Raw genomic sequence first — 57,671 nt, 5'->3', positions numbered from 1 at the left:
CGTCCCGGCGGCTCGATTTCGCGGCCATCGCGACGCTCACCTTCGAGGAACCTGATCTGGTGCGATTTCCCGCGCTCCGCTTGGCCATCGAGGCGATGACGGCGGGGGGCAGGGCGCCGACCGTACTCAACGCGGCCAACGAAGTGGCGGTCGAAGCCTTCCTCGCGCGCCGGATCGGCTTCGCGGACATCGCTCGGATCGTCGAGCGCGTGCTGGAGGAGGAGGGGGTCGGCCCCGCTCCGGCCACATTGGACGATTTATGGTTGATTGACCATGCCGCACGACAGCGAGCGGCGGCCACTATGCTTAACGCATCGGCTGCGGCATCTTGATTATGGGAGGGTATGAGTCTCGGATTTCCTGGGCTTGTATCCATGGGACAATGCAATGAACGTCGTTTCCGCTCTGGGCGGATGGGGCCAGACCCTGCTCTGGACCATCATTCCGTTTCTGTTCGTGCTGACTGTCGTGGTGTTCTTCCACGAGCTCGGGCACTTCTGGGTCGCGCGCCGCAACGGCGTGCGCGTCGAGGTGTTCTCCGTCGGTTTCGGCCGTGAACTCGTCGGATTCAACGACCGCCATGGCACGCGCTGGAAATTCTGCGCCATCCCGCTCGGCGGTTATGTCAAGTTCTACGGCGATGCCGACGCAGCCTCAAAACCTGATTTCGAGACGGCCTCGGGGATGACCGAAGCGCAACGCTCGGAGAGCTTCTTCCACAAGACCACGGCCCAGCGGGCCGCCATCGTCGCGGCCGGCCCGATCGCCAATTTCATCCTCGCGATCGTCATCTTCGCGGTGGTGTTCACCGTCTTCGGCAAGCCTATCACGCAGCCGCGCGTCGAGACCATCGTGGCCGACAGCGCTGCGGCGAAGGCCGGTTTCCAGCCAGGCGATGTGGTCGTCTCCATCGGCGGCCGGGCGATCGAGAGCTTCTCCGACATGCAGCGGATCGTCGGCGCCAGTGCCGGCGAAACCCTTTCGATCAAGGTCGAACGCGACGGCCGTGAGGTCGACCTGACCGCCGTTCCGACGGTCTACGAGTTCAAGGACCGCTTCGGCGGCACCCACCGCATCGGCCGCCTCGGCATTTCGCGCTCGAACCAGGCGGGGGATACCCAGATCCGCCGCTACGACCCCTTCACCGCCACCTGGATGGGCATGAAGGAAACCTGGTTCGTGGTCGACCGCACCTTCGCCTATCTCGGCGGGGTCATCATGGGCACGCAGAGCGCCGACCAGCTCGGCGGTCCCATCAGAATCGCCCAGGTGTCGGGAGAGGCCGCGCAGATCGGATTCGTTGCGCTCCTGAGCCTCGCCGCGCTTATCTCGGTGTCCATAGGCCTGCTCAATCTCTTCCCCATTCCGATGCTCGACGGCGGCCATCTGGTGTTCTACGCGATCGAGGCCGTGCGCGGCCGTCCGATGAGCGAAGGCGCCCAGGAAATGGCGTTTCGCTTCGGTTTGGCGCTGGTTTTGATGCTGATGATCTTCGCCACCTGGAACGATATCCGGGGGCTCGTCGGCTGATGGCAGGCGTGGCGATCCAGCAACGGATTTCGAAAAACGGGCCGAGGGCGGGTGGTGCGGTTTGCACTCCCGGACAAACCGGTTACAAGCGTGTCGCCCGGGCTGAATCCACGGGTGGTTCGCGTTCGCGTGAAACCGACATACCTAACAGACAGGCGCGTGCTTCATGACTTCTTTCGCTCGGACGGTCCGAACGGTCGTGATCGCAGGGACGATGACCGCAGTTGGCGTGGTGATGGCCACGACGGCGGGCATGGTGCTCTCGACAGAGGTATATGCCCAGTCCGCAGGGGCCATCGTCGTCCAGGGCAACCGGCGCATCGAGGCCGATACGGTGCGCTCCTATTTCCGCACCGGTCCGGGTGAGTCGCTCTCCGCCGCCCGCGTCGACGAGGCCATCAAGGCCATGTACGCGACCGGTCTGTTTCGCGACGTGCGCGTGAGCCGACAGGGTGGACGACTCGTCGTCCAGGTCGCCGAGAACGAAGTCATCAACCGCGTCGCCTTCGAGGGCAACCGCCGCCTGAAGACCGAGCAGCTGCAGGGTGAGATCGAGTCGCGGGCCCGCGGCACCTTCTCCCGCGCCACGGTCCAGTCGGACACCCAGCGGCTTTATGACGTCTATCGCCGCACCGGCCGTCAAGAGGTCGAGATCGTTCCGAAGACCATCGAGCAGCCGAACGGCCGCATCGACCTCATCTTCGAGATCACCGAAGGCCGTAAGGCCGGTGTCCGCGCCATCAATTTCGTCGGCAACAACGCCTTCGGCCGCCAGCGCCTGCTCGACGTGATGTCCACGTCGGAGAGCGGCATCCTGTCTTGGCTGAAGTCGAACGACGTCTACGACGCCGACCGGCTCAATGCCGACCAGGAGGCCATCCGCCGCCTCTATTTGCGGTCCGGTTACGTCGACATGCGTGTGCTCTCGGCCCGTGCCGACTTCGATCAGGCGTCCAATACCTTCACGGTCTACATCGAGATCGAGGAAGGCCCGCAGTACCGCATCGGAACGGTCGACGTGCAGTCGAACATCCGTGACGTCGACGGCGCGACGCTGCGCGGCGCGGTGAAAACGGCGCCCGGCGCTGTCTACAACGTCGAGCTCGTCGACAAGTCGCTGGAAGACGTGACCCTTGAGGTCGCGCGTCGCGGCTATGCCTTCGCCGCCGTGCGCCCGCGCGGCGAGCGCGATCCTTCGACGCTGACCGTCAACCTTGTCTACGTCGTCGAGGAGGGCCCGCGGGTCTATGTCGAGCGCATCAACGTGCGCGGCAACACCCGCACCCAGGACCGTGTCATCCGTCGCGAATTCGACATGGCGGAGGGCGATGCCTACAACCGCGTTCTGGTCGACCGCGCCGAGCGCCGCCTGAGGAACCTCGGGTTCTTCAAGGAAGTGAAGATCACCACCGAGCCGGGCTCGGCCGCCGACCGCGTCATCGTCAATGTCGAGGTCCAGGATCAGCCGACGGGTGCCTTCTCCATCGCGGGTGGCTTTTCTACGGCGGACGGCTTCATCGCCGAGGCCTCCGTCGAGGAGCGCAACTTCCTCGGCCGCGGTCAGTTCGTCCGCCTCGGCGGCATGTATGGCCAGCGTTCGCGTGGCATCAACTTCTCCTTCACCGAGCCCTTCCTGATGGACTACCGTCTGTCCGGTGGCTTCGACCTGTTCTACCGGCACACCAGCCGCGCCACCTTCCAGCCGTTCGAGTCTACCTCCTACGGCGGAACGCTGCGCCTCGGCATTCCGATCACCGAACAGTTCGCTATGCAGCTGCGCTACAGCGCCGTGTCGCAGCGGATTTCGATGCGCGATGACCAGCTGAACTGCTTCACCGGCTATGGCGGCCAGCTCAGCCGCTATGCCGACGGCCAGTTCTTCGAGGCGACGGATCCCCGCACGGCGGGACGTGGTGCCGGAACGCCTCAGTTCACCGACGCGAATGGTCTGCCGACCGCTGTGAATACGGGCACTCCTTACAGCTGTCTTCGGGATGGCGAAGTCTCGGCGGCTCTGCGCGCGATCAACAACCGGACGCGCTTCATCTCCATGGTCGGCTATTCGCTGATCTACTCGAACCTCGATCGGGCCACAAATCCGACTCAGGGCCTCTTCGCCGAGCTGCGGCAGGACGTGGCGGGCGTCGGCGGCAATGCGCGGTTCGTCCGCACGATCGGCGACGCGCGCTATTATCACGACCTGACCAATGACTGGGTCGGTATGCTCCGCGTCCAGGGCGGTCATATCGCTGGTTTGGGCGGTCGTCTCGACTCGGTGGACCAGTTCTTCATGGGCCCCGAGCTCGTCCGCGGCTTCCAGACGGCGGGCATCGGTCCGCGTGACTTCGCCATCCGGCAGGCAGCTGCGGCCCAGGGTATCAACCGGGATGCTGACGCGATCGGTGGCACCATGTATTGGGGTGCTTCCGCCGAGGTGACCTTCCCGATCACCTTCCTGCCGCGAGACTTCGGCATGCGCGGCGCGCTCTATGCCGATGCCGGTTCGGTCTGGGGCTACAACTCGGTCCGATCGTTCAATACGGGTGTCGGCGGCGTGAATCTCCCCGTCACCCTTGACGGCTCCGACGCCCACAAGATCCGCTCGTCGGTCGGTGTCGGCCTGTTGTGGAACTCGCCCTTCGGCCCGATCCGCTTCGACTATTCCTTCGTCCTCTCCAAGGCGAGGGGCGACCAGACGCAGGCCTTCCGCTTCTCGGGCGGCACGCGCTTCTGACCGTCAGCGTCCCGTTGCAGGGGCGCTGCGGTCCTTGGCGGGATGATCATGACGGATCCCCAGTTCCTTGTTCCGGCCGAGGCGATGACCGTCGCCTCGGTCGCGGCTTTTCTGAAGGCCGAGTGGGCCGGCGGCGATGGCGAGCGCGCCATTCGCCGGGTTGCGGCCCTCTCCAATGCCTCACCGGACAGCCTGTCATTCCTCGACAATCCGAAATATGCCGACCAGCTCGCGGCGACGCGCGCGGCTGCTTGCCTCGTTTCGGCGCGCCAGAGCCATCTTGTGCCTGATGGGGTCGTGGCCATCGTCGTGCCGCATCCGCACGCGGCCTTCGTCTCGGTGTCGCGCAGGCTCTTCCCGCAGGCGCTGCGTCCGCAGTCGCTGTTCGGCGCGACGGGCGTTTCACCGGGTGCGATGATCCATCCCTCCGCCCGGCTCGAACCCGGTGTCGTCGTCGACCCGGGCGTCGTCGTCGGGCAGCAGGCCGAGGTCGGCTCGGGAACCATTCTCGCCGCTGGCTGTGTCGTCGGGCCAGGCGTCCGCGTCGGACGCGATTGCGCCATCGGCCCGCATGTCTCGCTGGTTCACGCGCTGGTCGGCAACCGGGTGATCCTCCATGCCGGCGTTCGGATCGGCCAGGACGGTTTTGGCTTCGAACTCGGCCGCATGAAGCACGCCAAGGTGCCGCAGATCGGCCGGGTCATCATCCAGGATGACGTCGAGATCGGCGCCAACACGACGGTCGATCGCGGCCATGTGCTCGATACGGTGATCGGCGAAGGCACAAAGATCGACAACCTCGTGCAGATCGCCCACAACGTCGAGATCGGGCGTCACTGTGTCATCGTCAGCCAGGTCGGCATTTCCGGTTCGGCGCGGCTCGGTGATTTCGTCATGCTGGGCGGCCAGGTCGGCGTCAACAATCACGTCACGGTCGGTCACGGCGCGCAGATTGCCGCGACATCGATCGTCAAGGATGATGTGCCCGACGGCGCGCGTTGGGGCGGCCGGCCGGCAAAGCCAGTGCGCGACTGGTTCCGGGAGATCGCCGCGGTGGAGCGGTTGGCGCGGGCAAAGCCGGCGGACAAGGACGAGGGGGCTTCCTGACGATGAACGGGACGACGACCAGCATCGACACGGCCGGCATCCAGAAGATCCTGAGCGTGTTGCCGCACCGCTATCCGTTTCTGCTCATCGACAAGATCGTCGACATCCGCGCCGACGAATTCGGCATCGGCATCAAGAACGTGACGGCCAACGAGCCGCAGTTCATGGGCCATTTTCCAGGCAATCCGATCATGCCGGGCGTGCTGATGATCGAGGGCATGGCCCAGACCGGCGGCGTCATGGCGCTGACCTCGGTCGGCGGCACGGGCAAGCTCGTCTTCTTCATGACCATCGACAAGGCCAAGTTCCGCAAGCCGGTGATCCCCGGAGACCGGATCGAGTATCACATGACGAAGATCGCCAGGAAGCGTAACATCTGGTTCTACCGCGGCGAGGCCCATGTTGACGGCAAACTGGTCGCGGAGGCCGAACTGTCGGCCATGCTGGCGGACGCCTGACCGATGAGAGCGCGCGCGACCGAGATTCACCCCCTTGCCTATGTGGCGCCTGCCGCCCAGTTGGGGCAGGGGGTCGGGATCGGGCCCTTCTGCACCGTCGGCCCGGACGTCGTGCTCGGTGACGGCGTCACCCTGCATTCCCATGTCAATCTCGACGGCCATACGACGATCGGGGCACGCAGCGAGATTTTCCCCTTCTCGTCCATCGGCACGGCGCCGCAGGACCTGTCATACAAGGGCGATGCGACCTCGGCGATCCTCGGCGAGGACTGCGTCGTCCGGGAAAGCGTGACGATCAACCGCGGCACGGCGAAGAGCGGCGCCACGATCATCGGCGATCGCTGCTTCCTGATGGCCTATGCCCATGTCGCCCATGACTGCCGGGTCGGCAACAATGTCATCTTCGCCAATGCAGCCATGCTCGGCGGCCATGTGAAGGTCGGCGACTACGTCTTCCTCGGCGGCCTTTGCGCCATTCATCAGTTCACCCGGATCGGCGATTACGCCATGGTCGGCGGCGTCACCGGCGTCAAGGACGACGTCATTCCCTTTGGCATGGCCTTCGGCGCCAACGGAACGTCGGGCGAGCTGATCGGCCTCAACGTCGTTGGCATGAAACGCCGCGGCTTCAGCCGCGACGACCTCAGGGTGGTGCGCGCCTGCTACGATACGCTGTTCTACGGCGTCGGCACCTTCGCCGAGCGTCTTGTGGACGCGACCGCGGCCTATCGCGACCACCCTGCCGCCGGCCGGCTGATCGCATTCATCGAGGCCGGCGAGAAGCGCCCGGTGATGATGGCGGCACCGAAGAAGACGCGGGTCGCCGGGACGGGCACGACCGCCGCCGATGAGTGAGACCAGCCCGCTCGGCATCATTGCGGGAGCCGGCAGTTTCCCATTGGCGCTGGCGCGGGCGGCGACGGCGCAGGGCCGTCCCGTCTTCGCGTTGCTGCTGAAGGGCATCGCCGGAACCGAGCTCGAGGCCTATCCGCATGTCTGGATCGGCATCGGCCAGTTCGGCGCCATGGTCGGGCAGGCGCGGAAGGCCGGTTGCCGTGATCTCGTCCTGATCGGCTCGCTGGTGCGCCCCAATCTCTGGACCACCATGCCGGACCTCGGGGGCCTGCGCGTGCTCCCGGATCTGTTGCGCCTCTATCGCGGCGGCGACGATCACCTCCTGCGCGGCATCGCCGGCATTTTCGAGCGCGAAGGGTTCCGGCTTGTCGGTGCGCAGGACGTGGCGCCGGAACTGCTCATTCCGGAAGGGCCCCTGGGATCACTGCACCCGTCCGAGGGCGACAGTGAGGATATCGCGCTTGCCCGAGACGCGATCGCGGCGCTTGGGCCCTATGATGTCGGCCAGGGGATGGTCATCGGCGGCCGCCGCATCGTCGCGGTCGAGGGGGCCGAGGGCACCGACGGGATGCTGGACCGCTGCGCCACCATGCAGGCAGCCGGGCGGCTGAAATGGCCGCGAGGCAGCGGCGTCCTCGTCAAGGCGCCCAAGCCGCACCAGGACCGCCGCGTCGACATGCCGGCCATCGGGCCGGCGACGGTCGAGAAGGCCGCTGCGGCTGGCCTCAAAGGGATCGCCGTGGTCGCCGGCTCGACCCTCGTCGTCGACCTGCAGGAGGTCATCCGCCTCGCGGATCGCCATGGTCTCTTCGTCGTCGGCGTCACGGCGGACGGGACGCGATGAACGCCGCGACCGGCCGAGCAGCGCTCGATGTGTTCATCGTCGCCGGCGAGGAATCCGGCGACCAGTTGGGCGCCCACCTGATGGATGCGCTCGTCAGCGAACGTGCCGCGCCCGTCGCCTTCCGCGGCGTCGCCGGGCCGCGCATGACAGCCCGCGGGCTGGCCTCGCAGTTCCCCATGGTGGAGATCGCCCTGTTAGGGATCACCTCCATCATCGTCCACATTCCCCGTGTGCTCAGGCGGATCCGCGAGACGGTCGCCGCCATCCTCGCCGATCCTCCGGACGTGCTGGTCCTGATCGACGCGCCGGGCTTCAACCGGCGGGTGGCGCGGCAGGTGCGCAAGCTCCGCCCGGAAATTCCCATCGTCTTCTATGTCTCGCCGACGGTCTGGGCCTGGCGCCCTGGACGGGCGGCCGAGATGCGCCCCTATATCGACCATCTCCTGGCGCTGCTGCCCTTCGAGCCCGAGGTCCATCGCCGACTCGGCGGCCCGCCGACCACCTATGTCGGCCACCCGATCAGCGAGCGGCTCGCCGAGATCAGGCCTGGGCCCGAAGAGGCGCGTCGACGGACCGAGGCCCCGCCGCAGGTCCTGGTTCTGCCGGGCAGCCGACGCAACGAGATTACCCGCCTGTCGCCGCTCTATGCCGGGGTGCTGGCGCGGGTCGAGGCCGAGCACGGTCCGATCGACTGGCTGCTGCCGGCGGTTGCCCAGCATCGCGACCTGATCGTCCGCGAGATCGCGTCATGGCCGGTCAAGCCGCGCATCGTCGACGGTGAGGCCGCGAAATTCGCCGCGTTCCGGTCTGCCCATGCGGCCCTCGCCTGTTCCGGCACGGTCACACTGGAACTCGCCGTCGCCGGTGTGCCGCAGGTCGTGGCCTACCGGGGCGGATGGCTGGAGGCACAGATCGTCCGCCGCCTGATCACCGTCGACACGGCCGTGCTCGCCAACCTGGTTGTCGGCGAGAAGGTGGTGCCGGAATTCCTGCAGGAATATGGAACGGTCGATGCCGTGGCCACGGCGCTCTCGGCGATCCTGGTTGAGGGGCCGGCGCGGGAGCGTCAGATCGCCGCCTTCGCCCGGATCGACGGGATCATGGACTTTGCCGGCATAGCACCGAGCATCAAGGCTGCCCGCATCGTCCTCGACTGCCTGCGAGAATCCGTGCCGCCCGAAAAGGAACGGGGCGCCGAAGCGCCCCGCTGAACCATCCTGTCGGGCGGAAAGCCGCCGCGATCAGATGCGCCTGAAGATCACTTGCACCTGAAGATCACTTGCGCCTGGAGATCGGCGTGTAATCGCGCCGCGGCTCGCCCGTGTAGAGCTGGCGCGGACGGCCGATCTTCTGCTGCGGGTCCTCGATCATTTCCTTCCACTGGGCGATCCAGCCGACGGTGCGGGCGAGGGCGAAGAGCACGGTGAACATGTCGGTCGGGAATCCCATCGCCTTGAGGGTGATGCCCGAATAGAAGTCGATGTTCGGATAGAGCTTCTTCTCGATGAAGTAATCGTCCGAAAGTGCGATGCGCTCCAGTTCGACGGCGACGTCGAGCAGCGGGTCGTCCTTGATGCCGAGTTCGCCGAGGACCTCGTGGCAGGTCTTCTGCATGATCTTGGCGCGCGGATCATAGTTCTTGTAGACGCGGTGGCCGAAGCCCATCAGGCGGAACGGATCGTTCTTGTCCTTCGCCTTGGCGACGAATTTCGGGATGTTCTCGACCGAGCCGATCTCGCCGAGCATCTTCAGCGCGGCCTCGTTGGCGCCGCCATGGGCCGGGCCCCAGAGGCAGGCGATTCCGGCGGCGATGCAGGCGAAGGGATTGGCGCCCGACGAGCCCGCGAGGCGCACCGTCGACGTCGAGGCGTTCTGCTCGTGATCGGCGTGCAGGATGAAGATGCGGTCCATGGCGCGGGCCAGGACCGGATTGGCCTTGTACTCCTCGGCCGGCACGGAGAAGCACATGCGCAGGAAGTTCGACGCGTAGTCGAGCGAGTTCTGCGGGTAAACGAAGGGCTGACCGATGGAGTATTTGAAGGCCATGGCGGCGAGCGTCGGCAGCTTGGCCACGAGGCGGATCGAGGAGATCATCCGCTGATGCGGATCGGCGATGTCGATCGAGTCGTGGTAGAAAGCCGACAGGGCGCCGACGGCCGCGACCATGACCGCCATCGGGTGGGCGTCGCGGCGGAAGCCGGTGAAGAAGCGGCTCATCTGGTCGTGCACCATGGTGTGGTGCGTGACGCGATAGTCGAAGTCGGCCTTCTGGGCGGCGGTCGGCAGGTCCCCGTAGAGCAGCAGGTAGCAGGTCTCCAGGAAGTCGCCGTGCTCGGCGAGCTGCTCGATCGGGTAGCCGCGATAGAGGAGAACGCCCTCGTCGCCGTCGATATAGGTGATCTTGCTTTCGCAGCTGGCGGTCGAGGTGAAACCCGGGTCGTAGGTGAACATCCCGGTCTGTGCGTAGAGCTTGCCGATATCGACGGTCGACGGTCCCACGGTTCCGTTGGAAATCGGCAGCGGAATGGTCTTGTCGCCAAGAGTGAGTGTCGCGGTCTTTGCGCTTGCAGACATCAGCAACCCCTTGAATTCCCTATCCGAAAATGCGTGCCCGGCTATGGTGTAGTCCACCCGTCGCGCCCCAGAAACCGGATAGACGCTTTTTGTCCAAGCAGCAAGCGCGTGCGGCTGCGTAGGGCCCGCCCCGCGACAGTGCTGTGACGTGGGATCTGCGGGTCCTGGCAGTCGGCGTCAGGCCTGCATCTGATCGGCGATACGGGCGAGGCTTTCTTCGCGGCCGAGAACCTCGAGGACGTCGAAGATGCCCGGCGAGGTGGTGCGACCGGTCAGTGCTGCACGCAGCGGCTGGGCGATGGCTCCGAGCTTGATGCCCTGCGCTTCGGCCTCAGCACGGACAGCGGCATCTGCCGCCGCGGCGGTCCATGCCTCGAGCGCCGCGAGGCGGGCATGCAGCGACGACAGGTGGCGGCGCGCTTGCGGCGACAGCAGGTCGGCCGCCTTGGTGTCGACGGCGAGAGGGCGGTTCGCAAGGATGAAGCCGGCGCCGTCGATCAGTTCCAGCACGGTTCTGGCGCGCTCCTTGATGCCCGGCATGGCTTTGAGCACCTGGGCGCGACGCGAATCGGTCAGGGTAGCGGCGATCTCCGCGCCGCCCTCGATATGGGGCAGGATGTCGTCGATGGCGGCGAGTAGCCGGGTGTCGTCGGCGTGGCGGATGTAATGGCCGTTGACCGCTTCGAGCTTGGTGAGGTCGAAACGGGCCGGCGAGCGGCCGATGCCAGAGAGGTCGAAGGCCTCGATCATCTCCTCGGTCGAGAAGAATTCCTTGTCGCCCTGGCTCCAGCCGAGCCGCACGAGATAGTTGCGCAGCGCCTCGGGCAGGTAGCCGAGGGCGCGGTACTGCTCGACGCCGAGGGCGCCGTGGCGCTTGGAGAGCTTGGCGCCGTCGGGGCCGTGGATCAGTGGGATATGAGCCATGGCCGGCACCGGCCAGCCGAGTGCCTCGTAGATCTGTGTCTGGCGGGCGGCATTGGTCAGGTGGTCGACGCCGCGGATGATATGGGTGATCCCCATGTCGTGGTCGTCGACGACGACGGCGTGCATATAGGTCGGCGTACCGTCCGAGCGCAGCAGGACGAGGTCGTCGAGATCCTTGTTGGGGATGACGACGCGGCCCTGGACGAGGTCGTCGACCACCGTCTCGCCGTCCTGCCGGCCCTTGAGACGCACGACGGGCTGAATGCCAGCCGGTGCCTCGGAGGGGTCGCGGTCACGCCAGCGGCCGTCATAGCGCGGCGGACGACCGTCCTTCATGGCCTGTGCCCGCATCTCGTCCAGTTCCTCGGGGGATGCGTAGCAGTGATAGGCGCGGCCGGCCGCCAGCAACTGATGTGCGACCTCGGCGTGACGCTCGGCGCGGGCGAACTGGAAGATGGTCGCGTCGTCCCATGCGAGACCGAGCCAGGAGAGGCCGTCGAGGATCGCGTCGATCGCTTCGGTCGTGGAACGTTGGCGGTCTGTGTCCTCGATCCGCAGCAGCATCTTGCCGCCGGTCTTCCTCGCATAGAGCCAGTTGAACAGCGCGGTGCGGGCACCGCCGATATGCAGGAAGCCCGTCGGGGAGGGGGCAAAGCGGGTGACGACGGTCATGATTCTTCCCAAGACGACAGGGCAAGCCGGGCCGCGCTAGACTCGGCGCCGGAAAGCGCGTGGCTGTAGCATGTTGTAGACGGCTTGGGGAGCGGCCCCATGGGGGCGACAAGGTGAGAGCGCGGGCGAAGACCATGGCTGCCGCCGTGGCCGGTCGCGCCTGGCCGTTGGCAGGTGTCTGGCCCGGTCTCACCCTCGATGTCTGGAAAGGCCGCCTGCGGGCCTGGGGCGCGCTGGAGCTCGAACGTGGACGCGCCTTCCTGATGCTGCCGGTGGCGATGGGCGCCGGCATTCTCCTCTATTTCGCCGCGCCCGACGAGCCGGCTCTCGCCGCGCCGCTCACACTCCTCGCGGCGCTCTGCCTCGTCGCCTTCCGCCTTCGACAACGCTACGCGGCGTTCCTGGTCGTGTCGGCTCTGGCCGCCATGGCGGCGGGTTTTTCCTCCGCGACGCTGAAGACCCATTGGATGAAACACCCGGTCCTCGCCGCTGAAACCGGTGTCGTCCGTATCGAGGCCTGGGTCGAGGCGCTGGAGAAGCGGGAGGCAGGCGACCGTCTGACGCTGCATGTCACCGCGGTGAGCCCGGCACCCGACCGGATGCCCCAGCGGATCCGGGTCACCAGCCGGATGCGGACCGCCGTCGCCGTCGGACAGCCGGTCACGCTGATGGCGCGGCTGCGCCCGCCCGCCGATCCCGCGGCACCCGGACATTACGACTTCGGCCGCGATGCCTATTTCATGGGGCTCGGCGCCAGCGGCTTCGTCATCGGTGCGGTCACGGTCGGCGCCGCATCCGCTACCGGGAATCCGCCGTGGCCAGTGCGGCTGAGGGCCGGCCTCGACACCGTCAGGAGCGCCATCAGCACGCGGATCCGCGCCGCCATCCCAGGTCCGGCGGGTGCCATCGCCGACGCGCTGGTCACCGGCAAGCGCGACGGCATTCCCGAAGGCATCAACGAGGCGATGCGGGCCGCCGGCACATATCACATCCTGTCGATCTCCGGCTTCCACATGGCGCTGGTCGCGGCGCTGATCTTCGCCGTGGTGCGCGGCGGGCTCGCCCTGGTGCCGGCTCTGGCGCTGACCCGCCACGTGAAGGCCTGGGCGGCACTCGTCGCGCTTCTCGTCTCCACCGCCTATCTCGTCATATCCGGGGCGGAGGTGGCGACCCAGCGGTCGTGGATCATGATCGCCGTGGTTCTGCTCGGTGTCGCTCTCGACCGCGGCGCGCTGACGCTCAGGACTCTCGCGCTGGCGGCCGTCGCCGTCCTGGTGATCGCGCCGGAAAGTCTCCTCGGCCCAAGCTTCCAGATGTCCTTCGCGGCGACGCTGGCGCTCATTGCCGGCTATGTCACGCTGCGCCCCTGGGCCGAGCGGCAATCGGGTGATCCCGCCGGGTGGGGGCGATCCGTTCTCATCGTCACCAACGGTGTCATCGGGCTCGCCTCCAGTTCCTTCGTCGCCTCCCTGGCAACGACGCCCTATGCGGCCTTCCATTTCAACACGGTGCATCTCTACGGCGTCGCCGGAAACCTCCTCGGTGCGCCGATCATCGAGTTCTTCGTGATGCCGCTGCAGATCCTCGCACTGCTGCTCTGGCCCTTCGGCTGGGACAAGCCGATCTGGGCGCTGGCCGGCCTTGGCATCGATCTTTTCGTGCGCTCGGGCGAATGGGTGGCGTCCTGGCCGGGTGGCCGCATCATCGTGGCCTCGCTCCATCCGACCGGGTTGCTGACACTATCCGCCGGCTTCATCATCCTGGGGCTGTTCTCGACGCCGCTGCGCTGGCTCGGAGTGCCGGTCGTCGTGCTGGGCCTCCTCATCGCGCCGAACGGCCAGCGCCCGCTGCTCCTCATCGACGGGGAGGGGGCGACGGTCGCCGCCCGCGGGCCGGACGGCCGTCTGCGGGTCGTCTCGGCGCGGGGCAACCGTTTCGCCGTCCAACGCTGGCTGATCGGGGAAGCCGACCGGCGCAGTGCCAGCGACGAGACGCTGCAGGAAGGCGTCCGCTGCGATCCGCTCGGTTGTGCCATGCCGCTGGCGGGCGGCGGCCGGATCGCGGTGCCGCGTCACCCCGATGCCCTCTCGGACGATTGCCGCGAAGCGCGGATCGTCGTGACGCGGAACGATCCTCCGGCAGGCTGCGCCGCCATCGTCGTCGACCTGCGCGCCGTCGCCTGGACAGGGGCGCTGCGGATCCATGACGAACCCGCGGGCTGGCGGGTCGAAACCGCCCGGCCGGCGGGTGCCGACCGACCCTGGTTCAGGCCGCGACCGACCGGGGAGGTGCCGCCGGTCCTCAAAATTCCCGGGCGCGCCGAGCCGGCCGTTCCGGCAGGAAACGACCCGGAGGCGGAGACGATCCCAGACCTGGACGAGTCCGTTCCGGAGCCGGCTCAGTAAAAAGCCTCAGTAACGCCTGATCAGGCCGACCAGCTTGCCCTGGATCTGCACCCGGTCGGGACCCAGAACCCGCGTCTCATAGGCGGGGTTTGCCGCCTCGAGGGCGATCGAGGTTCCGCGCTTGCGCAGGCGCTTGAGGGTCGCCTCCTCGTCGTCGATCAGGGCGACGACGATATCGCCGGTCTCGGCGCTGTCACCCTTGCGAATCAGCGCGAGATCACCCTCCAGGATGCCCGCCTCGATCATGGAATCGCCCCTGACTTCGAGCGCATAATGTTCGCCGCGGGTCAGCATTTCCGGCGGAACCGATACGGTGGACATGCGCTGTTCGATCGCCTCGCGCGGCACGCCCGCGGCGATGCGGCCCATCAGCGGCACGGAAACCGGCATGACCACGTCGTCGTCCGGCGCCGAGGGGCGGGCGCGACCGAGCGAGCCTTCGATGACGCTCGGCGAGAATTTGCCACGGGCGGGACCGGCAGACTGTTCCGGCTGGCGAATCACTTCCAGCGCACGGGCCCTGTTGGGTAGCCGGCGAATGAAGCCCCGTTCCTCCAGCGCCGTGATCAGCCGGTGGATGCCTGACTTCGACTTCAGGTCGAGTGCTTCCTTCATCTCGTCGAAAGAGGGGGGCACGCCGCTTTCCTTCAGTCGCTCCTGGATGAAGCGGAGAAGTTCATGTTGCTTGCGCGTCAGCATCGGTTTCCGTCCCTGGATTTCATCGGCCCGACTCAGCCGAACAGACCATGAACAATCACTATTCGTTCTTTATGTGTTCCGCAACCGTTGATATCCGGTAAAGAGCGGGACTAGGGATCGAGCCGCAGGATCCGGCAGGGACTGCCCGCTGCCGCGGCCGGCGCGTGCGGCGGCCGGAGGATGAGGGCGTCGGCTTCGGCGAGCACCCGGATCATCGACGAGTCCTGGACCGGAAAGGGCGTCGCGACGAGGCGGCCGTCGCGGGTCGCAAGGGTTGCGCGCAGGTGATCGGCCCTGAGGTCGTTGGGGCCGACATCCGTGCCGAGAACCGCGTCCTCGGTCTCGTCGGTCCGGTCGGCGCGGCCAGCCAGGCGGAGCAGCAGCGGCCGCAGGAACAGGGTGGCACAGACGAAGGAGGCGACGGGATTGCCGGGCAGTCCGAGAAGGCGCATCGGGCCGAGATCGGCCATCATCAGGGGCTTGCCCGGACGCATCGCGATCTTCCAGAAGCCGGGTGCGGCGCCCTCAGCGGCGATCACTTCGCGCATCAGGTCATATTCGCCGACCGAGGCGCCGCCGGACGTCACGAGGACGTCGTGCCCCGTTTCTCGGGCGGCGCGCACGCGGGCAAGGGTCTCGTCCAGGCGGTCCGGCGCGATGCCGAGCATGGTGGGTTCACCACCGGCCCGCCGGACGATGGCGGCCAGCGCCAGCGCGTTCGAGGAGACGATCTGGTCCGGTCCCGGCGCCGTTCCCGGCTCCACCAGTTCGTCGCCGGTCGACAGGATGGCGACCCGCGGCCTGCGGTGCACGGGAACGTTGGCATGGTTCATGGCGGCGGCGAGGGCCAGGCGCCGCGGGTTCATCAGGGTGCCGGCCGCAAGGCCGGTGAGCCCTTCGGTGAAGTCGAGCCCGCGGCGTCGGATGAACTGGCCGTCGCGGGCAGCTCTGGCCATGACGACCTGGTCGCCCTCGCGCGCGGTGTCCTCCTGCATGACGATCGCATCGGCGCCGGCCGGCACCGGCGCGCCGGTGAAGATGCGCACGGCGGTTCCGGCGGTCACGGAACCGCCGAAGCCGCGGCCCGCCGCCGATTCCCCGATGACGGTGAGCTGCCCGGGCAGGTCGGCGCTGCGCACCGCATAGCCGTCCATCGACGACATGTCGTCCGGCGGCTGGCTGCGACCGGAGACGAGGTCACGGGTGAGGACACGGCCGTCGCAGGCGCCGACGGGGATCCACTCTTCCGGCAGGGGAGCGGCACCTGCCAGGACGCGGGCGAGCGCTTCTTCGACGGGAAGCAGCCCCGCCATGGCTCACTCCGCCCTGTAGGTGCCGGAGGCGCCGCCAGTCTTCTCGACGAGATGGACGGCCTCGATCCGCATGCCGCGGTCGACGGCCTTGACCATGTCGTAGACGGTCAGACAGGCGACGGAGACGGCAGTCAGGGCCTCCATCTCGACACCCGTCTGGCCCGAGACCTTGACGGTGGCGCTCACCCTGACGCCCGGCAGCGCGTCGTCCGGCGTGACGTCGACGGCGACCTTGGTCAGCAACAGCGGATGGCAGAGCGGGATGAGCTCATGAGTGCGCTTGGCGGCCATGATGCCGGCAAGGCGCGCCGTGCCGAGCACATCGCCCTTCTTGGCGTCGCCCGCCCGCACCAGCGCCAGGGTCTCCGGTTTCATCACCACCGCACCGACGGCGACCGCCGTGCGCTCGGTGGCCGGTTTGGCGGAGACGTCGACCATGTTGGCCGTGCCGCTCGCATCGAGGTGGGTGAGGGTGATCGACTGTGCCATGGATCGGACCTAGCGCCTCCGTGAACGCTCCGCAACGACCGTCACGACGCAACGTGGCCCGTGGGTGCGTCCGCTTCCGCCGCGGCCTGCCGGATGGCGCCGGCGATCGTCTCCGGCGCCTCGGCACCGGCGATGCCGTAGCGCCCGGCGACGATGAAGAAGGGGACGCCGGTGACGCCGATCTTCTGGGCCGAGGCATATTCACGGCGTATGCGCTCGATATCGGCCTCGGTCGACAACAGTTCCGCCAGAAGCGCACCGTCGAGACCGCAAGATTCCCCGATCGCGACGAGTTCAGCATCGTCGGCGAGGTTGCGGCCCTCGACGAAGAAGGCGGAGAACAGGGCCTCGACCACGCGGCCCTGGGTTTCCGGCGAGCGGGCCCACAGAATCAGGCGGTGCGCGTTCAGCGTGTTGGGGGCGACCGCGATGCGGTCGAAATCGAAGGCGATGCCCTCTACGGCGCCGATCCCGGTCAGCCTTTCGTGGATCTGCCGGATGCGTGCGGGATCGCCGAATTTGTCCAGCATGTATTGGCGCCGCGGCTTGCCCTCGGGCGGCAGGTCCGGCGCGAGCTGGTAGGGCCGCCAGTGGATCTCTGTCGCGATGTCGGGTGTCAGGGCCAGCGCCTTTTCCAGCCGGCGCTTGCCAACGAAGCACCAGGGGCAGACGACGTCTGACACGACGTCGATCGTCAGCGCGGGCGGGGTCGAGGATGGGGTGTCGGCCATGGCAGGCTCCCTGACAGAAAGCCCAGACTTAATACCCCGCGGCCGCGCGCGCCACGCTCAGGAGTTGTGCAAGGGCGGAATGGGCATCCCCGAGGGGATCGAGCAGCGGCTCGGGCTCACGTGGCCGCGTATCCTCGAAGGGCATCTGGGTGGCCTGCCGCGTGCCGCCGGGGATGGCGAGGGGCGTCACTCCGGTGTCGAGGAGCCGGTCGGCGAGCCCGGCGATCGCCCGGCCGTCACCGACGACGCCGGAGACGCGGTCGCCGAGCAGGGGATCGGGCCTGATGACCGGAGCGATCTCGCCGCCGGCCTCGACGTAGGCAGCGCGCAGCGCGCTTTCGGCGAAGCGGCGCCCGCCGATGGAGACCACCCCGGGCTCGCGCGAGCCGATGGCGACGCTCTTGCGGGCCTTGTCGGCGGCAGCCGGCAGGCCGGTGTCACGGAACCCGTCTTCGTCGATCGACCAGAACGGAGGCTGGCTGTTCTCGGCGCCGGGCGGGAAGGCGGAACGCGGCACCATGGCGCCGCGCACAGACAGGTGGCCTTCGGGGCAGACGCGGGTTTCGATCAGGATGGGCGACTGTCCGCCGCCGGACGTATGGGTGTCCGGTCCGAGCATCAGCGAGCCGGGCTGGCCCTTGAGAGCGCGTGCGACCGCGGTTTCGCCGATGCCGAGGAAGATGTCGACGGCGAGGCCTTCCGCCACAGCCTCGGCAAAGGCCTGCATCTCGACGGGCCGGCGCGAGAAGAGCGCCAGGTGGCGCAGTGCCGGGCGCCGGGCGAGGGGCGCGTTGACCACGGCGGCTGCCGCTGCGGCGGGCAGCACGGCATGGGTCGTGCCGTCGGGGGCCAGACGGTCGACGACGACGCGCAGCGCCAGCGGCGGATGGGCGATGAGGGTGCCGCCGGCCATGAGCCAGGGGATGATCTGCAGGGCGATGCCGGCGAAACAGTCAGGCGCGAGGGTCGCGGCGAAGACCGAGTGTTCGTCGGGGACACCGGCCATGAAGGCGGCGAGGCCTCCGGCGATCAGCTCATTGTGGCTGCGTGCGACTGCGATATGGCCTGCCGCTACCGCGTCGGTCGTGACCACCGCGACGTGGTCGGCGGGATTGTCGGGACGGGCGATCTCGACCCGTTCGGCCGCGACCGGCAGCGTCAGCACGTCGTCGAGCGGGATGACGCCGTCGAGGGCCGGTCCGCCGAGCGACAGGACGAAGCGGACGGAGAAGGTCTCGGCGGCGGCGAACCGCATCATGTCGGCGCAGTCCACCGGTCCGACGCGACCGGCGGTGAGGATGGCACGGGCGCCGGTCCGCTGGAGATGGGCCGATGTCTCGCGCCGTCCCCAGCCGAGCGGGACGGGAGCTGCGATGAGGCCGGCGCGCGACAGCGCGAGAAGGGCGATGACCGCGTCGCTCGACAGGGCGAACTGGGTCGCCACGACGGCGTCGGTGGGCAGACCCATGTCCCGCAGCCGTCCGGCGAGGGCGTCGACGAGGCCGTCGAGCTCGGCCCAGGACAGCTGGCGCGGCTCACCGCCGATGAGATGAGGCCGGTTGGGAGCGTCAGCGAGGGCTCGCGATTCGGGGCGGATTTCGGCGGCACGGCGCAGCAATCCGTCGAGCGTCACGCGACCTGCCACGCCCGGAGTCTTGCCCTTCTTGCCGCGCCCCAGAATCACTGTCTGTCAGCCCCACCAGCGTCACGCCGCCACCACGTCTCAACGAGATAGCCGAAAACGGATGATTCGGCAGGCATGCCGATGTAATTCCAGTGGGCAATCCACTGTGCCGGCTGGTGGAACAGCGGCACCCAGTAGAAGCCGGACGTCACCACCCGGTCGAGCGCCCGCGCCGCGGTGACGAGGTCCTCGCGCCGCCGGGCCTCGACGATCGCCGCAACCAGCCTGTCGACAGCCGGATCGGCGATGCCGGGCAGGTTGCGGCTGCCCGGCGAACGGCCGGCGGCGATACCCCAGTAGAAGGCCTGTTCGTTGCCCGGGGACAGCGAAGTGTTCCACCAGCGGTAGTCGGCCATGTCGAAATCATATTCACGCAGCCGTCGGTCATATTGCACGGCATCGACGTTGCGCACCGCCATCCGGATGCCGGCCCGCTGCAGGAAGCGCTGGTAAGTCAGGGCGAGCCGCTCCTGGTCGCGGGTCGCGACGAGGAACTCGAAGCTGAAGGGCTGGCCCGTCGCCGCGCTGCGCATGGCGCCGCCCTCGAGGCGCCAGCCGGCCGCCGCGAACAGGGCGATCGCCTGGCGCAGGCGGGTGCGGTCGCTGCCCGAGCCGTCGGAAACCGGCACCTGGTAGGTACCGTCGAGAATGTCGTCGCGGACCCTTGCGCCGGCATCGGCGAGAAGGCTGCGTTCCTCCGCACCGGCGGGCCTGCCGCGGGCGGAAAGCTCCGACCCCTCGAAGAGCGACTGGCTGCGCTCGAAACCGCCGGCATAGAGCGCGTGATTGGTCCATTCGAAGTCGAACAGCAGCCCCAGGGCCTCGCGCACCCTCACGTCCTGGAACACCGGACGCCGCGTGTTCATGGTCAGGCCGCGAATGCCCTTCGGCGTGCCGGGGCGCAGCGTCTCGCGCAGGATCCTGCCCTCGCGCATGGCGGGAAAGTCGTAGCCCGAGGTCCAGCGGCCGGGATCGGTTTCCACGCGGCTGTCGACCAGCCCCTTCTTGAAAGCCTCGAAGAGCGTGTTGCCGTCGCGATAGAATTCGAAGCGGATCTCGTCGAAATTGAACAGGCCGCGGTTGATGGCGAGGTCGCGGCCCCACCAGTTGGGGTCGCGCTTGAGGGACAGGCTCTCGCCCGCGCGGACCTCGCCCACCGTGTAGGGCCCGGAACCGACGAGCGGCTGCAGCGTCGTGTCCTCGAAGGTCGCGGGGTCGGTTGCGTGTTGCGGCAGGATCGGCATCAGGCCGAGAATCAGCGGCAGTTCGCGGTCGTTGGCCGCGGCGACATCGAAGCGGATCGTCTGCGCATCGATCAGGTCGACCTGGCGCACCTTGCGGTAATAGGCGCGGTGGTTGGGGCGGCCGCGCTCCCTGAGCAGCTCGAACGAAAAGCGGATGTCGGCGGCCGTCACCGGGCGTCCATCGGAAAAGCGGGCGCGCGGATCGACGTGGAAGATGATCCATGAGCGGTCGTCCGGCACTTCGAGCCCCGCCGCGATCTGCGGGTAGAGGGTGAAGGGCTCGTCGTAGGAGCGTGCCAGCAGGGTCTCGTGGATATACTGGCGGGCGCCGGGGACCGGCAGGCCCCGGACGACGAAAGGATTGAGCGTATCGAAAGTCCCCTGCACGCCGAGGACGATGCGGCCGCCCTTGGGGGCGTCGGGGTTCACGTAGCGTCGGTGGGCAGCATCTGGCGCTGCGGCGGGCTCGCCATGCATGGCGATGGCCGGGCGGATCGGAGCGCGCGGAAAGTCCGCAGCCGCCTCTGATGGCGCGCCCGAACCCGTCACCAGAACGGCGAGGGCGAGGCCGGGGAGGAGAAAGCGGTGCAGCATTGGGGGTCCGTTGGGTTGGCCGCTTTGGTCCCTAGCATGAAGGACCCGTGATTCCGGCTTTTCAACGGGCCGGCGAGCCGCTATTGAGCGCGGCGAGGGACAGCGCCACCATGTCGCCACGTTCGGCAGCGACACAGCGCGTCCGTATCCGACCCATTCAAGGTCCGGCCCGTCAGGCTCCGGCTTGCGCTACGGACACGATCGAAAGGACCTTTCATGTCGATCTCCGCCAAAGCTGCGGTTCGCGTCGGTGCCGGCCTCGCTCTTGCGCTGATGCCCGCCCTCGCGTTCGCCCAGGCGCCGGCCACCCAGGCCCCCCAGCGCCCGGCGCAGCGTCCCGCTCAGCCGGCTCCCGCTCCGGCGGCTCCGGCAGCGCCCGCTGCCGCCGCCGCCAACGCGCAGGAGAATCTCGGCGCGATCCAGACGCCGTGGGTGAAGCTCTGCGATCAGGTCCCGACCGACGAGCGCACGCCGCCGACCACCAAGAAGCTCTGCATGGTCGTGCAGGAAACCCGCGCCGAGACCGGCCAGATGCTCGCCTCGGTGCAGATCCGTGACCTCGAGGGCGAGAAGCCGCGGCTGATCATCGCCGTGCCGGTCGGCATGTCGCTTCAGCCTGGCATCCGCGTCGTGCTCGAGGGGCCGGGACAGCCGCAGCCGCAGGCCATGCGCTACGAGGTCTGCCTGCCCAACGCCTGTTTCGCGCAGATGGAACTCCCGCCGGAATTCCTGACCCGGATGAAGCGTTCGACGAACCTCAACATCCAGGTCGTCAACATGAACAACCGTGCGATCTCGCTCGGCATGTCGCTGCAGGGTTTCCAGGCTTCATATGACGGCGAGCCGGTCGACCCGAGGGCCTATGAGGAGAGCCAGCGTCGCCTGCAGGCCGAATTGCAGCGCCGCGGCGAGGAAGCCCAGCGCCGTCTGCAGGAGCAGCAGCAGCGCCAGCCTGGCGCGATGCCCGGCGCGGTTCCGGTTCCCGGTGCCCCTGCCGGCATGCAGCCGCTGGCGCCGCCCCAGCGCTGACGTCAGCGATTACCCGATATCGCAGGGCGCGGGCCGGTCCCGCGCCCATTTTGTTGGCGTCGCATCCGCCGTTCCACGGGATTGTGCGGTGCAAACCGCTCCTGTAGCGCTGGTCGCAACGAGGAGTGGGACATGAAGCTGCCGCGCAACGTGTACAAGCCGCTGGCGATCGGGGCGCCGGAACCCTACCGGGATCTGCCGGTGCGACTGGAGCGGATGATCCATTTCGTGCCGCCGCACATCGAGAAGGTGCGGGCGAAAGTGCCGGAGCTGGTGAAGAGCGTCGACGCCGTGCTCGGCAATCTCGAGGACGCCATTCCGCTCGATGCCAAGGAAGCCGCCCGCGCCGGCTTCATCGAGATGGTGCAGGCCACCGATTTCGGCACGACCAGCGTCTGGACCCGCGTCAACGCACTCAACTCTCCGTGGATTCTCGATGATCTGACGCAGATCGTCGCGGCGGTCGGCGACAAGCTCGACGTCGTCATGCTACCGAAGGTGGAGGGGGCCTGGGACATCCACTATCTCGACCAGTTGCTGGCCCAGCTCGAGGCGCGCCACCGAGTCAAGAAGCCCATCCTGATCCATGCCATCCTGGAGACGGCCGAGGGCGTTAAGAATGTCGAGGAGATCGCTTCGGCGTCGCCGCGCATGCACGGCATGAGCCTCGGGCCGGCCGACCTCGCGGCATCGCGCGCCATGAAGACGACGCGCGTCGGCGGTGGCCATCCCGACTACAAGGTCGTCGCCGATCCCGGCGGGGAGGGGCCGCGCGCCGTCTACCAGCAGGATCTCTGGCACTACACGATCGCCAAGATGGTCGATGCCTGCGCCGCCAACGGCCTCAAGGCCTTCTATGGTCCGTTCGGCGATTTCTCCGACCCGGTCGCCTGCGAAACCCAGTTCCGCAACGCCTTCCTCATGGGCTGTGCCGGCGCCTGGACGTTGCACCCCTCGCAGATCGACATCGCCAAGCGCGTCTTCTCCCCCGATCCCGATGAGGTCGCCTTCGCCGCGCGCATCCTCGCCGCCATGCCCAACGGCTCCGGCGCCGTCATGATCGACGGCAAGATGCAGGACGATGCGACCTGGAAACAGGCCAAGGTGATTGTCGATCTCGCCCGGATCGTCGCCGCCAGGGACCCCGACTTCGCGACGCGCTATGCGATCTGAGTTCGGGCGGCGACCGTAGACGGACAGTAATCCGCGTTGACACGGCGGCAACATGCCGCTTTTCTCGCGCGCCCAGAAACACCACCGTCGCAAGGGACCGTGACAGGCGTGATCGACAAGCTACGGCAAGCCAAGTTCAAGATCGGTCAGATCGTGAAGCACCGGATCCATCCGTTCCGGGGCGTCGTGTTCGACGTCGATCCGACCTTCGCCAATACGGACGAGTGGTACGAGGCCATCCCGGCCGAAATGCGCCCGTCCAAGGACCAGCCCTTCTACCATCTCTTCGCTGAGAACGAGGTGACGGAGTACATCGCCTATGTTTCCGAGCAGAACCTGCTCGTCGACACCAGCGGCGATCCCATCCGTCATCCGCAGGTGGACGAGGTCTTCGAACGCGATCCCGACGGCGAATATCGTGTGAAGCGGACCGGGCTGCATTGATTTCGACCATTGGCGGCGTTGACCTCGGCGGTCCTGCCCAGTAGCGGTCGCTGACCTCCGGCCGCGCGGCGATCCATTCATGCTCCAGGTTCTTAACCTCGCCATGCCGTTCTTCGGCCTGATCGCGCTCGGCTTCTTCACCGCGCGGTACAAGGCCTGGAAAGGCACGCCGATTTCCGAGGCGGGCCTCGGCTGGATGAACTTTTTCCTCATCTATATCGCGCTGCCCGCGCTGTTCTTCCGCATCCTTGCCCAGACGCCGCTGGAGAAGCTGAACAACGTGCCCTTCGTGGTTGGCACGACCTTCGCGACCTTCGCGGTTTTCGTGCTCGGCTTCGCCTATGTGGCGTGGCGGTCCGGCGGCAACACCGGCCATTCCACTGTCGCCGGGGTCGCCGCCGCCTATGGCAATATCGGCTATATGGGGCCGGGCCTCGCCTTCTCGACGATCGGCGCCGAGGCGGCGGCTCCGGTCGCCCTGATCTTCTGCTTCGACAACATCCTGCTGTTCTCGCTCGTGCCGCTCCTGATGGCGCTCGACGGCACCGCGCGACGCTCGATCCTGTCGGTGATCGGCGAAGTCCTGGTCAAGATCGCCACGCATCCCTTCATCCTGGCGACCGTGGCCGGTGTCATCTCGGCCTTCCTGCAAATCCAGCCGCCGGAAATGCTCGACCGGCTGCTGGCCTTCCTGCAGAACGCGGCGGCGCCGGTGGCGCTGTTCACGCTCGGCGTCACCGTCGCCCTGCGCATGGAAAGCTTTACAGCGCTGGCGCGGGTCGCCGCCGCCATCTCGCCGATCCTCGCCCTGAAGCTGCTGATCCACCCGGCGCTGGTGATACTGATCCTGTCGCTGATCGGGACGTTCGAGCCGTCATGGGTCTATGCCGCGGCGCTGATGGCCTGTCTGCCGCCGGCGCTGAACGTGTTCATCATCGCCCGGCAGTACGACACCTTCGTCGAGGAGGCCTCGAACGCCGTTCTCCTTGGCACGGTGATTTCGGTCGGCACGCTGACGACCGTGCTATACCTCGTGAAGAACGAGCTCCTGCCCATCAATATCTTCACGCCCTGAGCCTTCAGGCGGCGTCTCGCGCCTCGGGCCGCATCAGGCGCGGCGACGCGTTCGACGGCTGCAGGCCCTCGCGCATGAAGGCCCGCCGGAGAGGTCCGATCTGGTCGAGGAACCAGAGGCCGGCGCCGCGTACCAGGTGGACCGGCATGAAGGACGACAGCAGCGAGCGGTTGAGCACGTCGATGGCGAAGGTGCGGCTGACGATGTCGGCGCGCCGCGCCCGGTCATAGGCGTCCATGGCGCGCGGCCCGCCCAGCTTTTCGCCGGACGCGCGCGCCTCAGCAAGGCAATCTGCGAGGGCAGCCCCGTCGCGCATCCCGAGGTTGAGGCCCTGTGCCCCGATCGGCGGCACCACATGGGCGGCCTCGCCGACGAGGGCGGCATGGGGCACCGCGAAGCGGCGCGGCGTGATCGAGGCGAGATCGTAGCGACCGCGGCCGGGTTCCACCGTGACCTTGCCGAGGATCGCCTGCGACCGCTTCTCGATCATGCGGGCGAAGGCTGCGTCGTCGAGGGCGAGGAGCGTGTCGGCCTCGCGGGGCGTCACCACGCAGACCAGGCTCGAACGGTCGCCCGGCAGCGGCACCAGGGTGAACGGGCCGGTCGGCGTATGAAATTCGGTCGAGACGTCGCCATGGGGGCGGCTGTGACGGAAGGTCGCCGTCACCGCGGTCTGCGGATAGCGGGTCATGACGACGTCGATGCCGGCAGCGGCACGGACCGCCGACCGGCGTCCGTCGGCGCCGGCGACGACGGCGGCTGAGAGCGCTTCGCCGGAAGCGAGGGTGAGGGTGGCGCCGCCGGTGAGGTCGACGCCGGTCACCATGCCGTCGATCAGCGTGATGCCGCGTTCGCGGGCGCCGGCGAGCAGCACCCGGCCGATATCGTCGTTGGCGATGTTGTAGCCGAAGGCGTCGAGGCCGATCTCGCTGGACCGCCCTTCGAAGAGCGGCGCCCTCAGGAGGCTGCCCGTCGCATCGACCAGCCGCATTACCCGCAGCGGCGCGGCATGGGGCAGAAGCTGCTCCCAGACGCCGAGGCGCTTCAGGGCGAGAACCGAGCCGTCGAGCAGGGCGGAGGTGCGCCGGTCGCGCGTCGATTCCGGCAGGGCGCCGACGACGGCGATGCGGAACCCGGCCTCATCGAGGGCAAGCGCTGCGAAGAGTCCCGCGGGGCCTGCTCCGACCACGACGACGTCGAATGGAGTATGCTTCGCGCTCTCGCTCATGCGTCTTGACGCCCGATACTGTACCGATCCGCTCTCCTACCATCTGGTGCTGCGCGGCCCAAGGTCCAAGACGCTGCGGCGGGGGCAACCGATCACGAAAGGATGAAGATGGCCGTGGGAAACTGGGCAAAGGGAGCCGGCGCGGCCTTTGCCGTCCATGCGTTCACGGCATCTGGGGCCGTGCTCGGCCTCCTCGCGCTGCAGGCGGCCTCGGACCGGCGTTTCGATGCGGTCTTTCTGTGGCTTGGCCTCGCTCTTGTCGTCGACGGGATCGACGGCACCATCGCCCGCCGGGTTGGCGTCGCCGAGCGCCTGCCGCGCTACTCAGGTGAGATCCTCGATCTCGTGGTCGATTTTCTCACCTATGTGGTCGTGCCGGCCTATGTGCTGGTCATTGCCGGGATCGTGCCGGCGGTGCTCATCTGGCCGCTCGCGGCGGCGATTCTCGTTTCCTCGGCCTTCTATTTCGCCGATACCGCGATGAAGACCCCCGACGGCGGGTTCCGCGGCTTCCCGGCGATCTGGAACGTCGCGGTTTTCCTCCTGCTGGTCTTCGGACTGCCGCCGCTGGCCAATGCCGGCATCATCGCGGGGCTCGTCGTGGCGACCTTCGCGCCCTTCGTCTTCGTCCACCCGTTCCGCGTCGTCCGCTTCCGGCCGGTGACCATCGCGGTGCTCGCGCTGTGGATGCTGGCGGCGAGCCTGTCGGTCGCCGCGGGTCTCGCCCCGCCGCTCTGGGTAACGGTCGTCCTCGCCTTGACGACGGCCTATCTCGGCCTGATCGGCCTCGCCCTGCGCGCGCCCGTCAGGTGAAGGCGAGCCGCGCCTCGGCCGCGGAAGTCGCCGCCTCCAGCGTCCGGGCGATGGTGACGCGCGGCTCGGCGATGCCGAAATGGGCGAGCGTCGCCTGCGCCGCCGGGCGAGGCCCGGCGATCACCACCCGCGTGCCGGCTCGCTCGAGCTTGTGGACGAAGCTCTCCAGCGTGTTGGCACCGGTGGTGTCGAGGAACGGCACATCGGTCATGTCGAGGATGAAGATGGCCGGCGGATCGCCGATCCGGTCGAAGACCGAGGCGACGGTCGCCGCCGCGCCGAAGAAGAAGGCGCCGTTCAGGTGATAGGTAACGATCCGGCGATCCGTGCCGCGCGCCGCCGCGGCAGCCGGTCCCTGGCCGTCGGCGCCGTCGGCGACGTCCTCGTCGAAGAGGCGCACCTTGCTGTCGACCGCCATGGCATCCGCCATCCTGTGCATGAACAGCAGCGAGCCGAGGACGATGCCGACGCCGATCCCCGCCGTCAGGTCGACGAAGACGGTCAGCAGGAAGGCGGCGAGGAGCACCAGCGCATCACCCGGAGAGGCGCGCAGCAGCACGGCGAATTCGCGCTTCTCCGCCATGTTCCAGGCGACGATGGCGAGGACGCCGGCGAGGGCGGCGAGCGGCACATAGCTCATAAGACCGCCGGCCAGGCTGAGGAAGACCAGCAGAAACACCGCATGGAAAATGCCGGCGACGGGCCCGCGCGCACCGGCGCGCACGTTGGTCGCGGTGCGGGCGATCGTCCCGGTCACAGGCAGGCCGCCGAAAAGGGCCGAGGCAATGTTGGCGACGCCCTGCGCCACCAGTTCGCAATTGGAGCGATGGCGCCGCCCCGTCATGCCGTCGGCGACGACCGCCGAGAGGAGCGATTCGATCCCACCGAGCATGGCGAAGGCGATGGCCGGCACGATCAGCTCGCGGACCCGGGCGATGGAGAGGCCCGGAAGCCCGTTGAAGCCGATGCCGGTGGGAAGGGCACCGAAGCGCGAACCGATCGTCTCGACGGGCAGCGCGAAGAGCGCCGTCGCGGCGCCACCGAGGACCACCGCCACCAGCATGCCGGGAATTGCGGGGCGCCAGCGCTTGAGCGCCAGAATGCCGCCGATGGCCGCCACGGCGATCACCACCGCGACGGGGTTGACCGTCGGCAGGGCCTGCCAGAGCGCCGGCAGCTTGTGCAGCATTTCTGCCGGTTCAGGCCCGGCGAGCCTCAGCCCGAGGAGGTCGCGGATCTGACTGACGAAGATGATCACGGCGATGCCGGCGGTGAAGCCGACCGTCACGGGATAGGGGATGTACTTGATATAGGTTCCGAGCCGCAGGAACCCGACTGCGACCAGCATGATCCCCGCCATAAAGGTGGCGATCACCAGCCCGTCATAGCCGTGGATAGCGATCGTCGAGGCGACCAGCGGAATGAAGGCGCCCGCCGGGCCGCCGATCTGGAACCGCGAGCCGCCGAGAGCCGAGATCAGGAAACCGCCGACGATGGCGGTGATCAGGCCCTTGTCGGGTGTCGCGCCGGAGGCGATGGCTATCGCCATGGAGAGCGGTAGGGCGACGATGGCGACGGTCAGGCCCGCCACCGCATCGGTGCGCAGGTCCTTCAGGCCGTAACCTTCCCGCAGAACCGTCACCAGTTTCGGGGTGAACAGGTCGCGGAAGGACGCGTGGGGTGTGACGGTTGGCGTCATGAGCCGTTTCGGCAGGGGGTCCCGCGACCCTAGGCGCCTGCACCGCGACGCTGCGTCCGCACAAATACGTGCATCCTGCGACAGGACAGCTATTCTTTTTGCGGTGCAAAGCCGGCATCTTCATGCTCACAATGCCGCTACAGAGGAGCCCCTGCATGCCCGGGCATCTTTCCACCCATGTTCTCGACACGGCGGCAGGCCGGCCGGCCGCCGGCATCGCCTATCGCCTCTATGCGATCGAGGGGGAGGGGCGGCAGTTGATGGCCGAAGGCCGGACCAATGCGGACGGGCGTGCGCCCGTGCCGCTGCTGACCCCGGCGACGATCCGCAGCGGCCCCTACAGCCTGGAATATGACGTTGCCGCCTATCACCGCGCCACCGGTGTCCCTGTCAGCGATCCGCCCTTCCTCGACGTGGTGACCCTGCGTTTCAACGTGACGGCACTCGACCAGCACTATCACGTGCCGCTGCTTCTCTCCCCCTATGGCTACACGACCTATCGCGGCTCATGACGACGAACCGAGTGATCCGCTTCCTGCATCGCGGGACCCTGGTGGAAGCCGCCGGCTTCGCACCGATGACCACCGTGCTCGACTGGCTGCGCCTCGACCGCCGGCTGACCGGCACCAAGGAAGGCTGCGGCGAGGGCGATTGCGGCGCCTGCACCGTGGCGCTCGGCCGCGTGAAGGACGGGCGCCTGGTCTATGAGCCCGCCAATGCCTGCATCCTGCTGCTCGGCCAGCTCGACGGCGCCGAACTGGTGACGGTGGAGGATTTGGTGACGGATGGGCGGCTGCACCCTGTCCAGCAGGCGCTGGTCGACCATCACGGTTCGCAATGCGGCTTCTGCACGCCGGGCTTCGTGATGAGCCTGTTCACGCTCTACCACGCCGCTGGCGGCGCAACGGACCGCGCGGCGGTTCTGTCGCGACTCGCCGGCAACCTGTGCCGTTGCACCGGCTACCGTCCGATCGTCGATGCGGCGCTGGCGGCCTGCGCCGCGCCGCCTGCCGATGGCCATCACGACCGCCGCGCGACATCGGCTGCGATGCTCGCTGGCCTCGCCGACACGGCGGACGTTTTCGTCGGCGACGACAACGCCTTCTTCGCGGCGCCGGCCTCGCTCGATTCGCTCGCCGTCCTCATGGAGAGCCACCCCGACGCAACCCTTGTCGGCGGGGCGACGGATGTGGGTCTATGGATCACCAAGCAGCTCCGGACCCTGCCGAAACTCGTCCATACCGGCCGCGTGGCGGCCTTGCGGGCTCTGGATGAGACAGCGTCGGCGCTGACGATCGGCGCCGCGGTGACCTATGCCGAGGCGGAGGCCGCCCTCGGTGCGCTCGATCCCGACATCGCCCTGCTCATCGACCGGCTCGGCTCGGCGCAGGTGCGCACCGCGGGGACGATCGGCGGCAATGTCGCCAACGGCTCGCCCATCGGCGACATGCCGCCGCTGCTCATCGCGCTCGGGGCCTCGGTCACGCTGCGCCTTGGTGGCTCCGTGCGGCTTCTGCCGCTCGAGCAGTTCTTCCTCGCCTATGGCCGGCAGGACCGGTCACCGGGCGAGATCCTGACCCATGTGACCGTGCCGAGACCCGAGGCGGGCGACCATCTGCGCGTCTTCAAGATCGCCAAACGCCACGACCAGGACATTTCCGCTGTCATGATGGCGCTGAAGGTCCGGCTCGACGGGCGACGGATCGCGGCGGCGCGGATCGCTTTCGGCGGCATGGCCGGCATCCCCAAGAGTGCGGCGGCCGTCGAGGCGGCACTCGCCGGCGCGTCCGTCGATGATGCCACTGCGGTCGCTGCTGCCGTGGCGCGCCTGAGGGATGATTTCGCGCCGCTCGACGATCACCGCGCCTCGGCAGCCTATCGGTTGCGCGTCGCCGGCAATCTCATCACCAAGGGGCTGATGGAAATCGCCGCGGGCGAGCGTTCGTCGACCCGGCTCGTCCCGCTCCGGGAGGCTCATCATGCGGCCTGACGGGGAGGGGGAGGCGCTGCGCCACGTCCACCAGCCGATCCGCCATGACGCCGCCGACCGGCACGTCACGGGCTCCGCGCCCTATATCGACGACATCCGCGAGCCTGAGGGCACCTTGCATGTCGTGCCGGGCGGCGCGCCGGTGGCCCATGGCCGTCTGGTCCGGCTCGATCTCGCCGCCGTGCGCGCCGTGCCCGGCGTTGTCGCGGTGCTCACCGCCGCCGACATTCCCGCGGTCAACGATGTCAGCCCGGTGGCTGGCGACGATCCGCTCTTTGTCACCGACGTCATTGCGTTCCACGGACAGCCGCTCTTCGCCGTCGTGGCGGAGAACCGCGACACGGCACGGCGGGCGGCGCGGCTCGCGGTCATCGACGTGGCGGAGGAGACCCCGCTCGTCGACGTGGCCGATGCGCTCGCCGCCGATGCCGACCTGATGCCGGCCTATGCCTTCCGCCGCGGTGATCCCGAAGCGGTCCTCGCGGCGAGCCCGGCGCCGGTGGCCGGGACCCTTCGCATCGGCGGGCAGGAGCATTTCTACCTGGAAGGACAGGCGGCGCTCGTCATCCCCGAGGAGGACGGCACCTATCTCATCCATTCCTCGACCCAGCATCCCAGCGAGGTGCAGCACGTCGTCGCCCGGGTCCTCGGCATTGCCGACGCGTCGATCGAGGTGGCGGTGCGGCGCATGGGCGGCGGCTTCGGCGGCAAGGAGAGCCAGGCCAGCGGCTGGGCGGCGATGGCGGCGCTAGCGGCGCGGGTCACCGGACGCCCGGCGAAGATCCGTCTCGACCGCGACGACGACTTCATCATGACCGGCAAGCGCCACGACTTCCTCGTCAGCTACCGCGCCGCCCATGACCCCGCCGGCCGGCTGGAAGCCGTCGAGGTCCGCTTCGCCGGGCGCTGCGGTTACAGCCACGACCTGTCGTCGTCGATCAACGACCGGACGATGTTCCATGCCGACAACGCCTATTTCTATCCGCAGGTGCATATCCATTCGCGCCGGCTGAAGACCCACACGGTCTCCAACACGGCGTTCCGCGGCTTCGGCGGGCCTCAGGGCATGGTCTTCGCCGAGCATCTGATGGACCGGATCGCCTGGGCGACCGGGCGCGACCCGCTCGACGTTCGCTATGCCAATCTCTACGGCACCGACGACCGCAACATCACGCCCTACGGCATGGTGGTGGAGGACAATGTCGCCGAGGCGCTCATTCGGCAGCTCGAGACGACGAGCGAGTATCGCGCCCGGCGCGCCGCCTTGAGCGCCTTCAATGCCGGCTCGCGCGTGCTGAAAAAGGGCATCGCCCTGACGCCGGTTAAATTCGGCATTTCCTTCACCACCACCTTCCTGAACCAGGCCGGCGCGCTCGTTCATGTCTACCAGGACGGCTCCATCCATCTCAATCACGGCGGCACCGAGATGGGGCAGGGGCTCTTCGTCAAGGTGGCGCAGGTGGTGGCCGAGGAGTTCGGCGTCGCCCTTGACCGGGTGCGGATCACCGCGACCCATACCGGCAAGGTGCCGAACACCTCGCCGACGGCAGCCTCCTCCGGCACGGACATGAACGGCATGGCGGCGCGCAACGCGGCGGCCGAGATCAAGGGCCGGATCGCGGAATTCATCGCCCGCGACTGGCAGGTTCCGGTCGCCGGCATCGTCTTCCACGACGACCGCGTCTGGGCCGGCGAGAGGAGCCTCGGTTTCGCCGAGGTGGTGAAGAAGGCCTATCTCGCGCGGACCCATCTGTCGGCGGCCGGCTTCTACGCGACACCGAAGATCACCTGGGACCGGTCGAAGGCGACTGGCCGGCCGTTCTTCTATTTCGCCTATGGCGCGTCCTGCTCCGAGGTGACCATCGACACGCTGACGGGGGAGTTCACCCTCGACCGCGTCGACATCCTCCATGATGCCGGCCGCTCGCTCAATCCGGCCATCGACATCGGCCAGATCGAGGGCGGCTTCGTCCAGGGCATGGGCTGGCTCACCATGGAAGAGCTCGTCTTCGACGCCAAGGGCCGGCTCAGGACCCACGCGCCCTCGACCTACAAGATCCCCACCGCCCGCGATGTGCCGGAGGACTTCCGCGTCGCCTTCTTCGACAATCCCAACCGGGAGGACACGATCTACCGTTCCAAGGCCATCGGCGAGCCGCCGCTGATGCTGGCCAATTCGGTGTTCTGTGCCATCGCCGACGCCGTCCATGCGCTGGCACCGGGCCGCGCCGTGGCGCTCGACGCGCCCGCCACCCCCGAGGCGATCCTCTTCGCCTGCTGCAAGCAGACCGGGGAGGGGTGAACCGTGGAGGTCTGGCCGCGTATCGAATCGCTGATCGCCGCGGAAGGGGCCTGCGTTCTCGTCAGCGTCATGGCGGCACGCGGCTCGGTGCCGCGCGAGCCGGGCGCGCGGATGATCGTCCGGCCGGACGGGGCCTTTCACGGCACGATCGGTGGCGGCACCCTCGAATGGCAGGCGCTGGCCAAGGCGCAAGCCTTGCTGGAACGCCGTGACGAGGCTGCCCTGATCCTCGACCAGCCGCTGGGACCGGCGCTGGGACAGTGCTGCGGCGGCCATGTGACCCTGGCGATCGAGCGCTTCGCGGAGCGCGACCGCGACATGGTCGCCGAGCTTGCGGCGGCCGAGCGGGAGGGGCCGTTGCGCACGCGGACCGTGCTGCGCGACGGGCGCCTGCAGCGCGTCTTCCTCGCCGGTTACGAGATATCAGCCTCCGCAGCCGGCACCGTTTTCGTCGAGGATTTCGCTGCGCCGCTACCGACCATCGCGCTGTTTGGCGCCGGCCACGTCGGCAAGGCGCTGGTCATGGCGCTGGCGCCGCTGCCGTTCCGGATCGTCTGGCACGACGGCCGTCCCGGCGCCTTCGCCACAGCCATCCCCTCAAATGTCACCCTGCAGTCCGGCCCCGCCGAGACGGCGCTCGACGCGCTGCCGGACGGCACGCAGGTGCTCGTCATGACCCACAGCCATGCCCTCGACCTCGCCATCGTGGCGGCGGCCCTGGCCTCGGGGCGCTTTGTCCATGTCGGCCTGATCGGTTCAGCCTCGAAGCGGGCGCGGTTCATGGGCCGGCTTCAGGCGCTCGGCCTCGGCGCCGCAGCGGAGGCCGGGCTGCGCTGTCCCATCGGCCTTGCCGGTCTCGCGGGCAAGGAGCCGGCCGTCATCGCCGCCTCCGTCGTAGCGGAGTGCTTGATCTTGGCGCAGGCTCGTACCATCAACGTCAAGCCGGCTCACCGGCGACAGAGCGCCTGAAGAGGCCAGCCGGACGCCACATGGATATCGCCCTCGCCACGGACTGGTTCAACCTTCTGTCCCGCTGGTTCCACATCACCGCCGGGATCACCTGGATCGGCACCAGCTTCTACTTCATGTCGCTCGACTACAGCCTCAAGGCCAAGCCGCCGGGCGCACCGGGGGCGGATGGCGTCGCCTGGGAGGTCCATGGCGGCGGCTTCTACCATGTGCAGAAATATCTGGTGGCGCCCGACAACCTGCCGCCGGACCTGCTCTGGCACCGCTGGGCCGCCTACCTCACCTGGGTCTCCGGCTTCATCCTGCTGGTGGCGCAATACTACCTGAACGCCCGCGGCTTCCTCATCGATCCCGCCGTCGCCGACATCACGCCGGCCCAGGCGATCGGCCTGTCGCTGGCCTCCATCGTCGTCGGCTGGCTGCTCTACGACACGCTGTGCAAGTCGCCGCTGACGAACCATCCGACGGTACTGGCGCTGGTCGTCTTCGGGATGGTGGTGGGGGCGGCCTGGGCCTTCGGACAGGTCTTTTCGGGGCGCGGCGCTTTCATCCATGTCGGCGTCTTCGTCGGCACGATCATGGCGGCGAACGTCTTCCTAGTGATCATCCCGAATCAGCGGATTGTCGTCGCCGACCTGATCGCCGGCCGCAAACCTGACCCGAAATACGGCAAGATCGGCAAGACCCGCTCCACCCACAACAATTATCTGACCCTTCCGGTTCTCCTGATGATGGTCTCGAACCATTATCCGATGCTCTATGCGCATCCGCATTCCTGGCTGGTCGTCGCTTTCCTGCTGGTCACCGGCGCGCTGGTGCAGCACACGCTGAACCGCCACGAGGCACAGGACCCCTGGCAGAGCTACGGCTGGGCCGTGCCGGTCGCCGCCATCGCGCTGCTGCTCGCCATGTTCGTGACGTCGCAGCGGCCGAAGCTCGATCTCGCTGCCGCCGGTCAGGTCAGCGAGGTGCAGGCGCTGCAGATCACCGCCACCCACTGCGTAGCCTGCCACGCGCGCCGGCCGACCCAGGACGGCGTGACGGAAGCGCCGAAGAACGTCATCCTGGAAACGTCCGCCGATCTCCGGCGGCACGCAGCATCCGTCATCCAGCAATCCGTCCAGTCCAGGGCCATGCCACTCGGGAACCAGACCACCATGAGCGATCAGGACCGCGCCGCGCTCGGCGCCTATCTGGCCGGACTGAAATGAGCGGGCTCGATATCGACCGTCTCGGCCGGCGCGCCGAGGCCATGCTGGAAGAACTGGCCGCGATCTCGGAAGAGCCCGATCGCCTGACCCGACGCTATCTGACGCCGGAGCACAAGCGCGCGGCCCATCTGGTGGCGCAGTGGATGGCGGAAGCCGGCATGACGACCGCCGAGGACGCTCTCGGCACGATCCGCGGTCATTATCCGATGGCGGGCGAGACGCCAGGCGCCAATGCGGTGCCGCGCCTGCTGATCGGATCGCATATCGATACGGTGATCAATGCCGGCAAATATGATGGCATGCTCGGTGTCGTCTGCGGGATTCTCGCCGTCGAGCATTTCCGCGATGCCGAGCGCAGGATGCCCTTCGCCGTCGACGTGCTGGCCTTCGGCGACGAGGAGGGCGTGCGCTTTCCCACCGTGCTGTCGTCGTCGGCGGCGCTGGCCGGCACCTTCGATCCTGCCTGGCTCGACGGCAAGGACCGTGACGGCGTGACGCTCGACGCGGCGATGCGCGACTACGGCCTCGACCCCGCCGCCATCCCCGCTGCCGCCATGAGCCGCGACGAGGCGCTTGCCTATGTCGAGATCCACATCGAACAGGGGCCGGTGCTGGAGCATGGCGACAAGCCGCTGGGCGTCGTTACCTCGATCGCCGGGCAGTTCCGTACCCGCGTCACCGTCTCGGGCATGGCCGGCCATGCCGGCACCGTGCCGATGCCCTTGCGCCAGGACGCTCTGCTCGCCGCCGCTGAGATGACGCTCGCCGCCGAACAGATCGCAAAAGCCCATCCGGAAGCGGCCATGGTCGCGACGGTCGGTCAGATCAGCGTCAAGCCGGGCGCCATCAATGTCATTCCAGATCGGGTGGAGTTCGTCCTCGATCTCAGGGCTGCGTCAGATGCGCCGCGTCATGCCGCGCTCCAGTCCTTCACGGCCCGGGCGGAGGCGCTTGCGGCGGCACGCGGCTGTTCGGTGGCCTTCGAGACCTATCACGATTGCCCGACGGCCGGCTGCGCGCCCTGGCTGCAGGACGGTCTCGGCCGCAGCATCGAAAACCTCGGCCTCGCCGCGCCCCGCCTCGTCTCGGGGGCGGGCCATGATGGACAGGCCATGGCGGGTCTCACCGACTTCGCCATGATGTTCGTGCGCTGCAACGGCGGCATCAGCCACAATCCGCTGGAATTTTCGACGGTTGCCGACATGGGCGCGGCGGTCGCCGCCCTTATTCGCTTTATCGAGGATTTCACGCCTCCTGCCCGCAGCTGAGGCCATCCCTTTCGGCTGATCAGGATCACCAAGGGGTGTGGTGCTTGGGCGCCTTGCTTCCGACCCTCGCTGGCATTTACCCAGCGTCATTGCTATGCCCCCTGCAGGTGCGGCGGGGCGATAGGCATACCGGTGACAATTTCTGTTTGGCATGCGGCGCGCGCGCGCGTTGAATACGCGCTTCTGACGGCCCTGGCACGACCAACGGCCGGCGCGATGGACAGGCTCTTCGCCGCCTGTCCCGATTTTTATCACATGAAGGATTACGGCGACGAGCGGATGGCGGCGATCGCTGCAGTGATCCGTTCGGAGGTGGCCGATTGCCGTAGCCTAGGCGACGTCAGCGTCTATGAAGGCTATGCGCTCGGCCTGGTCGCGCGGGACCTCGGATGCACCGACCTCGTCGGCTGCGACCTCTCCACCGTTGCCCTCGAGCGCGCCCGTTCCAGCCTGCACGGGACCTTCGTGCCGTTCGACCTCAACCGTCTCTACGACGATCCGGCGGTAACCTTGCCGATCCCGCGCCCGGATGTGCTGCTCGTCTGCGAATGCCTCTACTATGTCGGTCCGGTCGCCAACCTCGCCTGGAGCCGCCCGTGGATCAACCGTTCGCGGAAACTCGCCTTCATCGGCGCCCTGCAGCGCCACGCCCGCAAGGCGGTGCTGATCCAGCATTTCGGCGCGCGACAGAAGCAGGCCATCGGCGATCTGGTGACCGAAGCGGGCGGCCGCCAGGCGGAGGACCGCTGGGGAATCTGGCTCCTGCCCGCCGCATCCTGAGGGCTTGCGTCGCGCCTGTTGCCGCATGCTCTTGCCATTCGGTCCGCGGCTTGCCTAATGAGGGGCATGGCTACACTCATCGACACGCTGAAGAGCGACAACCGTCCCCGGCATCCGGAGAAGGCGCACAGGCCCGACAAGCCGATCGCGCGTAAGCCAGAATGGATCCGCGTGAAGGCGCCGGGTTCGCCGAAATGGGCGGAGACCCACAAGATCGTCAAGGAAAACGGCCTCGTGACCGTCTGCGAGGAGGCCGGCTGCCCCAATATCGGCGAGTGCTGGGAGAAGAAGCACGCCACCTTCATGATCATGGGCGACACCTGCACGCGCGCCTGTTCGTTCTGCAACGTCAAGACCGGCATGCCCGGCCCGCTCGATGCGAACGAGCCCGAGCACACCGCGATCGCCGTCGAGAAGCTCGGCCTCGAACATGTCGTCATCACCTCCGTCGATCGTGACGATCTCGCCGACGGCGGCGCGCAGCATTTCGCCGACGTCATCCATGCGATCCGCCGCCGGTCGCCGAAGACGACGATCGAGATCCTGACGCCGGACTTCCTGCGCAAGGACGGCGCGCTGGAAGTGGTGGTCGCCGCCCGGCCCGACGTCTTCAACCACAACCTGGAGACCGTACCGTCGAAGTACCTGAAGGTCCGCCCCGGCGCCCGCTACTTCCATTCGATCCGGCTGCTGCAGCGGGTGAAGGAACTCGACGCCACCATCTTCACCAAGTCCGGCATCATGGTCGGGCTCGGCGAGGAGCGGAACGAGGTGCTGCAACTGATGGACGACCTGCGGTCCGCCGAGGTCGACTTCATGACGATCGGCCAGTACCTGCAGCCGACCCGCAAGCACCACGAGGTCGTCCGCTTCGTCACGCCGGACGAATTCAAGGGCTTCGAGACCATCGCCATGGCCAAGGGCTTCCTTCTCGTCGCGTCGAGCCCGCTGACCCGTTCGTCGCACCACGCCGGCGACGACTTCGCCAGGCTCCGGGCCGCCCGGCTCGCGCGCCTCGGCCATTGAGCGCAGGCGGGACTTCTCCATGCCCGTGTTCAAGACCGAACGGCGGGTGCGCCACGATCCCGGCCAAATGTTCGATCTCGTGGCGGATGTCGACGCCTACCCCGCCTTCGTGCCGCTCTGCGAAGCTCTGCGCGTCCGCCGGCGGGTCAATGCGGGGGATGACGGGATCGCGATCCTCGTCGCCGACATGACGGTGTCCTATGGGCCGCTGCGCGAGACTTTCACCAGCCGGGTGACCCTCGACCGGCCGCGGCTGCACATCGTCGCCGAGTATATCGACGGGCCGTTCTCGCGGCTGGAGAACCACTGGCGCTTCACCGAGGACGGGGAGGGGGCAAGGGTTTCCTTCTCCATCGACTACGAATTCCGTTCGCGCGCCCTCGCCCTGGTCATGGGCGCGATCTTCGACGCGGCGTTCAGGCGCTTCGCCGAGGCCTTCGAGACGCGGGCCGATGCGGTCTACGGGCGGTCCGGCGCGTCACCTGCGGCCTGAGCGCTTTCAGTCGCGAGATCGAGCAGCAGGCCGAGGGCGACCCGGACGCTCGCCTTGCGCACGGCCTCCCGGCCGATGGCGCCGAAGCGCTCCTCGCGCAGGATCACCCTCTCGCCGCGCTGCGCCGCGAAATGGACGAGACCGACCGGCTTGCCCGGCGTTGCGCCGCCAGGGCCGGCGATACCGGTGACGGAGACAGCGACCTGGGCCCGCGAGCGAGCCAGCGCACCGGCGGCCATCGCCGCGGCCGTTTCCTGCGACACGGCGCCATGGGCTTCCAGCGTCTGCGCCGGCACACCCAGCATCTCCCGTTTGGCCTCATTGGTATAGGTGATGAAACCGCGGTCGACCACGTCGGAGGACCCGGCGATGGCGGTGAGCGCGGCGCTGACGAGGCCGCCGGTGCAACTCTCCGCCGTCACCGTCATCAGCCCGCGCGCCCGGCAGGCGGCGAGCACGTCGGCGGCGAGCCTTTCGGTGTCGATGTCGCTCATCTTACTCTCCCGGAAGGCGGATGGTGGCGACGGCGAGCGCCGCGAGGCCCTCGCGGCGTCCGGTGAAGCCCATCTGTTCGCTCGTGGTGGCCTTGATGGCGATGCGGTCCGGCGTGACGCCGAGGATCGCCGCCATGCGCTCGCGCATCGCCTCGCGGTGCGGGCCGACCTTTGGGGCCTCGCAGACTACGGTCACGTCAAGCATGGCGAGGCGCCCGCCGCGGTCGGCCAGAAGCCTCGCCGCATGGGCGAGGAAGCGGTCGGATGAGACGCCCTTCCACTGGATGTCGCTCGGCGGGAAATGGGTGCCGATATCGCCCAACGACAGCGCGCCGAGGACGGCATCGGTCGCCGCATGGAGGACCACGTCGCCGTCGGAATGGGCGAGGATCCCGCGGTCGTGGGGAATACGCACGCCGCCGAGCCAGACATGGTCTCCGGCGGTGAATGCGTGGACGTCGTAGCCCTGGCCGACGCGGACGTCGTTCATCGCCGTCACGCCGTTCATCCGCCGCTCCGCCGCATCGAAATCCTCCGGATGGGTCAGTTTCACATTGCCGGCCTCGCCGGGAAAGACCGCGACGGCATGGCCGGCCCATTCCATCACCGAGGCGTCGTCGGTCAGTCCGGCGATGCCGGCGGCAGCGGCCCGGCGATGGGCGTCGAGGAGCGCCGCGAAGGCGAAAGCCTGCGGGGTCTGGATAGCACGCAGTCCGGCGCGATCGGGGGTCGCCGTGACGCGGCCGTTGCCGTCGACCGCCTTGATCGTGTCGACCACGGCGATGCCCGGCACCGCGGCGAGGCCGCCGCCGGAGACGGCGTCGATCGCCGCATCGATCAGTTCCGCCGACGCGAAGGGGCGTGCCGCATCATGGACCACGACGATGTCGGGGGCCGTGGCTGCGAGCGCCTCGAGCCCGGCCAGGACCGAAGCCTGTCTTACCGCGCCGCCGACGACGGGCGACAGGAGCTTGTCCGACGGCGTGATCGCCGCATCGTAGCGGCTGCGGTCGTCCTCGCCGATCACGACGAGGATGCCGTCCACCCGGTCATGCCGCAGAAAGGACCGCACCGTCAGGCCGAGGAGGGGGCTGCCGGCGATGCTGCGATATTGCTTCGGCATATCGCCGCCGGCGCGGGTGCCACGGCCAGCGGCGACGATGAGGGCGGCGACGGAGGAGTGCGAGCGCATGCGCGGCGTCCAGGTTTTCAGCGCCTTCCCTAGCGTGTTCACCACGACGTGTCTTCTCATGCGGCACGCCTCTTGTGCAGCGCGGCAAATGGTGTCTAAAGTGTAGGCAGCATTGCATCACGCTTACGAAATAGGCATTTGAATGATCAACCCATCGACCCAAGCGCCGTTCCGGCGGCTGCTGTCGATCGGGCCGTTCGAGATGGCATCCCCCGTAGCTCTCGCTCCCATGTCCGGGATCACGGACGCGCCGTTCCGGCGCATGGTGGCGAGGTTCGGCGTGGGCTGGACCGTGTCGGAAATGGTTCCGGGCGACGGCCTCGCCGCTGGCGAGGAAGAGGCGCGGCTGCGCGCGGAGGGCGAAGGTCTGTCGCCGCATGTGGTGCAGATCGCAGGCTGCGACCCGCACTGGATGGGCGAGGGTGCCCGGATCGCCGTCGCCGCGGGCGCCGACATCATCGACATCAATATGGGCTGCCCGGCCAAGCGCGTCACCGGTGGCTATGCCGGTTCGGCGCTGATGCGCGATCTCGACCATGCCGAACGGCTGATCGCCGCGACGGTCGCCGCCGTCGATGTGCCGGTGACGCTGAAGATGCGGCTCGGCTGGGACGATCAGAGCCTCAACGCGCCCGAACTCGCCCGACGCGCCGAGCAGGCGGGTGTCGCGCTCGTCACGGTGCATGGCCGCACCCGCCAGCAGTTCTACAAGGGCCGCGCCGACTGGCGCGCCATCGCCGCGGTACGGACGGTCGTGTCGCTCCCAGTGGTCGCCAACGGCGATATCACCACGGCTGAGGATGCCAGTCTCTGCCTCGCCCAATCCGGCGCCGACGCGGTGATGATCGGTCGCGGTGCGCAGGGGCGGCCCTGGCTGCCGGCGCAGATCGCCGCCCATCTCGCCGGCGAGCCGGTTCCCGCCGATCCTGGCCTGGCGACGCAGCTCGCCTGCGCCATCGAACTCTACGAGGCTCAGCTCGCCCACTACGGGCTCGGCGTCGGCATACGCCATGCACGCAAGCATCTCGGCTGGGCGCTGGATGCGGCCGCCGCGTGCTGTGGTGTCGACGCCGGCGTCCTCGCCGAGGCCCGCGGCAGCGTCCTCACATCAGAGGATCCGCACCGGGTGATCGCCGCACTGACCGAGAGCTACGACCGGTTCCAGTGGAGGCGGGCGGCATGAAGGCTTTGGCGCAGGTTCTCCCCGTGCATGATTCGATCCTCAACGCCCTGCCGCATCCCGTCATCAGTGTTTCGGCTGCCGGGATGCTGCTCGACGGCAATGCCGCGGCGGAGGCCTTCTTCCAGGCGTCGATCTCGGTGCTGAAGCGCCACGCGCTGAAGGATCTGGTGCCGTTCGGCAGCCCGCTGCTCGCCCTCGTCGAACAGGTCCGCGACCGCCATGCGCCGGTCAACGAATACAAGGTCGACCTTGGTACGCCGCGCAACGGTCACGAGCGGATCGTCGACATCTATGTCGCTCCGCTCGCCGAACGGCCCGGCGACGTCGTCGTGATGCTGCAAGAGCGTACCATCGCCGACAAGATGGACCGCCAGCTGACCCATCGCGGCGCGGCCCGTTCGGTCACCGCGCTGGCGGCGATGCTGGCGCACGAGATCAAGAACCCACTCTCCGGCATTCGCGGTGCGGCGCAGCTTCTGGAAGCCTCGGTAGACGACCAGGACCGGACGCTGACCCGCCTGATCTGCGACGAGGCCGACCGGATCGTGAAGCTGGTCGACCGCATGGAGGTCTTCTCCGACGAGCGCCCTGTCGAGCGCCAGCCGGTCAACATCCACGTCGTGCTGGAACATGTGAAGAAGCTGTCGCAATCCGGATTCGGGCGGCACATCCGCTTCGTCGAGGAGTATGACCCCTCGCTGCCGCCGGTCTTCGGCAACCGCGACCAGCTCATCCAGGTGTTCCTGAACCTCGTCAAGAACGCCGCCGAAGCCATCGGCGAATATGCCGGCGACGGCGAGATCCTGCTGACGACCGCTTTCCGCCCCGGCGTCCGGCTGACCATGCCGGGCCTGTCGAGCCGCGTCGCGCTGCCGCTGGAAGTCTGCGTGCGCGACAACGGCCCGGGCGTGCCCGACGACCTGATGCCGCACCTCTTCGACCCCTTCGTCACGACCAAGAGTTCCGGCACCGGCCTCGGCCTCGCCCTCGTCGCCAAGATCGTCGGCGACCATGGCGGCATCGTCGAATGCGACAGCCAGCCGCGCAAGACGATCTTCCGCATCCTCCTGCCCATGGCCCGCGTGTCGCAATCCGACACGATCGGCCGCAAAGCGTTCTGAAGAGGTCCACATGCCGACGGGAACCATCCTGGTCGCCGACGACGACGCCGCGATCCGCACAGTCCTCAACCAGGCGCTGTCGCGGGCGGGCTACGACGTTCGCCTGACCGGCAATGCGACGACGCTCTGGCGCTGGGTCTCGCAGGGCGACGGCGACCTCGTCATCACCGACGTGGTCATGCCGGACGAGAACGCCTTCGACCTGCTGCCGCGGATGAAGAAGCTCAGGCCCGACCTGCCGGTGGTTGTGATGAGCGCGCAGAACACCTTCATGACCGCCATCAAGGCGTCCGAACGCGGCGCCTATGACTATCTGCCCAAGCCCTTCGACCTGAAGGAGCTTGTGGCCATCGTCGGTCGGGCGCTGGCCGAGCCGAAGGGCAGGCCGGGCAAGGCCGCACCGGTGGATGCCGATTCCATGCCGCTGGTCGGCCGGTCGGCGGCGATGCAGGACATCTACCGCGTCCTCGCCCGCCTGATGCAGACCGACCTCACCGTGATGATCGTCGGCGAGAGCGGTACCGGCAAGGAACTCGTCGCGCGAGCGCTCCACGATTACGGCAAGCGCCGCAACGGGCCCTTTGTCGCCATCAACATGGCCGCCATCCCGCGTGACCTCATCGAGAGCGAGCTGTTCGGCCACGAGAAGGGCGCCTTCACCGGTGCCCAGGCCCGCAATCCCGGCCGGTTCGAACAGGCCGAGGGCGGCACGCTTTTCCTCGACGAGATCGGCGATATGCCGATGGAGGCGCAGACCCGCCTGCTGCGCGTCCTCCAGCAGGGCGAATACACGACGGTGGGCGGCCGCACGCCGATCAAGGCCGATGTCCGCATCGTCGCCGCCACCAACAAGGATCTGCGCCAGCTCATCCAGCAGGGGCTTTTCCGCGAGGACCTGTTCTTCCGCCTCAACGTCGTGCCGCTGCGCCTGCCGCCGCTGCGCGAGCGCAGCGCCGACGTGCCCGATCTCGTCCGCCACTTCTTCGCCCAGGCCGAGCGTGAGGGTCTGCCGGCCAAGCAGATCGATTCGGCCGCCCTCGAGAAGCTCAAGCGCTATCGCTGGCCGGGCAATATCCGCGAGCTGGAAAACCTGATCCGCCGTCTCACCGCGCTTTATCCGCAGGAGATCATCACCGCGCCGATCGTCGACAACGAGCTTTCGACGCCCGAACCCGCCTCGTCCCACGACGAGCCGCGCGAGGACGACACGCTGATGGCCTCGGTGGAGCGGCACATGGGCACCTATTTCAAGGGTTTCGGCGACGACATGCCGCCCCCGGGCCTCTATCACCGGGTGCTGCGGGAGGTTGAGATTCCGCTGATCTCGGCGGCCCTCGCGGCGACACGCGGCAATCAGATCAAGGCCGCCGACCTCCTCGGGGTAAACCGGAACACGCTGCGCAAGAAGGTCCGCGACCTCGACATCCAGGTGATCCGTACGTCGCGCTGACGCCGGCCCGGCCTCACGATCGCGTTGAGAACGTCCCCGGGGGCGTGACGTTTCGGTCACAGTTGTTGTAAGAGGGTCACCCTTGAGTCCCGATGAGGGGTCGACGGTCCGCCTTGCCGGCTTTCCGCCGAACTCTCCGGAGATGATCGCCGGATGACCGATACCGCGCAGCCCGCGACGACCGCCCTCCCGTCCGACGGCTCGGCCTTCATGCCGCGCCTGCGCGCGCGCAGGGCCGGTCCGATCATGGTCGCGGTGGCGCTGTTCTTCGGCCTGATCACCTTCCTGCTCGTCACCGGCCTCCTGCCGATCGCCGCGACCCACGAGGTCGTGCTTACCGTCCTCATCATCGACGGCGTGCTGGTCTGCGGGCTGATCTTCCTGATCGTCAGGGAGATCCTTGTGCTGCGGCGGGCGCGCCGGGCCGGGCAGGCGGCATCGAGGCTGCACGAGCGCGTCGTGCGGCTCTTTGCCATCGTCGCCTCGGTGCCGGTCGCCGTCATCGCCATCGCCGCGTCGATCACCCTCGACAGGGGCCTCGAGAGCATCTTCTCGGGAAGCGTGCGCCAGTCGGTCGAGGCCTCCGCCAATCTCGCCAATGCCTATCTCAACGAACAGGTCTCGGTGGTCCGTGCCGAGGCGGCGGCCCTGGTGCAGGACATCGAGCGGGTGCGTTCGCTCAACACGACGGAGGTCAACTTCGAGAGGTTCCTGACCGCGCAGGCCATGGTGCGTGGCCTGACGGTCGTGCGCGTCCTGAAGAGCGATGGCACGCTGGTCGATCGCGCCGATGTGCCCATGCAGGGCGATTTCACGGTGCCCGCCGCGATCCTCGACGAGGTCAGCAAGACCGACGACATCATCGCCAACGTCTCCTCGCGCGATGATCGCGATTTCATCGAGGCCATCCTCAAGATGCAGCGCGGCGGGAACGAGATTCTCTACGTCGTCCGGCAGATCAGCCCGCAGATCGCCCAGCACCTGCGCTCCACCCAGGCCGGCCTGTTCGAGTACCAGCAGTTGCAGTCGCGGCGGCTCGGCCTGCAGATCGCCTTCGCGCTGATGTTTGCGCTGATCGCCTTCCTGGTGACGCTGTCGGCGGTCTATCTCGGGCTCAGCTTCGCCAACCGCCTGGTGCAGCCGATCCGCCGGCTGATCGGCGCTGCCGACCAGGTCGCCGCCGGGGATCTCGACGTCCAGGTGCATATCCGCAAGTCCGAGGGCGATCTCGCCAATCTCGGCGACACGTTCAACAAGATGACGGCGGAGCTGCGCGACCAGCGCGCCGACCTCATCGCCGCCCGCGACCAGATCGACAGCCGCCGGCGCTTCACTGAAGCCGTGCTCGCCGGCGTCACGGCCGGCGTGATCGGCCTCGACGAGGCCGGTCGGGTGACCCTGCTGAACCGTTTCGCGGTCGAGATCCTCGGAGTCGGCGAAGCGGCGCTGTCCGGCACCATGCTGTCGGAGAGCATTCCGGAATTCGCCGAGCTGATCGCCGGTGCCGCGCGTGGCGCGCCCATCGTGCAGGGCCAGGTCATGCTGGTCCGCGGCGGACGGGAGCGGACGCTGGTGGTCCGCGTGGCGCTCGAGGCCGACGAGGACGGGGCGCATGGCGCGGTGGTGACGATCGACGACGTCACCGATCTCGTCGTGGCGCAGCGCACCTCGGCCTGGGCCGACATCGCCCGCCGCATCGCCCACGAGATCAAGAATCCGCTCACCCCCATCCAGCTCTCGGCCGAGAGGCTGAAGCGGCGTTACGGCCGGGTCATCACCGAGGACCGCGAGGTCTTCGACCAGTGCACCGACACGATCATCCGACAGGTCGGCGATATCGGGCGGATGGTCGACGAGTTCTCCTCCTTCGCCCGCATGCCGAAGCCGGTCTTCGAGGTGGAAGACGTCGCCGACACCGTGCGCCAAGCCGTCTTCATGATGCGCATCGGCTATCCCGAGATCGAAATCGTCGACGAGATTCCGGAGGGGGCGATGCCCGCCTCCTTCGACCGCCGTCTGATCAGCCAGGCGCTGACCAACATCATCAAGAACGCCACCGAGGCCATCGCCGCCGTGCCGGAAGAGAACCGCGGCAAGGGCCGGATCATGGTCCGCCTCGACGCCAGCCAGCCGTTCTATGCGGTGGATGTCATCGACAACGGTATCGGCCTGCCCAAAGAAAACCGTCATCGGCTGCTTGAGCCTTACGTCACGACACGGGAAAAAGGGACGGGCCTCGGTCTGGCGATCGTCGGCAAGATCCTCGAGGAACACGGCGGGGGGCTCGGCCTCTTCGACGCGCCCGCGGGGGCCGACGGAAACCAGCGCGGGGCCCTCATCCGCCTCAGTTTCAGGGACCAGCGCCTGGCGGTCCAGACCACCGCTGCGGCGGAATGAAGAAGAACGGATAAGGACGCATGGCAGGGGACATTCTCGTTGTCGACGACGAGGCGGACATCCGGGACATCGTCGCCGGCATTCTCGACGACGAGGGCTATCGCACCCGAACGGCCCGCAATGCCGACGAGGCGCTGGCGGCCATCGAGGCGCGGCGCCCGAACCTCGTCTTCCTCGACATCTGGATGCAGGGGAGCCGGCTCGACGGCCTGCAGCTTCTCGACGTCGTCAAGGAGCGCCATCCCGACGTCCCGGTCGTCATGATTTCCGGCCACGGCAACATCGAGACCGCCGTCTCGGCCATCAAGCGCGGCGCCTACGACTATATCGAGAAGCCCTTCAAGGCCGACCGCCTAGTGCTGATCGCCGAACGGGCGATCGAAACCTCGCGGCTGCGCCGGGAGATCAAGGAGCTGCGGCAGATCTCGGGGCAGGCGGCCGGGCTGATCGGGCGTTCCTCGGCAATGAACCAGTTGCGCCAGACGATCGAGCGCGTGGCGCCGACCAACAGCCGCATCATGATCTTCGGCGCGTCGGGCGCCGGCAAGGAACTCACCGCCCGCACGATCCACGCGACCTCCACCCGTTCCGGTGGTCCCTTCGTGGTGATCAATGCCGCGGCCATCACGCCCGATCGCATGGAGATCGAGCTGTTCGGCGCCGAGACCGACGGCGCCCAGGGCCGCAAGGTCGGCGCGCTCGAAGAGGCGCATAGCGGCACGCTCTTCATCGAGGAGATCGCGGAAATGCCGCGCGAGACGCAGAACCGCATCCTGCGCGTTCTCGTCGAGCAGAGCTTCCAGCGGGTCGGCGGCACCGCGAAGGTCCAGGTGGACGTCAGGATCGTTTCGGCGACCGCCCGCGACATCCAGGCCGACATTGCCGAGGGGCGCTTCCGCGAGGATCTCTTCCATCGCCTCGCCGTGGTGCCCGTCCGGGTGCCGTCCCTTGCCGAACGGCGCGAGGACATTCCCGAGCTCGTCGATCATTTCGTCGAGCAGCTGGCCACCGTTTCCGGCCTGCCCCGCCGCCGGATCGGCGACGACGCCATGGCGGTGCTGCAGTCCCACGACTGGCCGGGCAACCTGCGCCAGCTGCGCAACAACATCGAGCGCGTGCTGATCCTCGCCGGCGGCGATCCCGACGCCGTGGTCACCGTCTCGATGCTGCCGCCGGATGTCGGCGCCGCAGCGCCGTCCATGCCGACGGGGCAGGGTGGCGAACATCTGATGGCCCTGCCGCTGCGCGAGGCGCGCGAAGCATTCGAGCGCGAATATCTCGCCGCCCAGATCAACCGGTTCGGCGGCAACATCTCGCGCACCGCCGAATTCATCGGCATGGAGCGCTCGGCCCTGCACCGCAAGCTCAAGGCGCTGTCGGTGGAGTGATCAGCGATTTCGGCAGGGCGGCCTTGCGTCGCTGCCGCCTCCGGCGCGTTTCGCGTGCCGGGCGAACCATGGCACATTGGCGCTGCAATGCGGCAGGATCCGCAGGCGCAGTTTTGTCCAACGTGCTTCGAGGAGCCGCCGCATGTCCCGCGTCGCCTATGTCAACGGAAGCTATGTGCCGCATGGCGAGGCCGCCGTTCATATCGAGGATCGCGGCTACCAATTCGCCGACGGTGTCTATGAGGTCTGCGAGGTGAGGGGCGGGCGGCTCGTCGACGAGACGCGCCACATGGAGCGGCTCGAGCGCTCGCTCGGCGAATTGCGCATTGCCATGCCGATGGACCGCCGCCCGCTCGGCATGGTCCTGAGGGAAACGGTGCGGCGCAACCGGGTGCGCGACGGCCTCGTCTACCTGCAGGTGACGCGCGGCGTCGCGCGGCGCGATCATGCCTTTCCCAAGCCAGGCACGCCGCCGGCCCTGGTCGTGACCGCGAAGAACATCGACCCGTCGAAGGGCGAGGCGAGCGCCGCCAAGGGCGTCAAGGTCATTTCCGTGGCCGATAACCGCTGGGAGCGCGTCGACATCAAGTCCGTCGGCCTGCTGCCCAACTGCATCGCCAAGCAGACGGCACGCGAGGCCGGCGCCTACGAGGCCTGGCTGGTGGACGAGGATGGGTTCGTTACCGAGGGATCCTCGACCAATGCCTGGATCATCACCAAGGACGGTGCTCTGGTGACGCGTTTCGCCGATACCGGCATTCTCAAGGGCATCACCCGCACGACGATCTTCGATCTCTGCGCGCGCGAGGGCCTGAGGATCGAAGAGCGCAAGTTCACGATCGAGGAGGCGCAGGGCGCCCGCGAGGCCTTCCTGTCCTCGGCGACGACGATCGTCATGCCGATCGTCGAGATCGACGGCCGGCCGGTCGGCAACGGTGCGCCGGGGTCGATCGCCACGGAACTGCGCTCGAAATTCCATGAGGTGGCGGAGATCGCCTGAGAGGCGAGGGTGCCGCGAGACACGCGGCTGTGACGACACTTTCGCTTGTGCGCTGCGGGAGGATCGGCCTTAAATGGCGACGACAAGAAAAAGCCCGACCGGCCCGGCCGGTCCATAAACCTTCGCGGCACCTGTGAGTCCGCGGCAACAACGGAAAAAGACAATGGCGGAACGAACTCAGAACCTCCAGGACACCTTTCTCAACCACGTGCGCAAGCACAAGATTCCCCTGACGATTTTTCTGGTCAACGGCGTCAAGCTGCAGGGTGTCGTGACCTGGTTCGACAATTTCTGCGTCCTGCTGCGCCGGGACGGCCACTCGCAATTGGTCTACAAGCACGCCATATCCACGATCATGCCCGGTGCGCCGGTCCAGCTGTTCGATCCGCAGGACGGAGACGGCGACAAGGGCTGAGCTCATTCGACGAGGCCCTGTTGGACATACGCCGCCCCGATATCATCAGCACCATTCAGCACGACGGCGATGAGCCGCGCGGCGAGCCGACGCGTGTCGTGGTCGTCGTGCCGGTGATGACCGGACCGCGGCGAGGCGAGGGGGCCGACGGCCCCGCCCGCACCGTCGAGGCACGCCGCGACGAGGCCGTCGGCCTCGCCGCCGCCATCGATCTCGAGGTGATGGACACGGTCACCGTCGGACTGAACACGCCGCGGCCGGCCACGCTCATCGGCAAGGGCAAGGTGGAGGAGATCGGCGGTCTCGTGACGGCGCATGATGCCGGTCTTGTCTTCGTCGACGCCGCGCTGTCGCCGGTGCAGCAGCGCAACCTCGAAAAGGCGTGGAAGGCCAAGGTCGTCGACCGCACCGGGCTGATCCTCGAAATCTTCGGCCGCCGCGCCCGCACCAAGGAAGGCGCGCTGCAGGTCGAACTCGCCCATCTCAGCTACCAGAAGAGCCGGCTCGTCCGCTCCTGGACCCATCTGGAGCGCCAGCGCGGCGGTTTCGGCTTCCTCGGCGGTCCCGGCGAGACGCAGATCGAGGCCGACCGCCGGATGATCCAGGATCGCATCATGCGGATCGAGCGCGAGCTGGAACAGGTGACGCGCACCCGGCGCCTGCACCGCGAGAGCCGGCGGCGCGTGCCCTATCCGATCATCGCGCTGGTCGGCTACACCAATGCCGGCAAGTCGACGCTGTTCAATGCGCTGACCACCGGCGGGGTGCTGGCGCAGGACCTGCTCTTCGCCACCCTCGACCCGACGCTGCGCCAGATGCGGCTGCCGCACGGCACCAAGGCCATCCTGTCGGACACGGTCGGATTCATCTCCGACCTGCCGACCATGCTCGTCGCCGCCTTCCGGGCGACGCTGGAAGAGGTGATCGAGGCCGACGTCATCCTGCATGTGCGCGACGTCAGCCACGGCGACACCGAGGCTCAGGCCGCCGATGTCGCGGCGATCCTCGACGATCTCGGCGTCGACCCGGTCAGCCGGACCCTCGTCGAGGTCTGGAACAAGGTCGACCTGCTCGACGCGCCGGCCCGTGAGGCGGCGCTGAACCGTGCGGCCCGCCACGACGAGGCGCATCGCCCGTACTTCGTCTCCGCCGTGACGGGAGAGGGGCTGCCCGGTCTGCTCGCGGCCGTGGAGGACAAGCTGCGCGCCGCCCATGAACGCCTGACCGTCACGGTCGATGCGGCCGACGGCGGCACGCTGCACTGGATCCACGAGAACGCCGAGGTCGAGGAGCGCAGGGCTCTCGACAGCGGCGACACGCAGGTCACGCTGCGCATCGCCCCGGCCAAACGCGACCAGCTGGAACGGCGACTGGCGCGAACTGCCTGAGGCGCCGTCAGGTGCCGGCGGCCCGCTCGCGCCGCTTGGCCTCGTCCCAGAGGGCGTCCATCTCGGCGAGCGAAGCCTCGGCCGGCCCGCGGCCCTCGGCGGCGAGAGCCGCCTCGATGGCGGCAAAGCGGCGCTCGAACTTGGCATTGGTGCCGCGCAGCGCCACTTCCGGATCGACGTCGAGGTGGCGGGCGAGATTGACGGCGGCGAACAGCAGGTCGCCGACCTCGTCGGTGACGGCCGCGTGCCCAGCGCCGTCGCGCCGCGCCGCGACGATCTCGCTGGCTTCCTCGACGATCTTGGCGAGCACGGCGTCGACATCGTTCCAGTCGAACCCGACCGTGCCGGCCTTGGCCTGGAGCTTCAGGGCGCGGGTCAGGGCGGGAAGGGCGGTCGGAACGCCTGCCAGCACCCCTGCCGCCGGCGCGGCCGGCAGGCCCAGCCGCAGCCGCTCTGCCGCCTTTGTCCGCTTCTCCTCGGCCTTGATGCTCTCCCACAGGCCCTTCACCGCCTGCGGGCTGACGTCGCGATCGCCGCCGAAGACATGCGGGTGACGGCGGATCAGTTTATCGGTGATGGCGCGGACGACGTCGGGAAAGGCGAAGAGCCCTTGCTCCTCGGCCATGCGGGCATGGAAGACGACCTGCAGCAGGAGATCGCCGAGTTCGTCCTTGAGATCGGCGAAGTCGCTGCGCTCGATCGCATCGGCCACCTCATAGGCCTCCTCGATCGTGTAGGGCGCGATCGTCGCGAAGGTCTGCGCGAGGTCCCAGGGACAGCCGCGGCCAGGCTCCCGCAGCCAGGCCATGATGGCCACGAGATCGGCGATGTCGTCGGAAGGGGTCGGCGTCTGGGGCACGGTTGTCATGGGCTCAGTCTGAGCGGGGACGGGCCATCGATAGCAAGCGCGCAGGAGGGGCCATCCACAAGTCTTGGCCAGGGGCGGTGTCCGGCGCCAGCTTGGGCCCACACTTGATTCGCATAAGACATATTATGGAATGTCGACATTCCTCAGAATGCGGTCTTACGCGGTCCCGGGTGTCGGCGGAACGCCGCCGCGATCCGATCAACCCGTCTGGATGACCATGCCGTCATGGGCCGGCACGATACCGGCCGGCAGCCGCGCCGCCAGCGTCGCATAATCGATGTCCGAATGCAGGTTGGTCAGGACGGCCCGTTCCGGCCTGTGCCGCGCGATGACCGCCAGGGCCTCGTCGACGGAAAAATGGGTCGGATGGCGCGTGTAGCGCAGCGCGTCGAGGATCACCGTTCCGGCAGCGTCGAAATAGCCGGCGCTCTCGTCGGGAAGTCGATTGATATCAGGGCAATAGACGCATTCGTTGACGCGAAAACCGAAAGCGCGGTAGCCGGCGCCGTGCTCCACCGGAAACGGCACGAAAGTCACGGTCCCGCCCGGTCCGGCGACGGCGATCGGCTGATGCGGCGCGAACGGTGCGAGATCGACGATGGGCGGATAGTCGCTGCCCGGTGGTGATGCGAAGCAATAGCCGAAGCGCTCGCGCAGCGATCCGGCCGTGGTTTCGTCGGCATGGGCGACGATGCGCCGCCGCATGGCGAGAACCAGCGGCCGGAGGTCGTCGATGCCGTGGGTATGGTCGGCATGGTCGTGGGTGTAGAGCACCGCGTCGAGCCGCGTGACGCCGGCCTGGACGAGCTGTTCGCGCAGGTCTGGTCCGGTGTCGATCAGGACGGTGGTGACGCCCTCGGGGCCGGTCTGCTCGACCAGCATGGCGCAGCGCCGCCGCCGGTTGCGCGGCTCGGACGGGTCGCAGGCGCCCCAGCCCTGGGCCACCCGCGGCACGCCGCCGGAGGAGCCGCAGCCGAGGATGGTCAGGGTCAGCGCCATGGCCGGCTCAAGCCGTGAGGCGCAGGCCGGAATCGGCCTTGGCGAAGAGGCGGTAGAAATTCTCGGTGGTCTGCCGCGCCATTGCCTCGGGCGTGACGCCGCGCGCCTCGGCGATCACCCGGCCGGTCTCGACGACATAGGACGGCTCATTGGTCTTGCCGCGGAACTTGCCCGGCGCGAGATAGGGCGCGTCGGTCTCCACCAGGATGCGATCCGCCGGCAGTTCGGCCGCCAGCTCCCGCAGATTGGCGGCGCTCCTGTAGGTGGCGATGCCCGAGAACGACACGTAGAGGCCGAGCTCGATGCCGGTCATGGCGAGGTCGCGGGAGCCGGTGAAACAGTGCAGGACAGCCTTGAAGGCCCCCTTCCCCATTTCCTCGGTCAGGATCGACGCCACCGCTGCGTCGGCCTCGCGGGCATGGATCACCAGCGGCAGGCCGGAGAGCCGCGCCGCGGCGATATGGGTGCGGAAACCCTGTTCCTGGGCGTCGCGCGGCGACTTGTCGTAGAACCAGTCGAGGCCGGCCTCGCCGATGGCGACGACCTTGGGATGGTCCGCCAGCGCCACGAGCTCCTCCGCCGTGACGTCGAGCTCCTCGTGGGCATTGTGCGGATGGGTGCCGACCGAGCACCAGATGCCCTCATGGGCCTCGGCGATGGCGCGGATGCCGTCGAAGCGGCGGACACGGGTGGAGATCGTCACCATGGACTGGAGGCCGGCCGCGACGGCACGGCCGATGAGCCCGTCACGGTCGGCGGCGAGATCGGGGAAATCGAGATGACAATGGCTGTCGACCCACATCAGGCCGCCGTCTCCGGCTCGACGTAACGCGGGAAGACCCCGGCCGGCGGCGGCAGCACCGTCCCCGGATTCAGCCGGGTGGCGAGCGCGGCGAAATCGCGTGCATTCTCCGGCACGGCGAGGAGATCAAGCAGCTTCGGCGCGCCGAGCGGAATAGCGGGCGCGGCGAGGATCGCCGCCTGGCGAATGACCTCGGCGGTGACATAGAGCACCGTCTCCATGCGCGGCGGATCGGTCTTGCGCAGCGCCCAGGGCGCCTGTGCGGCGAAGTAGCGGTTCGCCTCGCCGACCACGGCCCAGACCGCCTCGAGCCAGCGGTGAAGCTGCTGGCTGCCAACCGCCTCCCGCGAGATGGCGAGCATGCCTTCAGCGGCGGCGAGGATCGCCTCGTCCTCAGCGGTGAAGGCGCCGGGCGTCGGCAGCACCCCGTCGCAGTTCTTGGCGATCATCGAGAGGGAGCGCTGGGCAAGATTGCCGATATCGTTGGCGAGGTCGGCATTGGTCCGCGCCACGATCGCCTCGTGCGAATAGGATCCGTCATTGCCGAAGGCGACCTCGCGCAGCAGGAAATAGCGCATGGCGTCGACGCCATAGGCTTCCGCCATGGCGAAGGGATCGACGACGTTGCCGAGCGATTTCGACATCTTCTCGCCGCGGTTGAACAGGAAGCCGTGGCCATAGACCCGCTTCGGCAGGGCGATGCCGGCCGACATGAGGAAGGCCGGCCAGTAGACCGCGTGGAAACGGACGATATCCTTGCCGATGACGTGAAGATCGGCCGGCCAGAAGGCCCATTTCGGGTCGGTCTCGTCGGGAAAGCCTGCAGCCGTGATGTAGTTGGTCAGGGCGTCGACCCAGACATACATGACGTGGCCGTCGGCGCCGGGCACCGGCACGCCCCAGTCGAAGGTGGTGCGCGACACCGAGAGGTCGGTGAGGCCGCCCTTGACGAAGCTGATGACCTCGTTGAACCGCGTGTCGGGGCCGACGAAGTCCGGGTTCGCCTCGTAATGGGCGAGGAGGCGGTCCTGGTACTTCGACAGGCGGAAGAAAAAGGTCTCCTCCTTCGTCCATTCCACCGGCGTCCCCTGCCCGCCGATGCGCACGCCGTCCGGGCCGACCGAGGTCTCGTCCTCGCCGTAGAATGCCTCGTCGCGGACCGAATACCAGCCCTCGTAGCCGCCGAGATAGATGTCGCCGGCCGCCACCATGCGCTCCCAGATCGCCTGGCTCGCCTTGTAGTGGCGTGGCTCGGTGGTGCGGATGAAGTCGTCGTTGGAAATGGCGAGCGCTCCCGCCATGGCGCGGAAGCGGTCGGCGTTGCGGTCGGCGAGTTCGCGCACGGCCAGGCCCTCGCGCTCCGCCGTCTGCACCATCTTCAGACCGTGCTCGTCGGTGCCGGTCAGGAACAGGACCTCGCGCCCGTCCGCCCGCATGAAGCGGGCGATCGCATCGGTGGCGATCACCTCGTAGGCATGGCCGATATGGGGCGCGCCGTTGGGATAGGAAATGGCGGTCGTGACGTAGAAGCGGGGCTTCGACATGGGGCGTTTCGGACGGTTCGGGGTCAGGCGCGCCGCCGGCCGGCCTCGGCGAGCCAGCCGAAAACCTGGAAAACGAAGGGCTTGCGTTCGAGATTGAACGTGCGCACCTGCGCCGCGGTAGCCTCGACCTTCTCCCATACCTCGGCATGGGGTGCAAGGCGGCGTGCCCCCTCGCCAGCCTCCGCCAGGACCTGCCGGTGCAGGTGGGCGAAGACCATGCGCAGGAAGAGCTCGAACAGGCCGTCGTCGCGCCGGGCGAGCTTGTCGCCGAGCCCGTGGACGGCCAGCGGATCGGCCGACGGCAGGCTCGCGAGCAGCCTTTCGACCTCGCCGGCAAAGCCCTCCTGGCCGCCTTCGACGATCTCGAGCGCCCGGCGCAGGCTGCCGTCGGCGAGCGCCGCGATGCGCCCCGCCTCGTCCGCCGGCAGGCGGATGTCTTCGAAGGTCTGCAGGCCGGCGGCGATCTCGTCCTCGCCGAGGGGCAGCAGCGGCAGGGTCCGGCAGCGCGAGCGGATCGTCGGCAGGAGCCGCCCGGGCATATGGGCGACGATCAGGAAGAGCGAGCGCAGCGGCGGCTCTTCCAGCAGTTTCAGCAGCGCGTTGGCGCTGGAGCGGTTGAGGTCGTCGGCGGCGTCGACGATGCAGATGCGCCAGCCGCCCTCTCCCGCCGTCGAGCCGAAGAAGCGGACGATGTCGCGCATGGCATTGACGGAAATGTCCTGCGGGATCTTCTCCTTGCCGGCCTCGGCGATGCGCCGGAGGGCGAGCAGGTCGGGGTGGGAGCCTGCGACGATGCGCCTGGCGGCGGGATGGTCGGCGGGAACCGCGAGATCCCGCTGCTCCGCCGGCACCGCCGCCCCGACGGGATGGGCGAGGACGAAGCGGGCGAAACGATAGGCGAGCGTCGCCTTGCCGATGCCCTCGGGACCACCGATGAGCCAGGCGTGGTGCATGCGCGGGCCGCGATAGGCCGTCAGCAGTTCCCGCTCGGCGTCGCCATGGCCGATCAACACCTGCCGTTCGCGCGGATGCGGGGCGCCGTCGAGGCGATCGGCGGCGATTTCCGCGATCATGACGCCACCAGCCGGGCGCCGAGGCCGAAATGCGCGGTCACCGCCTCGCGGATGGCCTCGGCGACGACGTCGGCCTCGCCGCCGGCATCGATCAGCCGGCAGCGCTCGGGTTCGGCGCGGGCGATGGCCTTGAAGCCGGCGCGCAGCTTGTTGTGGAAGGCGATGCCCTCCTTCTCGAACCGGTCGGTCGTCTCGCCGCGGCTGGCGACGCGCGCCAGACCGACCTTGGCCGGCAGATCGAGGATCAGCGTCAGGTCCGGCCGGTTCTCGCCGACGGTGACGCGCTCGATCGCCATGATGACGTCGAGCGGCACCTTGCCGGCATGGCCCTGATAGACGCGGGTGGAATCGGCGAAACGGTCGCAGATCACCCAGGCGCCACGCGCCAGCGCCGGCAGGATGGTGACGGCGAGGTGGTCGCGGCGGGCCGCGGCGAAGAGCATGGTCTCGGCCTCGGGTCCGAAGGGCGCGGCGCCGCCGGAGAGCAGGACATGGCGGAGGATCTCGGCGCCGGGCGAGCCGCCGGGCTCACGGGTCATGACGACGTCGAGGCCGCGCTGTTCGAGGAAGGCGCCGAGGCGGCGCGCCTGCGTCGACTTGCCGGCTCCCTCCCCGCCCTCCAGCGTGATGAAGCGTCCGCGGGCCCTGGCTGGAGCGCTCAAGGCCGGGCCGCCCCGGGCCGGATCCAGCCGGTTGCGAGTTCCCAGGCGCCCTGCATGGCGCGCTGGGTCAGCGTGCCGGTCTCGACATCGGCGGCGGCGAAGACCGGAACCTCGAGGGCGATCTGCGAGCCGCGCATCACCCGGAGGTGGCCGACTTCCGCTCCCTGCCTGACGGGTGCGCGCAGTGGCCCGCGATAGACGATCTGCGCGGTCACCCGGTCCGATTGCCCGCGCGGCAGCAGCAGACGCACCAGCTTGCCGGCGGTGACGGGAACGCTGCCCTGGGCACCGCCGAAGACGGCGGCCTCGCCGATCGCCTCCTGCTCCTGGAACAGGTCGCGCAGCTCGAAGGAGCGGAAGCCCCAGTCGAGCAGCTTGCGCGCCTCGTTGGAGCGCTCCTGCAGCGAGCGGGCGCCCATCACCACGACGATCAGCCGCTGGCCGTTCTGCACCGCCGAGCCCACGAGGTTGAAGCCGGCCTCCTCGATATAGCCGGTCTTCAGGCCGTCTGCGCCGTTATAGGTGCCGAGCAGCGGGTTGCGGTTCTGCTGGCGGATGCCGCCCCAGGTGAACTCCCGCTCGCTGTAGAGCGCGTAGTGCTCGGGATAGGTGCGGATGATGTGGTCGGCGAGGCGCGCCACCTCGCGCGCCGTCGTGCGCTGTTCCGGATCCGGCAGGCCGGTGGTGTTGCGGAACACCGACTGGGTCAGGCCGATGGCCCGCGCCCGCGAGTTCATCACCGGAATGAAGTTCGCCTCGGTGCCTGACACGGCCTCGCCGAGGGCGATCGTCGCGTCGTTGCCGGACTGGATGATGGCGCCGCGCAGCAGGTCCTGCACCTTCACGCGGGAATTGACCGCCGCATACATGGACGAGGTCCGCGACGGGGCCCCTCCCCGCCGCCAGGCGTCCTGGCTGATGACGATCTCCTGGTCGGCCTGCAGCCGTCCCTGGCGCATCTCCTCGAAGATCACCGCGAGTGTCATCAGCTTGGCCAGGCTGGCGGGCGCCTGGAGCTCGTCGGCGGCCTTCTCGAACAGCACCGACTGCGTTCCGACATCGACGAGGATGGCGTTGCGCACCGTGGTCTGGAAATTGTCCTGGGCGCGCGCCGGCGGTGCCAGCACGAGGGCCAGCGCCACGAGGCCGGCGGCGGCACATTGCATCAACCCGAGTCGCGGCTTGGTCACGGTCGTCCTCCCGCCCCATGGATGGGGCGGGGCGCGGGTGAAATCAAGGCGGATCAGTACAGCGAGCCGAAGCCGAGGGCGGCGCGCACCGGGGCGCCGCCCGGCATGGCGGCGATGGCCGGAGCCTGGGCGCGCGGCGGCGCGAAGG

The 57,671-nt window shown here is 68.2% G+C and carries 50 protein-coding genes (1 of these 50 running past the window's edge); 31 read left to right on the top strand and 19 right to left on the bottom strand.

The features are described from left to right. The 8 genes from dxr to lpxB form a co-directional block, all read left to right on the top strand. Positions 1–332: the 3' portion of a 1-deoxy-D-xylulose-5-phosphate reductoisomerase gene (gene dxr / locus Q8O26_RS04375; protein WP_305573852.1), read on the top strand. 838 nt of this gene lie to the left of the window's left edge; only the last 332 of its 1,170 coding nucleotides appear in the window; its start codon lies beyond the left edge, outside the window; it ends in the stop codon at positions 330–332. 55 nt (positions 333–387) lie between these two features. Next, positions 388–1,530 (top strand): RIP metalloprotease RseP, encoded by a 1,143-nt coding sequence (rseP, locus tag Q8O26_RS04370; protein ID WP_305573850.1) that lies wholly within the window; start codon positions 388–390, stop codon positions 1,528–1,530. A 214-nt stretch (positions 1,531–1,744) separates the two neighbouring features. Continuing rightward, positions 1,745–4,264, top strand: coding sequence for an outer membrane protein assembly factor BamA (gene bamA / locus Q8O26_RS04365; RefSeq protein WP_305573848.1), 2,520 nt, complete (start codon positions 1,745–1,747; stop codon positions 4,262–4,264). A gap of 48 nt (positions 4,265–4,312) precedes the next feature. Next, positions 4,313–5,371, top strand: coding sequence for a UDP-3-O-(3-hydroxymyristoyl)glucosamine N-acyltransferase (gene lpxD, locus Q8O26_RS04360; RefSeq protein ID WP_305573846.1), 1,059 nt, complete (start codon positions 4,313–4,315; stop codon positions 5,369–5,371). A 2-nt stretch (positions 5,372–5,373) separates the two neighbouring features. Further along, a complete protein-coding gene (fabZ, locus tag Q8O26_RS04355; RefSeq protein WP_305573844.1) occupies positions 5,374–5,829 on the top strand; it encodes a 3-hydroxyacyl-ACP dehydratase FabZ in 456 nt (151 codons plus the stop codon). A gap of 3 nt (positions 5,830–5,832) precedes the next feature. Continuing rightward, positions 5,833–6,684, top strand: a complete 852-nt coding sequence (gene lpxA, locus Q8O26_RS04350) for an acyl-ACP--UDP-N-acetylglucosamine O-acyltransferase (protein ID WP_305573842.1) — start codon at positions 5,833–5,835, stop codon at positions 6,682–6,684. Beyond that, positions 6,677–7,528: an LpxI family protein gene (locus Q8O26_RS04345; RefSeq protein ID WP_305573840.1), complete on the top strand. Its 852-nt coding sequence runs from the start codon at positions 6,677–6,679 to the stop codon at positions 7,526–7,528. Before lpxA ends, Q8O26_RS04345 begins: the two co-directional genes overlap by 8 nt. Continuing rightward, positions 7,525–8,739 carry a lipid-A-disaccharide synthase gene (gene lpxB, locus Q8O26_RS04340; protein ID WP_305573838.1) on the top strand — a complete coding sequence of 405 codons (1,215 nt, stop codon included), beginning with the start codon at positions 7,525–7,527 and terminating at the stop codon, positions 8,737–8,739. The genes Q8O26_RS04345 and lpxB overlap by 4 nt, the downstream gene beginning before the upstream one ends. A gap of 64 nt (positions 8,740–8,803) precedes the next feature. Here lpxB and gltA read toward each other — a convergent pair whose 3' ends face one another. Next, the gene (gltA, locus tag Q8O26_RS04335) at positions 8,804–10,102 is read right to left on the bottom strand and encodes a citrate synthase (protein WP_305573836.1); all 1,299 of its coding nucleotides are present in this window, start codon (positions 10,100–10,102) and stop codon (positions 8,804–8,806) included. Positions 10,103–10,279: 177 nt separating this feature from the next. Then, positions 10,280–11,698, bottom strand: a complete 1,419-nt coding sequence (gene gltX / locus Q8O26_RS04330; protein WP_305573834.1) for a glutamate--tRNA ligase — start codon at positions 11,696–11,698, stop codon at positions 10,280–10,282. A 134-nt stretch (positions 11,699–11,832) separates the two neighbouring features. Here gltX and Q8O26_RS04325 point away from each other — a divergent pair, with 134 nt between their 5' ends. Then, entirely contained in the window at positions 11,833–14,103 is a 2,271-nt protein-coding gene (locus Q8O26_RS04325; RefSeq protein WP_305573832.1) for a ComEC/Rec2 family competence protein, read from the top strand. A 6-nt stretch (positions 14,104–14,109) separates the two neighbouring features. On the opposite strand, the gene lexA is transcribed toward Q8O26_RS04325, so the two are convergent. The 6 genes from lexA to Q8O26_RS04295 form a co-directional block, all read right to left on the bottom strand. After that, positions 14,110–14,802, bottom strand: coding sequence for a transcriptional repressor LexA (gene lexA / locus Q8O26_RS04320; protein WP_305573830.1), 693 nt, complete (start codon positions 14,800–14,802; stop codon positions 14,110–14,112). A gap of 110 nt (positions 14,803–14,912) precedes the next feature. After that, complete coding sequence (gene glp / locus Q8O26_RS04315) at positions 14,913–16,115, bottom strand: gephyrin-like molybdotransferase Glp (RefSeq protein WP_305573828.1); 1,203 nt, start codon at positions 16,113–16,115, stop codon at positions 14,913–14,915. A 3-nt stretch (positions 16,116–16,118) separates the two neighbouring features. Further along, a complete protein-coding gene (gene moaC, locus Q8O26_RS04310; RefSeq protein WP_305573826.1) occupies positions 16,119–16,604 on the bottom strand; it encodes a cyclic pyranopterin monophosphate synthase MoaC in 486 nt (161 codons plus the stop codon). Positions 16,605–16,645: 41 nt separating this feature from the next. Beyond that, the gene (locus tag Q8O26_RS04305) at positions 16,646–17,335 is read right to left on the bottom strand and encodes a DsbA family oxidoreductase (protein WP_305573824.1); all 690 of its coding nucleotides are present in this window, start codon (positions 17,333–17,335) and stop codon (positions 16,646–16,648) included. Positions 17,336–17,363: 28 nt separating this feature from the next. After that, the gene (locus Q8O26_RS04300) at positions 17,364–18,980 is read right to left on the bottom strand and encodes an AMP-binding protein (protein WP_305573822.1); all 1,617 of its coding nucleotides are present in this window, start codon (positions 18,978–18,980) and stop codon (positions 17,364–17,366) included. Between the two features lie 35 nt (positions 18,981–19,015). Beyond that, entirely contained in the window at positions 19,016–20,857 is a 1,842-nt protein-coding gene (locus tag Q8O26_RS04295) for an extracellular solute-binding protein (protein WP_305573821.1), read from the bottom strand. A 216-nt stretch (positions 20,858–21,073) separates the two neighbouring features. Here Q8O26_RS04295 and Q8O26_RS04290 point away from each other — a divergent pair, with 216 nt between their 5' ends. The 4 genes from Q8O26_RS04290 to Q8O26_RS04275 all read left to right on the top strand — a co-directional run bounded on the left by Q8O26_RS04290 (position 21,074) and on the right by Q8O26_RS04275 (position 24,578). Continuing rightward, positions 21,074–21,886: an invasion associated locus B family protein gene (locus Q8O26_RS04290; protein WP_305573819.1), complete on the top strand. Its 813-nt coding sequence runs from the start codon at positions 21,074–21,076 to the stop codon at positions 21,884–21,886. A 132-nt stretch (positions 21,887–22,018) separates the two neighbouring features. Beyond that, complete coding sequence (locus Q8O26_RS04285) at positions 22,019–23,059, top strand: CoA ester lyase (RefSeq protein WP_305573817.1); 1,041 nt, start codon at positions 22,019–22,021, stop codon at positions 23,057–23,059. A gap of 108 nt (positions 23,060–23,167) precedes the next feature. Further along, positions 23,168–23,503, top strand: coding sequence for a heat shock protein HspQ (gene hspQ, locus Q8O26_RS04280; RefSeq protein WP_305573815.1), 336 nt, complete (start codon positions 23,168–23,170; stop codon positions 23,501–23,503). A 79-nt stretch (positions 23,504–23,582) separates the two neighbouring features. Then, a complete protein-coding gene (locus Q8O26_RS04275; protein ID WP_305573813.1) occupies positions 23,583–24,578 on the top strand; it encodes an AEC family transporter in 996 nt (331 codons plus the stop codon). A gap of 4 nt (positions 24,579–24,582) precedes the next feature. Here Q8O26_RS04275 and Q8O26_RS04270 read toward each other — a convergent pair whose 3' ends face one another. Then, positions 24,583–25,806, bottom strand: a complete 1,224-nt coding sequence (locus Q8O26_RS04270) for a UbiH/UbiF family hydroxylase (protein WP_305573812.1) — start codon at positions 25,804–25,806, stop codon at positions 24,583–24,585. A gap of 114 nt (positions 25,807–25,920) precedes the next feature. Between Q8O26_RS04270 and Q8O26_RS04265 the strand changes: the two genes are divergently transcribed. Then, positions 25,921–26,619: a phosphatidylcholine/phosphatidylserine synthase gene (locus Q8O26_RS04265; protein ID WP_305573810.1), complete on the top strand. Its 699-nt coding sequence runs from the start codon at positions 25,921–25,923 to the stop codon at positions 26,617–26,619. Here the strand turns inward: Q8O26_RS04265 and Q8O26_RS04260 are convergent. After that, positions 26,612–28,318 carry a SulP family inorganic anion transporter gene (locus Q8O26_RS04260; protein WP_305573808.1) on the bottom strand — a complete coding sequence of 569 codons (1,707 nt, stop codon included), beginning with the start codon at positions 28,316–28,318 and terminating at the stop codon, positions 26,612–26,614. The genes Q8O26_RS04265 and Q8O26_RS04260 overlap by 8 nt on opposite strands. Positions 28,319–28,473: 155 nt before the next feature. Here Q8O26_RS04260 and uraH point away from each other — a divergent pair, with 155 nt between their 5' ends. The 9 genes from uraH (at position 28,474) to Q8O26_RS04215 (ending at position 38,357) form a co-directional block, all read left to right on the top strand. Next, positions 28,474–28,830, top strand: coding sequence for a hydroxyisourate hydrolase (uraH, locus tag Q8O26_RS04255; RefSeq protein ID WP_305573806.1), 357 nt, complete (start codon positions 28,474–28,476; stop codon positions 28,828–28,830). Continuing rightward, a complete protein-coding gene (xdhA, locus tag Q8O26_RS04250) occupies positions 28,827–30,308 on the top strand; it encodes a xanthine dehydrogenase small subunit (RefSeq protein ID WP_305573804.1) in 1,482 nt (493 codons plus the stop codon). The genes uraH and xdhA overlap by 4 nt, the downstream gene beginning before the upstream one ends. Beyond that, positions 30,298–32,610, top strand: a complete 2,313-nt coding sequence (gene xdhB / locus Q8O26_RS04245; protein WP_305573802.1) for a xanthine dehydrogenase molybdopterin binding subunit — start codon at positions 30,298–30,300, stop codon at positions 32,608–32,610. Before xdhA ends, xdhB begins: the two co-directional genes overlap by 11 nt. A gap of 3 nt (positions 32,611–32,613) precedes the next feature. Continuing rightward, positions 32,614–33,579 (top strand): xanthine dehydrogenase accessory protein XdhC, encoded by a 966-nt coding sequence (xdhC, locus tag Q8O26_RS04240; RefSeq protein WP_305573800.1) that lies wholly within the window; start codon positions 32,614–32,616, stop codon positions 33,577–33,579. A 20-nt stretch (positions 33,580–33,599) separates the two neighbouring features. After that, positions 33,600–34,790 (top strand): urate hydroxylase PuuD, encoded by a 1,191-nt coding sequence (locus Q8O26_RS04235; RefSeq protein ID WP_305573798.1) that lies wholly within the window; start codon positions 33,600–33,602, stop codon positions 34,788–34,790. Next, positions 34,787–36,058, top strand: coding sequence for an allantoate amidohydrolase (locus tag Q8O26_RS04230; RefSeq protein WP_305573796.1), 1,272 nt, complete (start codon positions 34,787–34,789; stop codon positions 36,056–36,058). The genes Q8O26_RS04235 and Q8O26_RS04230 overlap by 4 nt, the downstream gene beginning before the upstream one ends. A gap of 216 nt (positions 36,059–36,274) precedes the next feature. Then, positions 36,275–36,838, top strand: coding sequence for a hypothetical protein (locus Q8O26_RS04225; protein ID WP_305573794.1), 564 nt, complete (start codon positions 36,275–36,277; stop codon positions 36,836–36,838). 66 nt (positions 36,839–36,904) lie between these two features. Then, positions 36,905–37,864 (top strand): lipoyl synthase, encoded by a 960-nt coding sequence (gene lipA / locus Q8O26_RS04220; RefSeq protein WP_305573792.1) that lies wholly within the window; start codon positions 36,905–36,907, stop codon positions 37,862–37,864. A gap of 19 nt (positions 37,865–37,883) precedes the next feature. Beyond that, entirely contained in the window at positions 37,884–38,357 is a 474-nt protein-coding gene (locus Q8O26_RS04215; RefSeq protein WP_305573790.1) for a type II toxin-antitoxin system RatA family toxin, read from the top strand. Here Q8O26_RS04215 and Q8O26_RS04210 read toward each other — a convergent pair. Both Q8O26_RS04210 and Q8O26_RS04205 read right to left on the bottom strand, forming a co-directional pair. Then, the gene (locus Q8O26_RS04210) at positions 38,324–38,851 is read right to left on the bottom strand and encodes a CinA family protein (protein ID WP_305573788.1); all 528 of its coding nucleotides are present in this window, start codon (positions 38,849–38,851) and stop codon (positions 38,324–38,326) included. The genes Q8O26_RS04215 and Q8O26_RS04210 overlap by 34 nt on opposite strands. Position 38,852: 1 nt before the next feature. Further along, complete coding sequence (locus tag Q8O26_RS04205; RefSeq protein WP_305573955.1) at positions 38,853–40,043, bottom strand: bifunctional 2-C-methyl-D-erythritol 4-phosphate cytidylyltransferase/2-C-methyl-D-erythritol 2,4-cyclodiphosphate synthase; 1,191 nt, start codon at positions 40,041–40,043, stop codon at positions 38,853–38,855. A 142-nt stretch (positions 40,044–40,185) separates the two neighbouring features. On the opposite strand from Q8O26_RS04205, the gene dusB reads away from it, so the two are divergent. The 8 genes from dusB (at position 40,186) to hflX (ending at position 50,385) form a co-directional block, all read left to right on the top strand. After that, positions 40,186–41,226 (top strand): tRNA dihydrouridine synthase DusB, encoded by a 1,041-nt coding sequence (gene dusB, locus Q8O26_RS04200; RefSeq protein ID WP_371134445.1) that lies wholly within the window; start codon positions 40,186–40,188, stop codon positions 41,224–41,226. Next, positions 41,223–42,347 carry a nitrogen regulation protein NR(II) gene (locus tag Q8O26_RS04195; protein ID WP_305573786.1) on the top strand — a complete coding sequence of 375 codons (1,125 nt, stop codon included), beginning with the start codon at positions 41,223–41,225 and terminating at the stop codon, positions 42,345–42,347. Before dusB ends, Q8O26_RS04195 begins: the two co-directional genes overlap by 4 nt. 10 nt (positions 42,348–42,357) lie before the next feature. After that, positions 42,358–43,797 carry a nitrogen regulation protein NR(I) gene (gene ntrC / locus Q8O26_RS04190; RefSeq protein ID WP_305573784.1) on the top strand — a complete coding sequence of 480 codons (1,440 nt, stop codon included), beginning with the start codon at positions 42,358–42,360 and terminating at the stop codon, positions 43,795–43,797. A 153-nt stretch (positions 43,798–43,950) separates the two neighbouring features. Continuing rightward, positions 43,951–46,194, top strand: a complete 2,244-nt coding sequence (locus tag Q8O26_RS04185; protein ID WP_305573782.1) for a PAS domain-containing sensor histidine kinase — start codon at positions 43,951–43,953, stop codon at positions 46,192–46,194. Positions 46,195–46,214: 20 nt separating this feature from the next. After that, on the top strand, positions 46,215–47,582 hold the full coding sequence (locus Q8O26_RS04180; RefSeq protein ID WP_305573780.1) for a sigma-54 dependent transcriptional regulator: 1,368 nt from the start codon (positions 46,215–46,217) through the stop codon (positions 47,580–47,582). A 142-nt stretch (positions 47,583–47,724) separates the two neighbouring features. Further along, complete coding sequence (locus Q8O26_RS04175; protein ID WP_305573778.1) at positions 47,725–48,582, top strand: D-amino-acid transaminase; 858 nt, start codon at positions 47,725–47,727, stop codon at positions 48,580–48,582. 163 nt (positions 48,583–48,745) lie between these two features. Then, entirely contained in the window at positions 48,746–48,997 is a 252-nt protein-coding gene (gene hfq / locus Q8O26_RS04170) for an RNA chaperone Hfq (protein WP_305573776.1), read from the top strand. A 26-nt stretch (positions 48,998–49,023) separates the two neighbouring features. Then, on the top strand, positions 49,024–50,385 hold the full coding sequence (gene hflX, locus Q8O26_RS04165; RefSeq protein WP_305573951.1) for a GTPase HflX: 1,362 nt from the start codon (positions 49,024–49,026) through the stop codon (positions 50,383–50,385). A gap of 7 nt (positions 50,386–50,392) precedes the next feature. Here hflX and mazG read toward each other — a convergent pair whose 3' ends face one another. From mazG to Q8O26_RS04130, 7 genes are all read right to left on the bottom strand, one after another. Next, positions 50,393–51,253 (bottom strand): nucleoside triphosphate pyrophosphohydrolase, encoded by an 861-nt coding sequence (mazG, locus tag Q8O26_RS04160; RefSeq protein ID WP_305573773.1) that lies wholly within the window; start codon positions 51,251–51,253, stop codon positions 50,393–50,395. A gap of 198 nt (positions 51,254–51,451) precedes the next feature. Then, positions 51,452–52,252, bottom strand: a complete 801-nt coding sequence (locus Q8O26_RS04155) for an MBL fold metallo-hydrolase (protein ID WP_305573771.1) — start codon at positions 52,250–52,252, stop codon at positions 51,452–51,454. A 7-nt stretch (positions 52,253–52,259) separates the two neighbouring features. Further along, positions 52,260–53,054, bottom strand: a complete 795-nt coding sequence (locus tag Q8O26_RS04150; RefSeq protein WP_305573769.1) for a TatD family hydrolase — start codon at positions 53,052–53,054, stop codon at positions 52,260–52,262. Next, a complete protein-coding gene (metG, locus tag Q8O26_RS04145) occupies positions 53,054–54,598 on the bottom strand; it encodes a methionine--tRNA ligase (protein ID WP_305573767.1) in 1,545 nt (514 codons plus the stop codon). The genes Q8O26_RS04150 and metG overlap by 1 nt, the downstream gene beginning before the upstream one ends. A gap of 23 nt (positions 54,599–54,621) precedes the next feature. Continuing rightward, positions 54,622–55,671 (bottom strand): DNA polymerase III subunit delta', encoded by a 1,050-nt coding sequence (locus Q8O26_RS04140; protein WP_305573766.1) that lies wholly within the window; start codon positions 55,669–55,671, stop codon positions 54,622–54,624. Then, the gene (gene tmk / locus Q8O26_RS04135) at positions 55,668–56,333 is read right to left on the bottom strand and encodes a dTMP kinase (RefSeq protein ID WP_305573765.1); all 666 of its coding nucleotides are present in this window, start codon (positions 56,331–56,333) and stop codon (positions 55,668–55,670) included. The genes Q8O26_RS04140 and tmk overlap by 4 nt, the downstream gene beginning before the upstream one ends. Next, complete coding sequence (locus Q8O26_RS04130; RefSeq protein ID WP_305573763.1) at positions 56,330–57,523, bottom strand: D-alanyl-D-alanine carboxypeptidase family protein; 1,194 nt, start codon at positions 57,521–57,523, stop codon at positions 56,330–56,332. The genes tmk and Q8O26_RS04130 overlap by 4 nt, the downstream gene beginning before the upstream one ends. Positions 57,524–57,671: the final 148 nt, after the last annotated feature.

The sequence above is a fragment of the Phreatobacter sp. genome (genome assembly GCF_030691135.1).
Lineage (GTDB): Bacteria > Pseudomonadota > Alphaproteobacteria > Rhizobiales > Phreatobacteraceae > Phreatobacter.
This window is presented reverse-complemented; position numbering and strand designations above follow the sequence as displayed.

Coding starts and splice junctions, on each gene's coding strand:
- ntrC (WP_305573784.1), top strand. CDS start 42,358: ATGCCGACGGGAACCATCCTGGTCGCCGACGACGACGCCGCGATCCGC.
- Q8O26_RS04270 (WP_305573812.1), bottom strand. CDS start 25,806: ATGAGCGAGAGCGCGAAGCATACTCCATTCGACGTCGTCGTGGTCGGA.
- moaC (WP_305573826.1), bottom strand. CDS start 16,604: ATGGCACAGTCGATCACCCTCACCCACCTCGATGCGAGCGGCACGGCC.
- rseP (WP_305573850.1), top strand. CDS start 388: ATGAACGTCGTTTCCGCTCTGGGCGGATGGGGCCAGACCCTGCTCTGG.
- Q8O26_RS04230 (WP_305573796.1), top strand. CDS start 34,787: ATGAGCGGGCTCGATATCGACCGTCTCGGCCGGCGCGCCGAGGCCATG.
- Q8O26_RS04345 (WP_305573840.1), top strand. CDS start 6,677: ATGAGTGAGACCAGCCCGCTCGGCATCATTGCGGGAGCCGGCAGTTTC.
- Q8O26_RS04195 (WP_305573786.1), top strand. CDS start 41,223: ATGAAGGCTTTGGCGCAGGTTCTCCCCGTGCATGATTCGATCCTCAAC.
- Q8O26_RS04290 (WP_305573819.1), top strand. CDS start 21,074: ATGTCGATCTCCGCCAAAGCTGCGGTTCGCGTCGGTGCCGGCCTCGCT.
- dusB (WP_371134445.1), top strand. CDS start 40,186: ATGATCAACCCATCGACCCAAGCGCCGTTCCGGCGGCTGCTGTCGATC.
- lpxD (WP_305573846.1), top strand. CDS start 4,313: ATGACGGATCCCCAGTTCCTTGTTCCGGCCGAGGCGATGACCGTCGCC.
- glp (WP_305573828.1), bottom strand. CDS start 16,115: ATGGCGGGGCTGCTTCCCGTCGAAGAAGCGCTCGCCCGCGTCCTGGCA.
- xdhB (WP_305573802.1), top strand. CDS start 30,298: ATGCGGCCTGACGGGGAGGGGGAGGCGCTGCGCCACGTCCACCAGCCG.
- xdhA (WP_305573804.1), top strand. CDS start 28,827: ATGACGACGAACCGAGTGATCCGCTTCCTGCATCGCGGGACCCTGGTG.
- Q8O26_RS04185 (WP_305573782.1), top strand. CDS start 43,951: ATGACCGATACCGCGCAGCCCGCGACGACCGCCCTCCCGTCCGACGGC.
- fabZ (WP_305573844.1), top strand. CDS start 5,374: ATGAACGGGACGACGACCAGCATCGACACGGCCGGCATCCAGAAGATC.
- Q8O26_RS04215 (WP_305573790.1), top strand. CDS start 37,884: ATGCCCGTGTTCAAGACCGAACGGCGGGTGCGCCACGATCCCGGCCAA.
- Q8O26_RS04260 (WP_305573808.1), bottom strand. CDS start 28,318: ATGACGCCAACCGTCACACCCCACGCGTCCTTCCGCGACCTGTTCACC.
- lpxB (WP_305573838.1), top strand. CDS start 7,525: ATGAACGCCGCGACCGGCCGAGCAGCGCTCGATGTGTTCATCGTCGCC.
- Q8O26_RS04305 (WP_305573824.1), bottom strand. CDS start 17,335: ATGGCCGACACCCCATCCTCGACCCCGCCCGCGCTGACGATCGACGTC.
- Q8O26_RS04150 (WP_305573769.1), bottom strand. CDS start 53,054: ATGTGGGTCGACAGCCATTGTCATCTCGATTTCCCCGATCTCGCCGCC.
- metG (WP_305573767.1), bottom strand. CDS start 54,598: ATGTCGAAGCCCCGCTTCTACGTCACGACCGCCATTTCCTATCCCAAC.
- Q8O26_RS04180 (WP_305573780.1), top strand. CDS start 46,215: ATGGCAGGGGACATTCTCGTTGTCGACGACGAGGCGGACATCCGGGAC.
- lexA (WP_305573830.1), bottom strand. CDS start 14,802: ATGCTGACGCGCAAGCAACATGAACTTCTCCGCTTCATCCAGGAGCGA.
- Q8O26_RS04325 (WP_305573832.1), top strand. CDS start 11,833: ATGGCTGCCGCCGTGGCCGGTCGCGCCTGGCCGTTGGCAGGTGTCTGG.
- uraH (WP_305573806.1), top strand. CDS start 28,474: ATGCCCGGGCATCTTTCCACCCATGTTCTCGACACGGCGGCAGGCCGG.
- gltX (WP_305573834.1), bottom strand. CDS start 11,698: ATGACCGTCGTCACCCGCTTTGCCCCCTCCCCGACGGGCTTCCTGCAT.
- bamA (WP_305573848.1), top strand. CDS start 1,745: ATGACCGCAGTTGGCGTGGTGATGGCCACGACGGCGGGCATGGTGCTC.
- hfq (WP_305573776.1), top strand. CDS start 48,746: ATGGCGGAACGAACTCAGAACCTCCAGGACACCTTTCTCAACCACGTG.
- Q8O26_RS04275 (WP_305573813.1), top strand. CDS start 23,583: ATGCTCCAGGTTCTTAACCTCGCCATGCCGTTCTTCGGCCTGATCGCG.
- Q8O26_RS04295 (WP_305573821.1), bottom strand. CDS start 20,857: ATGCTGCACCGCTTTCTCCTCCCCGGCCTCGCCCTCGCCGTTCTGGTG.
- Q8O26_RS04140 (WP_305573766.1), bottom strand. CDS start 55,671: ATGATCGCGGAAATCGCCGCCGATCGCCTCGACGGCGCCCCGCATCCG.
- Q8O26_RS04225 (WP_305573794.1), top strand. CDS start 36,275: ATGGACAGGCTCTTCGCCGCCTGTCCCGATTTTTATCACATGAAGGAT.
- Q8O26_RS04210 (WP_305573788.1), bottom strand. CDS start 38,851: ATGAGCGACATCGACACCGAAAGGCTCGCCGCCGACGTGCTCGCCGCC.
- lpxA (WP_305573842.1), top strand. CDS start 5,833: ATGAGAGCGCGCGCGACCGAGATTCACCCCCTTGCCTATGTGGCGCCT.
- lipA (WP_305573792.1), top strand. CDS start 36,905: ATGGCTACACTCATCGACACGCTGAAGAGCGACAACCGTCCCCGGCAT.
- Q8O26_RS04285 (WP_305573817.1), top strand. CDS start 22,019: ATGAAGCTGCCGCGCAACGTGTACAAGCCGCTGGCGATCGGGGCGCCG.
- mazG (WP_305573773.1), bottom strand. CDS start 51,253: ATGACAACCGTGCCCCAGACGCCGACCCCTTCCGACGACATCGCCGAT.
- Q8O26_RS04235 (WP_305573798.1), top strand. CDS start 33,600: ATGGATATCGCCCTCGCCACGGACTGGTTCAACCTTCTGTCCCGCTGG.
- Q8O26_RS04155 (WP_305573771.1), bottom strand. CDS start 52,252: ATGGCGCTGACCCTGACCATCCTCGGCTGCGGCTCCTCCGGCGGCGTG.
- Q8O26_RS04175 (WP_305573778.1), top strand. CDS start 47,725: ATGTCCCGCGTCGCCTATGTCAACGGAAGCTATGTGCCGCATGGCGAG.
- gltA (WP_305573836.1), bottom strand. CDS start 10,102: ATGTCTGCAAGCGCAAAGACCGCGACACTCACTCTTGGCGACAAGACC.
- Q8O26_RS04205 (WP_305573955.1), bottom strand. CDS start 40,043: ATGCGCTCGCACTCCTCCGTCGCCGCCCTCATCGTCGCCGCTGGCCGT.